The sequence below is a fragment of the Curtobacterium sp. NPDC086286 genome, from assembly GCF_044746255.1.
Lineage (GTDB): Bacteria > Actinomycetota > Actinomycetes > Actinomycetales > Microbacteriaceae > Curtobacterium.
On the sequence record NZ_JBIVBW010000006.1, the window covers coordinates 205,935 to 261,244 of the forward strand.

59 protein-coding genes and 2 tRNA genes (2 of these 61 cut by a window edge) are annotated in these 55,310 nt (G+C 72.9%); 26 read left to right on the plus strand and 35 right to left on the minus strand.

Features of this window, described 5'->3' with window-relative positions:
- The 6 genes from ACIPKM_RS12715 to ACIPKM_RS12740 all read left to right on the plus strand — a co-directional run.
- Positions 1-197: the 3' end of a DMT family transporter gene (locus ACIPKM_RS12715; protein WP_175475715.1), read on the plus strand. 715 nt of this gene lie to the left of the window's left edge; only the last 197 of its 912 coding nucleotides appear in the window; its start codon lies off the left edge, out of view; its stop codon occupies positions 195-197.
- Positions 198-310: 113 nt separating this feature from the next.
- A complete protein-coding gene (locus ACIPKM_RS12720) occupies positions 311-1,522 on the plus strand; it encodes a glycosyltransferase (protein WP_071301896.1) in 1,212 nt (403 codons plus the stop codon).
- A gap of 13 nt (positions 1,523-1,535) precedes the next feature.
- Positions 1,536-1,610, plus strand: a tRNA-Ile gene (locus ACIPKM_RS12725).
- A gap of 55 nt (positions 1,611-1,665) precedes the next feature.
- Entirely contained in the window at positions 1,666-2,802 is a 1,137-nt protein-coding gene (locus ACIPKM_RS12730; protein WP_229085312.1) for an AI-2E family transporter, read from the plus strand.
- On the plus strand, positions 2,799-3,599 hold the full coding sequence (locus ACIPKM_RS12735; protein ID WP_402736842.1) for a DUF1684 domain-containing protein: 801 nt from the start codon (positions 2,799-2,801) through the stop codon (positions 3,597-3,599). Before ACIPKM_RS12730 ends, ACIPKM_RS12735 begins: the two co-directional genes overlap by 4 nt.
- 147 nt (positions 3,600-3,746) lie before the next feature.
- The gene (locus ACIPKM_RS12740) at positions 3,747-4,247 is read left to right on the plus strand and encodes a DUF3145 domain-containing protein (protein ID WP_071294840.1); all 501 of its coding nucleotides are present in this window, start codon (positions 3,747-3,749) and stop codon (positions 4,245-4,247) included.
- A 319-nt stretch (positions 4,248-4,566) separates the two neighbouring features.
- Here the strand turns inward: ACIPKM_RS12740 and ACIPKM_RS12745 are convergent, their stop codons facing one another.
- The 6 genes from ACIPKM_RS12745 to aceE all read right to left on the minus strand — a co-directional run bounded on the left by ACIPKM_RS12745 (position 4,567) and on the right by aceE (position 12,454).
- A complete protein-coding gene (locus ACIPKM_RS12745) occupies positions 4,567-5,811 on the minus strand; it encodes a beta-ketoacyl synthase (RefSeq protein WP_070418717.1) in 1,245 nt (414 codons plus the stop codon).
- A 201-nt stretch (positions 5,812-6,012) separates the two neighbouring features.
- Positions 6,013-6,261 (minus strand): acyl carrier protein, encoded by a 249-nt coding sequence (locus ACIPKM_RS12750; protein ID WP_022903951.1) that lies wholly within the window; start codon positions 6,259-6,261, stop codon positions 6,013-6,015.
- A 114-nt stretch (positions 6,262-6,375) separates the two neighbouring features.
- Positions 6,376-7,431, minus strand: coding sequence for a beta-ketoacyl-ACP synthase III (locus ACIPKM_RS12755; RefSeq protein ID WP_070418718.1), 1,056 nt, complete (start codon positions 7,429-7,431; stop codon positions 6,376-6,378).
- Positions 7,428-8,369, minus strand: a complete 942-nt coding sequence (locus ACIPKM_RS12760) for an ACP S-malonyltransferase (RefSeq protein WP_070418719.1) — start codon at positions 8,367-8,369, stop codon at positions 7,428-7,430. Before ACIPKM_RS12760 ends, ACIPKM_RS12755 begins: the two co-directional genes overlap by 4 nt.
- A gap of 106 nt (positions 8,370-8,475) precedes the next feature.
- On the minus strand, positions 8,476-9,702 hold the full coding sequence (locus ACIPKM_RS12765; RefSeq protein ID WP_070418720.1) for a CdaR family transcriptional regulator: 1,227 nt from the start codon (positions 9,700-9,702) through the stop codon (positions 8,476-8,478).
- Positions 9,703-9,709: 7 nt separating this feature from the next.
- Positions 9,710-12,454 carry a pyruvate dehydrogenase (acetyl-transferring), homodimeric type gene (aceE, locus tag ACIPKM_RS12770; RefSeq protein WP_402736843.1) on the minus strand — a complete coding sequence of 915 codons (2,745 nt, stop codon included), beginning with the start codon at positions 12,452-12,454 and terminating at the stop codon, positions 9,710-9,712.
- Between the two features lie 244 nt (positions 12,455-12,698).
- On the opposite strand from aceE, the gene ACIPKM_RS12775 reads away from it, so the two are divergent.
- From ACIPKM_RS12775 to pip, 3 genes are read left to right on the plus strand one after another with little or no spacing between them, the layout of a single operon-like run.
- Positions 12,699-13,187, plus strand: coding sequence for a peroxiredoxin (locus ACIPKM_RS12775; protein ID WP_070418722.1), 489 nt, complete (start codon positions 12,699-12,701; stop codon positions 13,185-13,187).
- A 53-nt stretch (positions 13,188-13,240) separates the two neighbouring features.
- Positions 13,241-14,185: an alpha/beta fold hydrolase gene (locus ACIPKM_RS12780; RefSeq protein WP_083403204.1), complete on the plus strand. Its 945-nt coding sequence runs from the start codon at positions 13,241-13,243 to the stop codon at positions 14,183-14,185.
- 9 nt (positions 14,186-14,194) lie between these two features.
- A complete protein-coding gene (gene pip, locus ACIPKM_RS12785; RefSeq protein ID WP_402736844.1) occupies positions 14,195-15,166 on the plus strand; it encodes a prolyl aminopeptidase in 972 nt (323 codons plus the stop codon).
- Here the strand turns inward: pip and ACIPKM_RS12790 are convergent.
- The 5 genes from ACIPKM_RS12790 to ACIPKM_RS12810 form a co-directional block, all read right to left on the minus strand.
- Positions 15,131-16,717, minus strand: coding sequence for an alpha/beta fold hydrolase (locus ACIPKM_RS12790; RefSeq protein ID WP_402736845.1), 1,587 nt, complete (start codon positions 16,715-16,717; stop codon positions 15,131-15,133). The two genes, pip and ACIPKM_RS12790, sit on opposite strands and share 36 nt — an antisense overlap.
- On the minus strand, positions 16,714-17,673 hold the full coding sequence (locus tag ACIPKM_RS12795; protein WP_402736846.1) for an amino acid--[acyl-carrier-protein] ligase: 960 nt from the start codon (positions 17,671-17,673) through the stop codon (positions 16,714-16,716). The genes ACIPKM_RS12790 and ACIPKM_RS12795 overlap by 4 nt, the downstream gene beginning before the upstream one ends.
- The gene (locus ACIPKM_RS12800) at positions 17,670-18,863 is read right to left on the minus strand and encodes an acyl-CoA dehydrogenase family protein (RefSeq protein ID WP_402736847.1); all 1,194 of its coding nucleotides are present in this window, start codon (positions 18,861-18,863) and stop codon (positions 17,670-17,672) included. The genes ACIPKM_RS12795 and ACIPKM_RS12800 overlap by 4 nt, the downstream gene beginning before the upstream one ends.
- The gene (locus ACIPKM_RS12805) at positions 18,860-19,147 is read right to left on the minus strand and encodes an acyl carrier protein (protein ID WP_402736848.1); all 288 of its coding nucleotides are present in this window, start codon (positions 19,145-19,147) and stop codon (positions 18,860-18,862) included. The genes ACIPKM_RS12800 and ACIPKM_RS12805 overlap by 4 nt, the downstream gene beginning before the upstream one ends.
- Before the next feature lie 113 nt (positions 19,148-19,260).
- On the minus strand, positions 19,261-19,638 hold the full coding sequence (locus ACIPKM_RS12810; protein WP_071301988.1) for a holo-ACP synthase: 378 nt from the start codon (positions 19,636-19,638) through the stop codon (positions 19,261-19,263).
- 103 nt (positions 19,639-19,741) lie between these two features.
- On the opposite strand from ACIPKM_RS12810, the gene ACIPKM_RS12815 reads away from it, so the two are divergent.
- From ACIPKM_RS12815 to ACIPKM_RS12825, 3 genes are all read left to right on the plus strand, one after another.
- Positions 19,742-20,794 (plus strand): hypothetical protein, encoded by a 1,053-nt coding sequence (locus ACIPKM_RS12815; RefSeq protein ID WP_071294844.1) that lies wholly within the window; start codon positions 19,742-19,744, stop codon positions 20,792-20,794.
- Positions 20,791-22,365 carry a phenylacetate--CoA ligase family protein gene (locus ACIPKM_RS12820; protein ID WP_402736849.1) on the plus strand — a complete coding sequence of 525 codons (1,575 nt, stop codon included), beginning with the start codon at positions 20,791-20,793 and terminating at the stop codon, positions 22,363-22,365. Before ACIPKM_RS12815 ends, ACIPKM_RS12820 begins: the two co-directional genes overlap by 4 nt.
- A 61-nt stretch (positions 22,366-22,426) precedes the next feature.
- Positions 22,427-23,020: a hypothetical protein gene (locus ACIPKM_RS12825; RefSeq protein ID WP_402736850.1), complete on the plus strand. Its 594-nt coding sequence runs from the start codon at positions 22,427-22,429 to the stop codon at positions 23,018-23,020.
- Between the two features lie 54 nt (positions 23,021-23,074).
- Here ACIPKM_RS12825 and ACIPKM_RS12830 read toward each other — a convergent pair whose 3' ends face one another.
- The 5 genes from ACIPKM_RS12830 to ACIPKM_RS12850 all read right to left on the minus strand — a co-directional run bounded on the left by ACIPKM_RS12830 (position 23,075) and on the right by ACIPKM_RS12850 (position 26,910).
- Positions 23,075-23,635: a hypothetical protein gene (locus ACIPKM_RS12830; protein ID WP_336697030.1), complete on the minus strand. Its 561-nt coding sequence runs from the start codon at positions 23,633-23,635 to the stop codon at positions 23,075-23,077.
- Positions 23,632-24,612 carry an aldo/keto reductase gene (locus ACIPKM_RS12835; protein WP_402736851.1) on the minus strand — a complete coding sequence of 327 codons (981 nt, stop codon included), beginning with the start codon at positions 24,610-24,612 and terminating at the stop codon, positions 23,632-23,634. The genes ACIPKM_RS12830 and ACIPKM_RS12835 overlap by 4 nt, the downstream gene beginning before the upstream one ends.
- Before the next feature lie 35 nt (positions 24,613-24,647).
- Entirely contained in the window at positions 24,648-25,175 is a 528-nt protein-coding gene (locus ACIPKM_RS12840; RefSeq protein WP_071301907.1) for a hypothetical protein, read from the minus strand.
- Positions 25,176-25,399: 224 nt separating this feature from the next.
- Positions 25,400-26,266: a hypothetical protein gene (locus ACIPKM_RS12845; protein ID WP_071294849.1), complete on the minus strand. Its 867-nt coding sequence runs from the start codon at positions 26,264-26,266 to the stop codon at positions 25,400-25,402.
- Positions 26,266-26,910 carry a SatD family protein gene (locus ACIPKM_RS12850; protein ID WP_071294850.1) on the minus strand — a complete coding sequence of 215 codons (645 nt, stop codon included), beginning with the start codon at positions 26,908-26,910 and terminating at the stop codon, positions 26,266-26,268. Before ACIPKM_RS12850 ends, ACIPKM_RS12845 begins: the two co-directional genes overlap by 1 nt.
- Positions 26,911-26,995: 85 nt before the next feature.
- Here ACIPKM_RS12850 and ACIPKM_RS12855 point away from each other — a divergent pair.
- Positions 26,996-27,068 (plus strand) — tRNA-Val (locus tag ACIPKM_RS12855).
- Here ACIPKM_RS12855 and ACIPKM_RS12860 read toward each other — a convergent pair.
- The 5 genes from ACIPKM_RS12860 to ACIPKM_RS12880 form a co-directional block, all read right to left on the minus strand.
- Positions 27,028-28,302 carry a HipA domain-containing protein gene (locus ACIPKM_RS12860; protein WP_402736897.1) on the minus strand — a complete coding sequence of 425 codons (1,275 nt, stop codon included), beginning with the start codon at positions 28,300-28,302 and terminating at the stop codon, positions 27,028-27,030. The genes ACIPKM_RS12855 and ACIPKM_RS12860 overlap by 41 nt on opposite strands.
- Positions 28,299-28,943: a helix-turn-helix transcriptional regulator gene (locus ACIPKM_RS12865; protein ID WP_071294852.1), complete on the minus strand. Its 645-nt coding sequence runs from the start codon at positions 28,941-28,943 to the stop codon at positions 28,299-28,301. Before ACIPKM_RS12865 ends, ACIPKM_RS12860 begins: the two co-directional genes overlap by 4 nt.
- A 159-nt stretch (positions 28,944-29,102) precedes the next feature.
- The gene (gene mgrA, locus ACIPKM_RS12870) at positions 29,103-30,146 is read right to left on the minus strand and encodes an L-glyceraldehyde 3-phosphate reductase (RefSeq protein WP_071294883.1); all 1,044 of its coding nucleotides are present in this window, start codon (positions 30,144-30,146) and stop codon (positions 29,103-29,105) included.
- Between the two features lie 35 nt (positions 30,147-30,181).
- Entirely contained in the window at positions 30,182-31,489 is a 1,308-nt protein-coding gene (locus tag ACIPKM_RS12875; RefSeq protein WP_402736852.1) for a glutathionylspermidine synthase family protein, read from the minus strand.
- On the minus strand, positions 31,489-31,860 hold the full coding sequence (locus ACIPKM_RS12880) for a tRNA-dihydrouridine synthase (RefSeq protein ID WP_254789616.1): 372 nt from the start codon (positions 31,858-31,860) through the stop codon (positions 31,489-31,491). Before ACIPKM_RS12880 ends, ACIPKM_RS12875 begins: the two co-directional genes overlap by 1 nt.
- A 112-nt stretch (positions 31,861-31,972) precedes the next feature.
- Between ACIPKM_RS12880 and ACIPKM_RS12885 the strand changes: the two genes are divergently transcribed.
- A complete protein-coding gene (locus ACIPKM_RS12885) occupies positions 31,973-32,389 on the plus strand; it encodes a YkvA family protein (protein ID WP_402736853.1) in 417 nt (138 codons plus the stop codon).
- Between the two features lie 284 nt (positions 32,390-32,673).
- Here the strand turns inward: ACIPKM_RS12885 and ACIPKM_RS12890 are convergent, their stop codons facing one another.
- Both ACIPKM_RS12890 and ACIPKM_RS12895 read right to left on the minus strand, forming a co-directional pair.
- Positions 32,674-35,070, minus strand: a complete 2,397-nt coding sequence (locus ACIPKM_RS12890) for an ATP-binding cassette domain-containing protein (RefSeq protein ID WP_402736854.1) — start codon at positions 35,068-35,070, stop codon at positions 32,674-32,676.
- A 128-nt stretch (positions 35,071-35,198) separates the two neighbouring features.
- Positions 35,199-35,876: a hypothetical protein gene (locus ACIPKM_RS12895; RefSeq protein WP_402736855.1), complete on the minus strand. Its 678-nt coding sequence runs from the start codon at positions 35,874-35,876 to the stop codon at positions 35,199-35,201.
- A 109-nt stretch (positions 35,877-35,985) separates the two neighbouring features.
- On the opposite strand from ACIPKM_RS12895, the gene ACIPKM_RS12900 reads away from it, so the two are divergent.
- Entirely contained in the window at positions 35,986-36,405 is a 420-nt protein-coding gene (locus ACIPKM_RS12900) for a VOC family protein (protein ID WP_070418740.1), read from the plus strand.
- Here ACIPKM_RS12900 and ACIPKM_RS12905 read toward each other — a convergent pair.
- Positions 36,386-37,333: a methyltransferase family protein gene (locus ACIPKM_RS12905; RefSeq protein ID WP_402736856.1), complete on the minus strand. Its 948-nt coding sequence runs from the start codon at positions 37,331-37,333 to the stop codon at positions 36,386-36,388. The two genes, ACIPKM_RS12900 and ACIPKM_RS12905, sit on opposite strands and share 20 nt — an antisense overlap.
- A gap of 152 nt (positions 37,334-37,485) precedes the next feature.
- Here ACIPKM_RS12905 and ACIPKM_RS12910 point away from each other — a divergent pair, with 152 nt between their 5' ends.
- Positions 37,486-38,145, plus strand: a complete 660-nt coding sequence (locus ACIPKM_RS12910; protein WP_336697014.1) for a DapH/DapD/GlmU-related protein — start codon at positions 37,486-37,488, stop codon at positions 38,143-38,145.
- Here the strand turns inward: ACIPKM_RS12910 and ACIPKM_RS12915 are convergent.
- From ACIPKM_RS12915 to ACIPKM_RS12930, 4 genes are all read right to left on the minus strand, one after another.
- On the minus strand, positions 38,129-38,266 hold the full coding sequence (locus ACIPKM_RS12915; RefSeq protein WP_156794898.1) for a hypothetical protein: 138 nt from the start codon (positions 38,264-38,266) through the stop codon (positions 38,129-38,131). The two genes, ACIPKM_RS12910 and ACIPKM_RS12915, sit on opposite strands and share 17 nt — an antisense overlap.
- Before the next feature lie 88 nt (positions 38,267-38,354).
- Positions 38,355-39,254, minus strand: a complete 900-nt coding sequence (locus tag ACIPKM_RS12920) for an SDR family oxidoreductase (protein WP_092387513.1) — start codon at positions 39,252-39,254, stop codon at positions 38,355-38,357.
- 77 nt (positions 39,255-39,331) lie between these two features.
- Positions 39,332-39,691 (minus strand): alpha/beta fold hydrolase, encoded by a 360-nt coding sequence (locus ACIPKM_RS12925; protein ID WP_402736898.1) that lies wholly within the window; start codon positions 39,689-39,691, stop codon positions 39,332-39,334.
- A complete protein-coding gene (locus ACIPKM_RS12930; RefSeq protein ID WP_402736857.1) occupies positions 39,577-39,942 on the minus strand; it encodes an alpha/beta fold hydrolase in 366 nt (121 codons plus the stop codon). Before ACIPKM_RS12930 ends, ACIPKM_RS12925 begins: the two co-directional genes overlap by 115 nt.
- Before the next feature lie 44 nt (positions 39,943-39,986).
- Here ACIPKM_RS12930 and ACIPKM_RS12935 point away from each other — a divergent pair, with 44 nt between their 5' ends.
- On the plus strand, positions 39,987-40,241 hold the full coding sequence (locus ACIPKM_RS12935) for a Rho termination factor N-terminal domain-containing protein (protein WP_071294860.1): 255 nt from the start codon (positions 39,987-39,989) through the stop codon (positions 40,239-40,241).
- A gap of 22 nt (positions 40,242-40,263) precedes the next feature.
- The gene (locus ACIPKM_RS12940) at positions 40,264-40,482 is read left to right on the plus strand and encodes a hypothetical protein (RefSeq protein WP_402736858.1); all 219 of its coding nucleotides are present in this window, start codon (positions 40,264-40,266) and stop codon (positions 40,480-40,482) included.
- Between the two features lie 3 nt (positions 40,483-40,485).
- Here ACIPKM_RS12940 and ACIPKM_RS12945 read toward each other — a convergent pair whose 3' ends face one another.
- From ACIPKM_RS12945 to ACIPKM_RS12960, 4 genes are read right to left on the minus strand one after another with little or no spacing between them, the layout of a single operon-like run.
- The gene (locus ACIPKM_RS12945; RefSeq protein ID WP_402736859.1) at positions 40,486-41,319 is read right to left on the minus strand and encodes a family 16 glycosylhydrolase; all 834 of its coding nucleotides are present in this window, start codon (positions 41,317-41,319) and stop codon (positions 40,486-40,488) included.
- 30 nt (positions 41,320-41,349) lie between these two features.
- Positions 41,350-42,660 (minus strand): PP2C family protein-serine/threonine phosphatase, encoded by a 1,311-nt coding sequence (locus tag ACIPKM_RS12950; RefSeq protein ID WP_070418747.1) that lies wholly within the window; start codon positions 42,658-42,660, stop codon positions 41,350-41,352.
- Positions 42,661-42,709: 49 nt separating this feature from the next.
- A complete protein-coding gene (locus ACIPKM_RS12955) occupies positions 42,710-42,970 on the minus strand; it encodes a hypothetical protein (RefSeq protein ID WP_092387509.1) in 261 nt (86 codons plus the stop codon).
- Positions 42,971-42,996: 26 nt separating this feature from the next.
- Positions 42,997-43,977: an HD domain-containing protein gene (locus tag ACIPKM_RS12960; RefSeq protein ID WP_402736860.1), complete on the minus strand. Its 981-nt coding sequence runs from the start codon at positions 43,975-43,977 to the stop codon at positions 42,997-42,999.
- A gap of 96 nt (positions 43,978-44,073) precedes the next feature.
- Here ACIPKM_RS12960 and ACIPKM_RS12965 point away from each other — a divergent pair, with 96 nt between their 5' ends.
- A complete protein-coding gene (locus ACIPKM_RS12965; protein WP_402736861.1) occupies positions 44,074-45,036 on the plus strand; it encodes an SDR family NAD(P)-dependent oxidoreductase in 963 nt (320 codons plus the stop codon).
- A 72-nt stretch (positions 45,037-45,108) separates the two neighbouring features.
- The gene (locus ACIPKM_RS12970; protein WP_402736862.1) at positions 45,109-46,641 is read left to right on the plus strand and encodes a hypothetical protein; all 1,533 of its coding nucleotides are present in this window, start codon (positions 45,109-45,111) and stop codon (positions 46,639-46,641) included.
- On the opposite strand, the gene ACIPKM_RS12975 is transcribed toward ACIPKM_RS12970, so the two are convergent.
- Positions 46,529-47,755 carry a cobalamin-independent methionine synthase II family protein gene (locus ACIPKM_RS12975; protein ID WP_402736863.1) on the minus strand — a complete coding sequence of 409 codons (1,227 nt, stop codon included), beginning with the start codon at positions 47,753-47,755 and terminating at the stop codon, positions 46,529-46,531. The genes ACIPKM_RS12970 and ACIPKM_RS12975 overlap by 113 nt on opposite strands.
- 58 nt (positions 47,756-47,813) lie before the next feature.
- Here ACIPKM_RS12975 and ACIPKM_RS12980 point away from each other — a divergent pair, with 58 nt between their 5' ends.
- Together ACIPKM_RS12980 and ACIPKM_RS12985 are read left to right on the plus strand one after the other, a co-directional pair.
- The gene (locus tag ACIPKM_RS12980; RefSeq protein WP_402736864.1) at positions 47,814-48,842 is read left to right on the plus strand and encodes a transporter; all 1,029 of its coding nucleotides are present in this window, start codon (positions 47,814-47,816) and stop codon (positions 48,840-48,842) included.
- Positions 48,843-49,140: 298 nt separating this feature from the next.
- Positions 49,141-49,950 carry a DUF1684 domain-containing protein gene (locus tag ACIPKM_RS12985; RefSeq protein WP_402736865.1) on the plus strand — a complete coding sequence of 270 codons (810 nt, stop codon included), beginning with the start codon at positions 49,141-49,143 and terminating at the stop codon, positions 49,948-49,950.
- Positions 49,951-50,142: 192 nt separating this feature from the next.
- Here ACIPKM_RS12985 and ACIPKM_RS12990 read toward each other — a convergent pair whose 3' ends face one another.
- Both ACIPKM_RS12990 and ACIPKM_RS12995 read right to left on the minus strand, forming a co-directional pair.
- Positions 50,143-50,703 (minus strand): histidine phosphatase family protein, encoded by a 561-nt coding sequence (locus tag ACIPKM_RS12990; RefSeq protein ID WP_402736866.1) that lies wholly within the window; start codon positions 50,701-50,703, stop codon positions 50,143-50,145.
- 4 nt (positions 50,704-50,707) lie between these two features.
- A complete protein-coding gene (locus ACIPKM_RS12995; protein ID WP_083295328.1) occupies positions 50,708-51,424 on the minus strand; it encodes an MgtC/SapB family protein in 717 nt (238 codons plus the stop codon).
- 97 nt (positions 51,425-51,521) lie between these two features.
- Between ACIPKM_RS12995 and ACIPKM_RS13000 the strand changes: the two genes are divergently transcribed.
- The 4 genes from ACIPKM_RS13000 to ACIPKM_RS13015 all read left to right on the plus strand — a co-directional run.
- A complete protein-coding gene (locus ACIPKM_RS13000; RefSeq protein ID WP_402736867.1) occupies positions 51,522-53,006 on the plus strand; it encodes a reverse transcriptase domain-containing protein in 1,485 nt (494 codons plus the stop codon).
- Between the two features lie 81 nt (positions 53,007-53,087).
- Positions 53,088-54,311 (plus strand): acyl-CoA dehydrogenase family protein, encoded by a 1,224-nt coding sequence (locus tag ACIPKM_RS13005; RefSeq protein WP_402736868.1) that lies wholly within the window; start codon positions 53,088-53,090, stop codon positions 54,309-54,311.
- 141 nt (positions 54,312-54,452) lie between these two features.
- Entirely contained in the window at positions 54,453-55,220 is a 768-nt protein-coding gene (locus tag ACIPKM_RS13010) for an LLM class flavin-dependent oxidoreductase (RefSeq protein ID WP_071301927.1), read from the plus strand.
- On the plus strand, positions 55,217-55,310 hold the 5' portion of the coding sequence (locus ACIPKM_RS13015) for an LLM class flavin-dependent oxidoreductase (protein WP_402736869.1). The gene runs 1,181 nt beyond the window's last position; the window shows 94 of its 1,275 coding nt (coding positions 1-94); it begins with the start codon at positions 55,217-55,219; its stop codon lies beyond the right edge, outside the window. The genes ACIPKM_RS13010 and ACIPKM_RS13015 overlap by 4 nt, the downstream gene beginning before the upstream one ends.

Genomic DNA, 55,310 nt, shown 5'->3' on the forward strand with positions numbered 1-55,310 from the left:
CGAGCGGGTCGGCCGACCTCGTCATCGCCGGTCTGACGGTCATCGACCCGATCGTCGCCGTCGGCATCGGGGTGATCGTCCTCGGCGAGGCCACCGGTGCTCCGGTCTTCGCCGTCTTCGGCTTCGTCGTCGCCGCCGCGATCGCGATCACCGGGGTGTTCCTCCTCGCCAAGCACCACCCGCAGACCCGCTCCTGAGCCGTCGTCCCGTGGGGTGACGGAGTCCACCGCGAGGCGGACGCGCTGCCCGAGCGGCGTGCGGTAGCGTCGTCGAACGACCAGCAATCGCCCACGAGAGGACGACGCCAGCCGTGTCAGACGACGCCACCACCGCCACCGCCGGACCGACGGGTGCGACGGGCGGTCGACGACCGCTGCGCGTCCTCATCGCAGCGGACACCTTCGCCCCCGACGTCAACGGAGCCGCGACCTTCGCCGAGCAGCTCGCCGTCGGCCTGGCCGAGCGCGGGCACGAGGTCCAGATCGTCGCCCCGGCGGCGAGCCGCCACTACGGCACCTTCGACGAGGAGCTCCACGGCGTGACCCTCGTCGTGCACCGCCTGAAGTCCTACAAGTGGCCGCTGCACGCGTGGCTGCGCTTCGTGTGGCCGTGGAGCGTGAAGAAGTGGACCGCCCCGATCCTCGACGCGTTCCAGCCCGACGTCCTGCACATCCAGTCGCACGTCGTCGTCGGCCGGGGCATGGTGCCCGAGGCGCACGCGCGCGGCATCCGGGTGATCGCCACGAACCACTTCATGCCCGAGAACCTCCTCGAGTACACGCCGTTCGGCAAGCGCACGGTGCCGATCGCCGTGAAGATCGCCTGGAACGACGCCGCCAAGACCTACCGGCTCGCCGACGCGATCACGACCCCGACGAACCTCGCCGCCGACTACCTGCGCCGGGCCATCGCCGGGCAGCGGGTCCTGGCGATCTCGTGTGGGATCGACGCCACCCGGTACGTCGCACGCGAGGGGCGGCCTGCCAACAACGACATCGTCTTCGTCGGTCGGGTCGCACCCGAGAAGAACCTCGACGTCCTCGTGAAGGCCCTCGCGCTGCTGCCGTCCGAGCTCGGAGCCACGCTGACGATCGTCGGCGACGGCGAGATGATCCCCAAGCTCCGGCAACAGGCGAAGGAGCTCGGGCTCGAGGACCGCGTCCGGTTCCTCGGCTTCGTCTCGGACGAGGTCAAGCAGCAGGCGCTCACCAACTCGACCGTGTTCGCGATGCCCTCCACCGCCGAGCTGCAGAGCATCGCCTCGCTCGAGGGCATGGCCTCCGGTCTCCCCGTCGTCGCGGCGGACTCGATGGCGCTCCCGCACCTCATCGACGGCAACGGGTACCTGTTCACCCCCGGTGACGAGCACGACCTCGCGGCGAAGCTCACGGCGGTGCTGACCGCGTCGGACGAGGACTACGTCACGATGCGCGACCGCAGCCTGGCGATGATCGAGGCACACGACATCAACCGCACGCTCTCGACGTTCGAGTCGCTGTATCGTGGGGAACCGGTGGCCTGACGGTCCCCGGCACGGGGCGGTAGCCAAGCTGGTCAAGGCAGTCGGCTCATAACCGAACGATTCGCGGGTTCAAGTCCCGCCCGCCCTACATGTCAAAAGCCGACGCGGGTTCGAGCAACAGCAAGCGACCGCACCCGCCCCGCGTGCACCTCCCGAGGAAGCGCGACACGCAGCAGCAACAGGACGACCACAGCCCGACGCCCAACGTGACGTTCGAGGTGACCCGTGGTGGCACCGGCGTGCGCGTGAACGCCTTCCGGATCGGCTTCATGGGTGCGCTCGGCGTGCTCGTCGCCGTCGTCGCGGGGGCGATCGTCAACGAGCTCTCCACCGTGCTCGTCTACGTCGGCGTCGCGCTGTTCCTGGCGCTCGGCATCGACCCGCTGGTGTCCTTCCTCGAACGGTTCGTGCCGCGCTGGGTGGCGATCACCGTCGTGGTCGTCGGTGTCCTCGCCGCGTTCGCCGGGGTGGTGTTCGCGGTCGTGCCGATCCTCGTGCAGCAGGCGACGAACCTCATCCAGAACTTCCCCGACATCGTGCAGGACATCTCGAGGCAGGAGTGGGTGCAGAACCTCTCCGACCAGCTCTCGGGGTCGTTCGACATCGACCACGCGCTGCAGTCCGTGCAGTCCTTCGTCGAGAACCCCGGCAACCTGCTGAGCCTCGGCGGCGGGATCCTCGCGGTCGGCAGCGGGATCCTGACCGGTCTCACGGGGGCCGTCATCGTCATCATCCTGATGCTCTACTTCCTCGCGTCGATGCGCGGCATGAAGTCGATGACCTACCGCTTCGTGCCGGCGTCCCGTCGCGAGAACTTCATCGACGTCAGCGAGCAGATCACCCAGGCGGTCGGCCGCTACGTCGTCGGGCAGATCTCCCAGGCGCTCATCAACGGCATCCTCAGCCTGGTGTTCCTGCTCATCATCGGTGCTCCGCTGCCCGTGCTGCTGGCCTCGTTCGCGTTCCTCGGGTCGCTCATCCCGCTCGTGGGCACGCTCGCGTCAGCCATCGTCATCTCGCTGCTGTGCCTGTTCGCCTCGCCCGCGACGGCCCTCGCCGCCGCGATCTACTACCTCGTGTACATGCAGGTCGAGGCGTACGTGATCTCGCCGCGGATCATGTCCCGTGCCGTGCAGGTCCCCGGCGCCCTCGTCGTCATCGCAGCGGTCGCGGGCGGGACCATCGGCGGGGTGCTCGGCGCACTCGTGGCCCTGCCGGTCGCCGCGTCGGTGATCATCATCGTCCAGAAGGTCATCTACCCCCGCCAAGAGCAGTCGTGACCGCCTTCGACGAGCACGTCGCCGACCGTGACCGCTGGGCGACCAGCCCTCGGGGTCCGCTCGCGCTCGTGAACGCCCAGCGTGTCGACCACGCCCAGCCCGTGTGGCCGGTCCCGGGGCAGTGGGCACCGGCACCCGGCGGCCTGACGGTCACCGCCGACGCGGGTGACGGGGTGGTCGTCGACGGCGACCCGGTGGACGGCACCGTGCTCGTCGCCGGTGACGAGGCGGTCGTCCCGTCGGTCGTCGCCTTCCCGGACGGCCTCGCCGGCACCGTCTCCCGCGGCACGCTGCGCGTGTGGGACCCGGCGTCCGACGCGATCGCCCGCTTCGCACGCATCGCCCGGTTCGACCACTCCGCCGCGTGGGTCACGTCCGGCAGGTACACGCCGGGTGTCCCAGGAGGCGCGGCGAGCGTCGTCGACGCAGCCGGCGATCCGCTCGAGGTCGCCGGACACGTCGAGACCACCCTGGGCGCATCGGCCGTCCGGTTGGTTGCGGTCCGCTCCGCGGCCTTCCGAGGCGCCGCACGGCTGCAGCTCATCGTGCAGGACGCCACGAGCGCCCTGCCCGAGGACGATCCCGGCAGCACCTACTCGATGGGCCGGTTCCTGTACCTCGACGCCCCCGGTGTCGCTGCCGACGTCGAGCTGGACTGGAACTTCCTCGTCCTGCCGCCGTGCGCGTTCTCGTACCAGTTCGCCTGCCCGATCCCGCCCGCCGAGAACCGGATCCCGGTGCCGCTCACCGCGGGGGAGCGGCACCCGCTCGACGCGTCGGGGCACGTCTTCCACTGACTCTGTCGCGGTGCCTGGTGTTCCCAGCGCGCAGCCTGCATAATGGGCGTGTCCGCAAGGACATCACAATCGGATATCGATGGTTCCGAAACGAGAACCTCCAGTTCAGGTCGATGGGGAAGTCGCACCTGACGAATCGGAGGAATCGTGAACGGAACGACCACCGGGGTGCTCTACGTGCACTCCTCACCACGCGCGCTCTGCCCGCACGTCGAATGGGCGGCAGGTCGCGCCATGAGCCGTGCCGTGAACTTCTCGTGGCTCGACCAGCCCGCACAGGACGGCGCCCGTCGGACCGAGTTCACCTGGACCGGTTCCGTCGGTACGGGTGCGGCGATCGCCTCGGCCCTGCGCGGCTGGGAGCACCTCCGGTACGAGGTCACTGAGGAGCCCACCTCCGAGTCGGACGGCGGCCGCTGGATGCACACGCCCGACCTCGGGGTGTTCTACGCGCAGACCGACGTCACCGGCAACATGGTCGTCCCCGAGGACCGCGTCCGCTACGCGATGGAGGTGGCGGGGAGCAACGCCCTCGAACTCCACCGCGAGCTCCGACTCGCCCTGGGTCAGGCGTGGGACGACGAACTCGAACCGTTCCGCCACGCCGCCGAGGGCAACCCGGTCGTCTGGCTGCACCGCGTCGGCTGAGTCGCGCCCGATCCTCCGTCACGGACGCCGCCCCTCGGGGCGGCGTTCGTGCGTCCGCGGCCGCCCGCCCGCGCCGAGTCTCGCCTCGGCGGACGGTTTCGCGCTTCCGGAGCCGCGAAACCGTCCGCGGGGCCGAGTCTCGGCGCACCGACGCGGCCACACGCCACACGCTACGGGCCGCGGCCACGGGGAGCGCGCCGCGCCAAGGTCGGCCACGGGAACGACGGAGGCCCGCCTCGACGACGCGGGACGGGCCTCCAGGACCGACGGACGGACCCGACGGACCGACAGGCGGACCCGACGGCCCGACGGACCGGACTCAGACGCTCCGGAACGCGACCACGGCGTTGTGCCCACCGAACCCGAACGAGTTGCTCACCGCGAGCAGGTCGCCCTGCGGGAGCTCGCGCGGCGCCGTGGCGACGTCCATCACGATCTCCGGGTCCTGCTGGGTGAGGTTGATCGTCGGCGGCGCGACGCGGTTGTGCAGCGCGAGGGCCGTGAACGCGGCCTCGATCGCACCGGCACCACCGAGGAGGTGCCCCGTCGACGCCTTCGTGGCGGACACCACGACGTTGTCGAGGTGGTCGCCGAACACGCGTCGCATGGCGTGGTACTCGGCGACGTCGCCCACCGGGGTCGAGGTGGCGTGCGCGTTGACGTGCACGACGTCCTCGCGCGCGGCACCGGCGTGCTCGAGCGCCTGCAGGACGGCACGGGCGGCAGCACTGCCCTCGGGGTCCGGCGCGGTGATGTGGAACGCGTCCGAGGTGATGCCGGCGCCGGCGACCTCGGCGTAGATCGTCGCCCCGCGGGCCTCGGCGTGCTCCTTGGTCTCGAGGATGAGCGCCGCGGCGCCGTCCGCGAGCACGAAGCCGTCGCGCGTGACGTCGTACGGACGCGAGGCGGTCTGGGGGGAGTCGTTGCGGCGGGAGAGCGCCTGCATCGACGCGAACGCCGCGAGGGGCAGCGGGTGCAGGGCGGCCTCGGCACCGCCGGTGATGACGATGTCGGCCTCGCCGGTGGCGACGTGGCGGTAGGCCTCGGCGAGGGACTCGGTCGAGGACGCGCACGCCGAGAGGTAGGTGCGGGCACCGCCGCGGGCGCCGAACTCCATCTCGATGGCGGCGGCCGGGCCGTTCGCCATGAGCATCGGGACCGTCATCGGCAGGACGCGACGGGGACCCTTCTCGCGCAGGGTGTCCCACGCGTCGAGCAGGGTGTTGACGCCGCCGATGCCGGTGGCCCAGTCGACGATGAGGCGCTCGGGGACGACGGTCTCGGCGTCGATGCCGGCGTCGGCCCAGGCCTCGCGCGCGGCGACGAGCGACAGCTGCGACGAGGGGTCGAGGCGCTTCGACTCGGGGCGGGTGAGCTGGTCGGTGAGGAACCGGCGCGCCTGGCCGGCGAACTCGACGGGGAGCTCGAGCTCGGCGTAGCGCGGGTCCTCGATGCGGGTGATGCCGGACGTGCCGGCGAGCAGCGCGTCCCACGTGTCCGGGGCGGTCGCGGCGAGGGGCGTGATCGCACCGATCCCGGTGACGACGACGGTCTTGTTGGTCATGGAACGACGTGTTCTTTCGTGAGGACGTCCGACCGCTCGTGGCGGTGCCGGACGGAGCCGGGGCGGCCCGACGAACGCCGGACCGGGGCGGCCCGACGAACGCCGGACCTGTGTGGACCGACGAGGGTCGGTCCGGTGGACGAGATGAGCGCCGCGGCCCGCGGTCGGTCCGCCGGGGCCGCGGCGCTCAGGAAGCTCGCGTCAGGCCTGGGCCTTGACGATGTAGTCGACGGCGTCGCCGACGGTCTTGAGGTTCTTGACCTCTTCGTCGGGGATCTTGACGTCGAACTTCTCTTCGGCGTTGACGACGATGGTCATCATCGAGATCGAGTCGATGTCGAGGTCGTCGGTGAACGACTTGTCGGCCGCGACGGTGTCGGTCGCGATGCCGGTCTCGTCGTTGATCAGCTCGGCCAGGCCGGCGAGGACTTCTTCGTTGGACAGGGCCATGGGGATTCTCCTTGAGGGGGTGTCGTTTGACCGTGGACCAGCCTAGGGCACGCAGCGGTCGCGCGCCCGGAGGCTCGTCGGAGGGTGGCCGCGCGGGTGCGTGGCCGGGATGGGCTAGGGGAGGACGACGACCTGGGCGCCGAAGACGAGACCGGCACCGAAGCCGATCTGCAGGGCGAGGCCGCCGGAGAGCTCGGGGTTCTCCTCGAGCAGGCGGTGCGTGGCGAGCGGGATGCTCGCCGCGGAGGTGTTGCCGGTGGTGGTGATGTCGCGCGCGATCACGACGGACTCGGGCAGGCCGAGCTGCTTCGCGAACTCGTCGATGATGCGGATGTTCGCCTGGTGCGGCACGAACGCGGCGAGGTCGGACGGCTGGATGCCGGCGGACTCGAGCGCCTCACGGGCGACCTTGACCATCTCCCAGACGGCCCAGCGGAACACGGTCTGACCGGCCTGCCGTATCGTCGGCCGCGCGGCCCCCGCTTCCCACTCGTTGTAGGTCGAGGTCATGCCGATCGCGTCCCACTTCGACCCGTCGGAGCCCCAGATCGTCGGGGCGATCCCGGGGAAGTCGCTCGGGCCGACGATCGCCGCTCCGGCACCGTCGCCGAGCAGGAACGAGATCGAGCGGTCGGTCGGGTCGACGATGTCGCTGAGCTTCTCGGCACCGACGACCAGCACGTGGTCGGCGATGCCGGACTTCACGAACGAGTCCGCCTGGGCGATGCCGTACGCGTACCCGGCGCACGCGGCGCTGATGTCGTAGGCCGCGGCGGGCGCGGCACCGATGCGCTCGGCGAGCAGCGAGGCCATCGACGGCGTGGCGACGGTGTGGGTCACGGTGCTCACGAGCACGACGCCGATCTGGTCCGGCGTCAGGCCGGCCTTGGCGATCGCGTCGAGCGCGGCGGCCTCGGCGAGGTCGACCGCTTCGACGTCCTTGCCGGCGCGCATGCGGGTGATGATGCCGGTGCGCTGGCGGATCCACTCGTCGGAGGAGTCGATCGGCCCGACGAGGTCGTCGTTCGGCACGGCGTTCTCACCGCGGGCGGCGCCGAAGGCCAGGATGCGGGTGAACTCGTGGCCGCGACGCTGCTGCAGCAGCGGACGGGAGGCGCGGGTCGGCTCCGTCCCCTCGGTCGCGGTGGTCGGGATGGGGGCGTCGGTCATGCGGTTGCGTCTGCTTCCTGGCCCGCGCTCTGCAGCAGGTCGATCGCTGCGGGCAGGTCGTCGGGGGTCTTGATCGCGACGGTCGGCGTCCCGCGCAGACCGCGCTTCGCCAGGCCGACGAGGGCACCGGCGGGTGCGAGTTCGATGATGCCCGTGACACCGGCGGCCGCGAAGGACTCCATCACGGCGTCCCAGTGCACGGGGCTCTGGATCTGCTGGACCATGAGGTCGACGAAGCGACGACCGTCGTCGACACGGGAACCGTCGGCGTTCGTCCAGATCGGCAGCGACGGGTCCTGCACGGTCGCGGCGGCGGCGACCGGGGCGACACGCTCGACGGCGGACGCCATGTACCGGGTGTGGAACGCACCGGCCACGGCGAGGGGGATCACGCGGGCCTTCGCGGGCGGGTCGGCGGCGAGGGCGGCGATCGCGTCGGCGGGTCCGGCGACGACGGTCTGACCGCCGCCGTTGTGGTTCGCGGGGACGAGGCCGTTCGCCTCGAGCGCGGCGGCGACGGCATCGGCGTCCCCACCGAGGACGGCGGCCATCGACGTGGGCTCGAGCGCGGCGGCGTCCGCCATCGCCCGGCCGCGTTCGGCGACGAGGGCGACGGCGTCGGTCGGCTCGAGGATCCCGGCGACCCCGGCGGCGGTGAACTCGCCGACCGAGTGGCCGGCGACCCCGCCCACGAGGGCACGGCGGCCGTCGGCGAGCAGGGCGTCGGCCGTGATGAGACCGGCGGCGACGATGAGCGGCTGCGCGAGCGCCGTGTCCTTGATGGTCTCGGCGTCGGACTCCGTGCCGTGGGCGGCGAGGTCGACGCCGATGGCCTCGGACCACGCCCCCACGCGGTCACGGACGGTGGCGTCCTCGAGCCAGGGGGCGAGGAAGCCGGGGGTCTGGGAGCCCTGTCCGGGCGCGACGACGACGATCACCGGACAATCCTGCCCGTCGGCCTGCGCCGCACCCGTGTGGGCTTCCCACAGCGATGACCGCTCGACATTGTGCATTTCCTAGCGACGATGCGGCATACGACGTCGCTCACCGGCGGTGCGGGATGCGACGTCGCCCGGCGGTCGACTCGGACATGGCGCCGAGGATGAGCGCCGACTGCACGATGAGGGCGTCCCGCGCGTGCGTGGCGTCCCACCCGATGATGTCCGCCACGCGGCGGAGCCGGTAGCGCACCGTGTTCGGGTGCACGAACAGCTCGCGCGCCGTGGCCTCGAGCGACCGGCCGGTGTCGAGGTAGCACCAGAGCGTCTGCAGGAGCTCCGTCGACTGGTCCTTGAGCGGCACGTAGATGCGCTGCACGAGGGCGGACCGGGCGAGCGGGTCGCCGGCGAGGGCCCGCTCCGGGAGCAGGTCGTCGGCCAGGGCCGGACGAGGAGCACCGCGCCATGCCCGCGCGACCGCGAAGCCGGCGAGGGCACCCTTGGCACTGGTGGACGCGTCGACCACGCCGGGCACTTCGTTGCCGAGGACGAGGTGTCCCTCGCCGAACGAGGGCTCGAGCGCCTGGGCGATGGCGGTGAAGGACACCGGCTCCTCGCCTTCGGGGACGTCGTCGCGCGGCGTGGCACGGCCGATCACCACGACGAGGCGGGAGCCCTGCACGCCGATGAGCACGTCGGCGTCCATGTGCCGCGCGGTGCGACGGATCTGGTCGACCTCGAGCTGCTTCGGCGCGTTGCCGACCAGGACCGCGACCTCGCCGTGACCGTGCCAGCCGAGGGCCGCGATGCGCGACGGGAGTTCGTCGTCGTACTCACCCGACAGGATGGAGTCGACCACGAGGGCCTCGAGCCGGGCGTCCCACAGCCCACGGGCCTCGGCCGCGCGGGCGTAGACGTCGGCGGCCGCGAAGGCGATGTCCCGCGAGTACTTGAGGATCGCCTCCTGCAGCATCTCGTCGTCCTTGGCGCGTTCCTCGACCACGGTGACGACCACGCGGATGAGCTGGAGCGTCTGCTGCAGGCTCACCGAGCGCAGGAGTTCCCGCGGCGCTGAGCCGAAGACGTCCGCCGCGGCGATCCACGGGGTCGACGCGGTGCCCTCGAGCCAGCTGATGAACGAGGTGATGCCCGCCTGGGCCACGAGCCCCACGGCGGAGCGTCGGCCCGGAGGCATCTCGCTGTACCAGGGGAGGGTGTCCTCGAGCCGCTTGATGGTGGCGGTGGAGAGTTCCCCGGACACCTGACGGAGCCAGGAGAGCGCCCGCTCGCGCGCGCTCTCCTGGCTCTCGGAGTCCGGTCGGACCGACGTCACCGGCAGATCAGCTCTCGCCGCCCGCGCTGCCCGTGGTGCCGGCGGTCACGTCGTGCAGGCGGTACTTGTCGATCGCCTGCTGGACGAGCGCGCCGTCGACCTTGCCCTGCTTCGCGAGCTGCTGCAGCGTCCGCACGACGACCGAGGGGCCGTCGATGTGGAAGAAGCGGCGCGCTGCCGGACGGGTGTCCGAGAAGCCGAAGCCGTCGGCGCCGAGGGTGGCGTAGTCGGTCGGGACGAACGGGCGGATCTGCTCCTGCACGGCGTGCATGAAGTCGCTCACCGCGACGACCGGGCCCTCGGTGCCGAGCAGTCGCTCGGTCACGTACGGGGTGCGCGGCGCCTCGTTCGGGTTGAGGAAGGCGTGCTGCTCCGCGTCGAGACCGTCGCGGTACAGCTCGCCCCAGCTCGTGACGCTCCAGACGTCGGCCGACACGCCCCAGTCCTCGGCGAGGAGCTGCTGCGCCTCGAGGATCCACGGGACGGCGACACCCGACGCGAGCAGCTGGGCCTTCGGGCCGTCGTGCTCGCTGCGGTTGAGCAGGTACATGCCCTTGACGATGCCGTCGACGTCGATGCCCTCGGGCTCGGCCGGCTGGACGATCGGCTCGTTGTAGACCGTCAGGTAGTACATGACGTTCGGGTCGGCGTGCTTCGCGCTGCCGTCCTCGTTCGTGCCGTACATCCGGTCGAGGCCGGCCTGGACGATGTGCCCGATCTCGTAGCCGTACGCGGGGTCGTAGGACACCACGGCCGGGTTCGTCGTCGCGAGGAGCAGCGAGTGGCCGTCGGCGTGCTGGAGGCCCTCGCCCGTGAGCGTCGTGCGACCGGCGGTGGCGCCGATCATGAACCCACGGGTCATCTGGTCGCCGGCGGCCCAGATGGCGTCGCCGGTGCGCTGGAACCCGAACATCGAGTAGAAGACGTAGACCGGGATGAGCGGCTCGCCCTGCGTCGAGTACGAGGTGCCGACCGCGGTGAACGCCGCGAGGGCGCCCGCCTCGTTGATGCCGACGTGGATGATCTGTCCCTGCGGGCTCTCCTTGTAGGCGAGGAGGAGCTCACGGTCGACCGACGTGTAGTGCTGGCCGTTCGGGTTGTAGATCTTCGCCGTCGGGAAGTACGCGTCCATGCCGAACGTGCGTGCCTCGTCGGGGATGATCGGCACCACGCGGTCGCCGAAGTCGGGGGAGCGGAGCAGGTCCTTCAGCAGTCGGGCGAACGCCATGGTGGTGGCGATCTCCTGCTTGCCGGAGCCCTTCTTGACGACCTGGTACTTCGAGTCCTCGGGGAGGGTGATCGACGTGTACTTGGTGCGACGCTCCGGCACGTACCCGCCGAGCTCGCGCCGGCGCTCGTGCATGTACTGGATCGCCTCGTCGTCGTTCCCGGGGTGGTAGTACGGCGGCGTGTAGGGGTTCTCCTCGAGCTGCGCGTCCGTGATCGGGATGCGCATCTCGTCGCGGAACTGCTTGAGGTTGTCGAGCGTGAGCTTCTTCATCTGGTGCGTCGCGTTGCGCCCCTCGAAGCTCGGGCCGAGGCCGTAGCCCTTGACCGTCTTCGCGAGGATGACGGTCGGCTGGCCCTTGTGCTCGGTCGCGGCCTTGAACGCGGCGTAGACCTTGCGGTAGTCGTGCCCACCGCGCTTGAGGTTCCAGATCTGGTCGTCCGAGTAGTCCTTGACCAGCTCGAGCGCCTTCGGGTCGCGCCCGAAGAAGTTCTCGCGGACGTACGCGCCGTTCTCGGCCTTGTATGTCTGGTAGTCGCCGTCCGGCGTCTGGTTCATCAGGTTGAGGAGCGCGCCCTCGGTGTCGCGGGCGAGCAGGTCGTCCCACTCGCGGCCCCAGACGACCTTGATGACGTTCCAGCCCGCACCGCGGAAGAACGCCTCGAGCTCCTGGATGATCTTGCCGTTGCCGCGGACCGGACCGTCGAGACGCTGCAGGTTGCAGTTGATCACGAAGTTCAGGTTGTCGAGGCCGTCGTTCGCGGCGACCTGGAGCTGTCCACGCGACTCGACCTCGTCCATCTCGCCGTCGCCGAGGAACGCCCAGACCTGCTGGTCGGAGGCGTCCTTGATGCCGCGGTTGGAGAGGTACTTCGCCTGCTGCGCCTGGTAGATCGCGTTGATCGGGCCGATGCCCATCGACACGGTCGGGAACTGCCAGAAGTGCGGCATGAGGCGCGGGTGCGGGTAGGACGAGAGTCCGCCGCCGGCGTGGGACTTCTCCTGCCGGAAGCCGTCGAGCTGGTCCTCGCCGAGGCGCCCTTCCATGTAGGCGCGGGCGTACATGCCGGGGGACGCGTGCCCCTGGAAGAACACCTGGTCGCCGCCGGACGGGTGGTCCTGCGCGCGGAAGAAGTGGTTGTAGCCGACCTCGTACATGGCGGCGCTCGACGCGTAGGTCGAGATGTGGCCGCCGACCGCGATCCCGGGGCGCTGCGCGCGGTGCACGGTGATCGCGGCGTTCCACCGGATCCACCGGCGGTAGCGGCGCTCGAGCTCCTCGTCGCCCGGGAACTCGGGCTCGTTCTCCGGCGCGATGGTGTTCACGTAGTCCGTGGTCGGGACCATCGGCACACCGAGGTGCAGTTCCTTGGACCGCTTGAGCAGGCTCAGCATGATCTCGCGGCCACGCTGGTGGCCGTGGGTCTGCACCAGCCCGTCGAGGGACTCACGCCATTCGGCGGTCTCCTCCGGGTCCTGGTCGCTGCTGCCGTGGCTGTACGGGTCCTGGTCGTTCACCGTCACCCTTGACCTCGTTCGTTCTCGTGGTGGTGGACATGGCGGGCCACCGGTTGGTCGGGTCACGACCGGATGGGGCCCCGACCACTCTAGGCCCCCGCACCGACCGAGAGGCTGATGGTGACGTGTGGGTGGACAGGTGCTTGCATTCGGGTGACGTCGGCGTACGATTGCCGATCGTGCACACGCGACCCGTGCGTGCGCGAGGACACCGGGCACACCCCACGCCCGAGGAAGAAGCAACGCACTGATGGCACTGGAGATCGGCTCGCTCGCGCCGGACTTCGAACTCCCGAACCAGTTCGGGGAGCACGTCCGCCTCAGCGACTTCCGTGGCGTCCGCCCGGTCGCGCTGGTCTTCTTCCCGCTCGCGTTCTCGTCGACCTGCACGAACGAGCTCTGCGCCCTCCAGGACAACATCGCGATGTTCCAGGACCAGCGCGTCGAGCTCGTCGGCATCTCGGTCGACTCGAAGGCGACGCTCCGATCGTTCGCCGAATCGAACGGCTACGACTTCGAGCTCCTCGCGGACTTCTGGCCGCACGGCGCCGTCTCGAAGGAGTACGGCGTCTTCCTCGAGCACAAGGGCTTCGCCACCCGCGCGACCTTCGTCATCGACGTGCAGGGTCGCATCAAGGCCTCGATCATCTCCGAGCCGGGCGTCGCCCGTGACGTGACGGAGTACAAGGCCGCGCTCGACCGCCTGGCGGCCTGCGCCGCACCAGTCCCCGTCGGCTAGCGTTCCGAACACCTCCTGAGGCGACGCGCGACGCGTCGCGGACTGGAGGCACGGTGCACGCCGTCGACGACCGCCCACCCGCGCGGGTGGTCACCGCCGAGCCGTACGCGCCGTTCCCGGTCACCGCCGACGCCGACCGGTTCGGCCTGCAGCGCACCGTCGTCCCGACGGACGTCGGCCCGGTCGTCGTGCACCACCGACCCGGTCCCGCCGCGCTGCTCCTGCTGCACGGGGTCGCCGGGTCGTGGACCACGTGGACCCCGCTCCTGTCGGCGGCGCACGGCATCGACGACCGCGGTCTCGTGCTCGTCGACCTGCCGGGCTGGGGCGCGTCACCGGCACCGGTCGAGCCGCTCGGGGTCGACCAGGCGGCGTCGGTGCTGACCACGGTGCTCGACGCCCTCGCCGTGCCGGACGTCGACGTCGTCGGCCACTCGATGGGCGCCTTCGTCGGCATGCACCTGGCCGTCGTGGCACCCGGACGCGTGCGCTCCGTCGCGCTCGTCTCCGGCACGACCGTGGCGACCGCCGGAGCGTCCCGGCATCCCGTGCGCGGGCTCCTGACGCTCCCCGCGTTCACGCTGCTGCGGGCAGGCCTCGCGATCACCGGGGAGACGGCACGGCCGCTCCTGCGCGGACTCCGGGCGATCGGCCTCCTGCCCGTCCTCGCCGCTCCCGTCTTCTCGCACGTGCGCCGGCTCGACCCGAGCGTGCTCGAGGCGTTCGTCGACGAGCTCCGTCCGGCCGGCTTCACCGGAGCCGCTCGTGCCGCGGCCGCCTACGACCTGGACCGATGGCGCGGCGTGACGTGCCCGGTCACCGCGATCGCCGGGCGGGACGACGTGTTCGCCCGGGTGTCCGACCTCGCGGCGCTCCGTGGCCTCCTGCCCGACGTCCGGACGGTGCTGCTCGACGACTGCGGGCACTTCGCCCACGTCGAGCACCCGACCGCGGTGGCGCGCACGCTCGACCTCGTCCGGTCCGCACGTCCGTCGTAGGCTCCGGGGGTGCACCCGCCCATCGACCCCCACGACCACGGCTGGCTCGACCGTCCCGACGGCGCCCGGATCCACTGGGAGGAGTCCGGCAACCCGACCGGCCGCCCAGCGCTGTACCTGCACGGCGGCCCGGGATCCGGTCTCGGCGCCGGGGGCTACCGGCAGCGGTTCGACCCCGAGGTGTACCGGATCATCGGGCTCGACCAGCGCGGGTGCGGGCGGAGCACCCCGTGGGCGATCGACGACCTCGGGTCGCTCGACCGCAACACGACGGCGGCCCTGATCGAGGACGTCGAGGCGTTGCGGCGACACCTCGGCGTCGAGCGTTGGTTGCTGCACGGTGTCTCGTGGGGCAGCACCCTCGCGCTCGCCTACGCCCTGAAGCACCCCGAGCGCGTCACCGAGGTCGTGCTCGTCGCGGTGACCACCGGTTCCCGTCGCGAGGTCGACTGGATCACCGAGGGGGTCGGGACGGTGTTCCCGGAGGCCTGGTCACGGTTCACCGCCGACGTCCCGGCAGGCGTGCGGCCGGTCGAGCACCACGCCCGACTGCTGCGTTCGTCCGACCCCGCCGTCCGGGACGCCGCAGCCGACAGCTGGGACACGTGGGAGTCGACCCACGTCTCGCTCGACCCGGCGTGGCGCCCGGGGCAGCTGCACGCCGATCCCCGGGACCGGCGCAACTTCGCCACCCTGGTCACCCACTACTGGGCGAACGACTGCTTCCTCGGTCCGGACGAGGTCCTCCGGCGCGCCGGCGAGCTCGCCGGGATCCCCGGCGTGCTCGTGCACGGGCGGCGTGACGTCAGCGGGCCGGTCATCACGCCGTGGCTGCTGCACCGGGCGTGGCCGGGCAGCCGCCTCGAGGTCGTCGAGGACGAGGGACACGGCGGGCCCACCGAGGTCGCGATCGCGCAGCGCGCCATCGACGGGTTCGCTCGCCGGTCAGGCGTGCACGGGGAACGTCGCCGCGACGCGTGACCGCACCTCGGTGAGCACGGCCTGCCGCATCACCGGGGAGAACAGCGAGTGGTCGCCGTCCGGCACCCGCACGAGTTCCACCCTGCCGGTCCGGCCCCGGGTTCCCCACCGCCGGAGGGCGCGCGGACCACCGAGGCGCTCGAACAGCTCGACGTCCACGGGCGACGCGATGAGCACGACGTCGGTGCCGTGCTCGACGAGCGGACGGACGTGTCCGACGACCCCGCCGACCCGGTCGCGACGGGCGACCCGGTCGCGCACCCACTCGGGTACGACGGCGTTCCACCAGCGCCGGAGCACCAGCCGCAGCGGCGACGGTTCGTCGATCGCGCGGAGGGCATCGGCGTACGCGCCCACCGCGGCCGGCTGGCGGCGGTAGTCGTTCGGGCTGATCTCGAGGACCATGCGCGGTGCGGCGTCCGCAGAGCGCCCCGCGAGCCACGCGCCGGCGCACATGCCCACGAGCACGAGCCGTCGGGAGTCCACGGCGAGGGAATCGACCACCGCCTGCTGGTCATCGATCCACTCCTGCGCGAACATCGCGGACCGCTCGTCCTCGTGGACCGCGGAGCTCTCACCGGTGCCGCTGCGGTCGACCCGGACCACCCGGGCACCGTCGCGGGCGAGGGTCCGTGCGAGGGCGACCTGGTAGTCGGACGCGCCGACGTGGTGCTCGGCGGCGCCGTTGTGCAGCACGACGACCGGGGCGTCCTCGTGCTGGCCGGAGGTGACGGTCTCGATGGCGAAGAGCCGTTCCGGGCCCATCCGGACGATGCGCTCCGACGTGCGGGCATCCACGTCGAGGACCTCGTCGAGTGCCGGCGGCAGGACCGGCAGGGCCACCGTCGGCGCCCACGCGTCCGTCCACGCCACGACGGTGTCGACTGCGGAACCCGGGATCCGGGCGACCATGCTCGTGCCGTCGAGGAGCTCGGCGCTCCCGGTGACCTCGGTCGTCGACACGTCGCCGAGCGCTGCGGGGGCGCTGCTGCCCGGGCGCACGAGGGCGACGGTCGGGCCGGTCCGCGCCCGGTAGGTGAGCGCGCCGAGGGCTGCAGTTTCGGTGGGGTCGACGTCCATGCCGACGAGGCTCTCGACGCCGTCGACCACGCGGTCGGCGCCGATCGTGATCGTCGCCAGTGCTCGCTGCTTCCGGAGCCAGGCTCGGCCGGAGGCGGGCGCGTCCCAGAGGACCAGGCCGTCCGTGTCGGACGCCGCGGCGGCGGCGATCGGCGCGGCGGAGGCCAGACCGACGTACGCGATCCGCTCGACCCCGGCGTCACGCAGCACCGCTGCGGCGCGACGGGCCGACCGGACCTGCGCGTCGGGATCGCCGTCGGGTGCGGAGTCCCCACGTCCGGACGGGTCGTAACGCACCGAGGCCACGCCACGCGCCTCCAGTCGGTCCGCCAGCAGGCGGAGGGTCCGGTACGCGATGACGCCCTCCTGCCCGAGCGGCGGACAGATCACGACGCCGGCGCGCGCCGCGACGGGGAGCTGCACGGCGACGCGGAGGGCCGGGCGACCCGTCCAGCCGTGGTGGGTGCTCACAGGGCCAGGGCCGCGCGGACCGGAGCCGGCCACGCGTCGGGGTCGGTGCCGTGGGCGGCGAAGAGGGCGATCGTGATGCGCTCCAGGCCGAACGCGACGCAGGCGCTGTGCGCGACCTCGCCGTCGGCCGTGCGGATGCCGAACGAGGTGCCGAAGTGGTCCTCGTGCAGGTTCGCCGAGCCGATCGCGGTCGCCGGGTGCTCCGGGCCGTAGACGGGCGTGACGAACTCGAACTTGAGCGCCTGCTCGACCTGGTTCCGGGCGAGCATCTGCCCGACCCGTCCGAAGAACGGGTCGTTCGCGGGGACGACGTCGATCTCGAGGCCGAACGACTCGAGCAGCGCGCGCATCACCGGGATGCGGTCGTCACGGTGGTGCTGGGCCGAGCCGGGCGTGCCGATGTGCACGAACTCGTGCATGTGGAACGCCTGCAGCCGCATCGGGTCGAGCGAGGGCTCGCGCCGGAACGAGTCGCCGACGATGTCGAAGGTGCGGCCGTCCTGCGGGACGCGGTCCCCGACGAGCCCGTAGACCGGGTGGCAGACCGCCGGGGTCAGCATCAGGTCGGCCGGCTCGAGGAAGCCCTCCCACCGTTCCCCGCGCTCGCGGGCGGCGAGCAGGGCACGGTGCGTGCGGTCGTCACCGGTGAAGCCGGAGATCGACGCGGCGAGGTCCGGGAAGGACGCGATGTAGTCGGTGCGCTCGAACGCCGCGAGCGGCTCCACGGGCGGGAAGCGCAGCACCTCGGCGTCGAGGTACTGCTGGCTGGCCACGGCCGCGGTGTCGACCGCCGTGTACACGCGCTCGAACACTCCGGTGCGGCCGTAGAGCCCCGGCGAGCCGAGGTCGATGAGCACGCCGTCGGCGAGCAGCCGTGCACGCAGCGCGGCGCGGGCGGCGTCGAGGTCGGACGCGGGTGCGGACTGCGTCGTGGTCGTCGGTTCGGTGATGGTCACAGGATGGCTCCGGTCATGAGTGCCAGTGCGGCGTCGTTCTGCAGGAGACGGTCGTTGCTCACCATCACGGCGGCACCGTGCGCGTCGCGGAGGTGCCGGGCGATGCTGAGCTCCCCGGTGGCGGCGAACCCGGCGATGCCGACGATCCGCAGCGCCTGGGTGACGAGGTCGGTGACCCGCTCGGAGGAGCCGATCTTCAGCGCGTTCGCGGCCAGCGCGTACGCCGTCGACTCGAGCACCTCGGGGTCGTCGGCCACCTGGTCGAACCGGGCCGCGGCGTGCCGGACGGCGTCGGCCATGGTCTGCAGGTCGACCAGGAGCTCGGCGAGCCGGAGGGCTCCAGGAGGGGTCTGGCCGACGGCGGCACGCGCCTGCTTGCGGACGGCTCGACGGGCACGGTCCGCAGCGTCCGCCGCGATGCCGAGCCACACCGACGCCCAGAGCACGTGCGACACGGGGAGGACCGTGCGGGCGGAGATCGTCGCGTAGTCGTCGCGGAGGACGCGGTCCTCGTGGGTCTCGGTGTCGAGCAGCCAGCCGTTGCTGCACGTGCCGCGGAGCCCGAGCGTGTCCCAGGTCGAGGTCTGCGTGAGCGTGGTCTCCGCCGGCAGCGCGATGACGAGCCGCTGGTCGGACGCCGGCGCGTCGAGGTCGCGCCGGGCGGTGACGAGGATCGCGTCGGCCTCGGTCGCGTACGAGATGACCGGGGCGTCCTTGCGGAGCCGGATGCGTCCGGCCTGGTCGGGCTCGATCGCGCAGGTGCTCCGACGGGCGTCGCCGCCGATGCCGCGCTCGGTGGTCGACGACGCGACGAGGGCGCCGTCCCGCACGGCCTCGATCATCGCGGTGACGCCGAGGGCCACGCCGCCGTGCCGCCAGAGCGCCATGGCCTGGCCGTGGTGCATCGCGAACACCATCGCCGTCGCGGCGCATGCACGTCCGAGTTCGGTCGCGATGACGGAGAGCTCGGAAAGGGTGGCTCCCTCGCCGCCGTGCTCCACCGGGACCGCCGCGGCGAGGAGACCGTGCTCCTTCATCGCGGCGATCGCCTCGCGCGGGGGACGGGCGTCACGATCGACCTCGTCGGCGTACCGGGCGGCAATGTCGACCACGAGGGCGGTGCGCTCGGCGAACCGGTCGACCGCGGAGAGGGTGGTCCCGGCGCTCGCCGGACGCTCCTCGGTGATCACGCCGCCGTCTCCGCTGCCGTGGCGATGGACTCGATGGTCGCGAAGGTCGACCGGTGCAGCGCGGCGTCGGGGAACTCCACGTCGAGTTCGTTCTCGACTGCGAGCATCACGTTCACGGTGGCGTGCGAGGTCAGCCCGAGGGCGTAGAGGTTGGCGATCGACGCCACGTCCATGGCGTCGACGACGAGCCGTCCGTGGTCGGCGAGGGCTCGCCGGACGGCCAGTTCGGTCGTCGGGGCGACGAGTGCGACGGCGGTCGCTGCGGAGGTCGGGTCCTGGTGCATGCTGGCAACGATAAGGAGGACGGCGGCCCGGAAAGCCGCCGTGCGGGTGCGTGAAACCGCACGCGCCGCGCCGGACCTGAGTGCCTTGACAGGGAGCGACCCAGGGGGCTGCGTCAGCGCTCGGAGAGGGCGACGGCGGTGGCGATCGCCAGTCCCCGTTCGTGGGACAACGAGACCGCGATCGACGTGCAGCCGACCGCCTCGGCGAGCTCCGCCGCACGACCGGTCAGCTCGACGACGGGGGCGCCGACGGTGTCGAGCACGACGGCGACGTCGGTCAGCGGGACGGCGTCCGAACGCTCCGGCCGGAGCAGTTTCAGCACGGCCTCCTTGCCGGCGAAGCGGGCGGCGAGGCGCTCCGGGTCGTCCCCGGCGTCGGCGCGCTCCTGCCGGGTGAAGACCCGGGCGAGGTAGCGCTCGCCGTGCGCGGTGATCCCGGCGATCACGTCCTCGACCGCGGCGAGGTCGGTGCCGGTCCGGATCGTGGCCATGGGCCGAGCGTACGCGGCCTCGGGGAGCACTGCATGCCCCGGACGGCATGGGCGTCACCGGGCGTTCGTATGATCGACCGCAGAGACCACCGAGGGGGAACCGATGGCATCACCGTGGACGGGCATCATCGAGGACGCGCGGCACTACCCGTCGCCGCACAACTCGCAACCGATCGTCGTGCGCGTCGAGGACGACCGCACCGCGACCGTGTTCTACGACCTGCGCAGGGGGTTGCCGGCCGAGTCGTTCGGCATCCCGTTCGGCCACGTCTGCGCCGGGGTGTTCCTGGCCGGGCTCGACGTGGTCGCCCGGGCGCACGGGTTCACCGTGCAGGAACGGCTGGACCACGCCGAGATGGACTTCGGGCGGCTGGACGCCGGCGTCGGTTCCGGCGCGGCCGACGACCACCTGCACCGACTGGGCACGGTCGCGTTGCGTCCGCGCGCCGCCACGGCGGACGACCGGGAGGCGCTGGCCCGTTTCCTCGAACGGCGCACCTCGCGCAGGCCCTACGACGCGACCCTGGTGGACGAGTCCGCGATCCGGGCTGCGGCCGCCATCGCGTCGGCGGCCGGTCACCGCTTCCGCACCACCGCCGACCGGGCCACCGTCGACGAGATCGTCCGGGTCAACCAGGAGACCCTGTTCGACGACCTGCAGCACGACGCCGTGCACGACGAGATCCTGCACTGGCTGCGGTTCTCGAAGCGGCAGGCGGCGGAGTCCGGTGACGGGCTGTCGGCGGAGACGATGCTCATGCCCGGACCGGTGCTGCGGTTCGCGATGGAGCACCGCGGGCTCTGGGAGGCACCCGGCGTCGGCGGGGTCTTCAAGCGCGTGTACCTGTCGACGATGCGCGGCGTCCGGCAGCTCGGGTGGCTCGAGGGACCGTTCTCGTCGCCGGCGGACTACGTCGAGGCGGGACGCACCTTCATGCGGATCTGGCTCGAGCTCACGGCACGGGGCGTCGCCCTGCACCCGTTCGGCACCGTGATCACGAACCCGCGGTCGCACGCGGCGTTCGTCGAGCGCGCCGGCGTCGACGAGTCCGACGGTCGGATGGCCTGGATGCTCTTCCGCTTCGGCCACAGCGCACCGCCACCGCTGGCGCACCGCCGACCCGCGGCGGCGATGACGATCGGGGGTGCCCGGTGAAGCGCGCGGCGGTGTTCTCGGTGGTCTGGGTCGTCGAGACGGTCGTGGCGCTGTTCATGCCGCGCGTCGGCACGCACAAGCTCCTGCTCACGCCGGGCATCGAGCCGCTCCGCTGGACCCTCGGACGCTGGCGTGCGTGGCGGACGGCCGAGCGGGCTGCGAAGCGGGTGCCCGCGTACGGGGCGTTCCTGGCGGAGGCGGGGCGTGCCTCCCGTCTGGACACACGCGGCGGCATCGCCGCAGCGATCTCGGGGCTGCCCGAGATGGACAAGGAGTCGTACGTCAAGCGGTGGAGCATTCCCGAGCGCTGCGTCGACGGTCGGCTGCCCCGGCGCGGGGTCGTCGTCGACGAGTCGAGCGGGTCGAGCGGCACGCCGACGAGCTGGGTGCGCGGCCCCGACGAACGGCAGGCGACCCGCCAACTGCTGCAGCTCGGGTTCTCGCGGACCGCGAAGGACCTGCCGAAGCAGCCGTTCGTGCTCAACGCGTTCTCGCTCGGCGCCTGGGCCACCGGCATGAACGTGACGGCGTCGCTCACCGAGTCGTCGATGATCAAGTCGATCGGGCCGGACCGCGACAAGATCGTGCAGACGATGCGCGAGTTCGGCACCGACTTCACGTACATCATCTGCAGCTACCCGCCGTTCCTGAAGGCACTGTTCGAGGACGACCGGCTCGACTGGAGCGAGTACACGATCGTCGCGGCGTTCGGCGGCGAGGGCATCAGCGAGAACATGCGCGCCCACATCGAGCAGTACGCGCAGGCCGTGCTCGGGTCGTACGGGGCGAGCGACCTCGAGATCAACCTCGGCATCGAGACGCCGTTCAGCGTGCAGCTGCGTCGGGCGATCGCGGCGTCGCCGGAGCTCTCCGCCGCACTGACGAAGCAGGCCGAGTACGGCGTGCTGCCGATGGTGTTCCAGTTCAACCCGTTCGGCTACCTCATCGAGACGAACGAGCTCGGGGAGCTCGTCGTCACGATCACCCGGTCCGAGAACATCAGCCCCCGCATCCGGTACAACATCCACGACCGCGGGCACGTCGTGCGGATGCGCTCGCTGCGTCGGACCCTGCGCGAGCACGGGTTCGACGAGCTCGCCGACGCCGCCGAGCTCGACCTGCCGCTGCTGTTCCACTACGGGCGGTCCGACCTGTCCGTCGACTACAACGGGGCGGTCGTCGCGCCGGACGTCGTGCGCGACGTGGTCTACGGCGACCCGGCGCTGCTCGAGGCCGTCGAGAACCACCGGCTGATCAGCTACGAGGACGACCGGGGCGACCGGCAGCTGCACATCGCGTTCCAGCTCGCGTCCGGCGCATCGGGGTTCGACGCCGACGGTGCTCGAGGCGCGGTGGTCGCCGAGCTGCGGCGGTTGAACAAGGACTTCTCGAACGCGATCCGGACGGCGCCGCCGGGCACGCTGCCGACCGTGGCGTTCTACCCGTACCGCACCGGACCCTTCCGCGAGGACGGCCGCAAGCTCAAGAACGAGTACGTGTGGCAGCTGCCGGCCGGCTCGGTGGACGAGTGGGACCTCGACCTGGCGTGGACCGCCCCGAAGGAGGCCTGACGCGCCGCGGGACCGTCGGGCGTGGCTGAAGCGGCTGCGGGACGGCCGCTTCGTCGACCCGGTGCCGCTCCGTGTGGCGAGCCTCGTCGCGGTGGCGGTCGGGACCGCAGCGTGTGTCGCGTTCCACACCGAACCGACGATCAGCGCGATCGCGGCCTCCGTCATCATCACGGGCGTGGTGGTGGTCGTGCCGAACCTGTGGTTCCCGTACGCCGACCGCGCGACGGCGCGACGGGTGCACGAGGTCGGTGGGCTGCCGATCCGGCTCTGGCTGCCGGTGCGGCGTTGGGCATCCGGACAGCGCGCCGTCGGGGTGCCGGCATCGCTGCCGGTGGTGTGGACCGTCGATGACGCGGGCCTGCACGGGTGGGCACCCGAGGAACCGGAGCCGGTGTCGACCGTGCGGTGGTCGGACGTGACGTCGATCGACGTGGGCGAGCACCGGCCGCCGTGGTACCCGACGTTCACGATGTCGTGCCTCCGCCTCGAGACCGTCCACGGGCCGGTCCGACTGCGTGCCCGGTACGGCCTCGGGAGCGTCGGCGGCGGCTCGGACCGGCACGACCGCGAGCTGGTTCGCGCGCTCCGGGCCGTGCACCCTCCGGAGCCGCGACCGGTCCCGCGGGGGAGCGCGCTCGGGCTACCGGGCGACTGAGGGCGCGGGGCGGCGTCGCCTGACGCGGCGTCGCCGGGCGTGTCGCGGTGCGGGTCAGCGGTACTGCGGCGGCCAGTCGAAGGGCGGCGGCAGGTGCGGGACCTCGCCGATCGTCGTGACGTCGAGCACGACCTCGCGGCGGTTCGTCAGCGCGATGGAGCGCGGGTCGCCGATGAACCTGCGGCCGTCGACCCACACCGTCAGCTCGCCACGGAGCCCGCCGACGTGCGCGGGGCCGAGGGAGACGCCCCACTCGTCGAAGAACTGCCCGAGCGTGAAGGTCTGCCGGGTGGGGGACTCGACGTGCAGGATGCCCGAGGTGTCGTGCGTGTGCAGCTGCGCGGCGAACCGTCGGGTGTCCGAGTGCCCGACGTTCGCCGGCACCGTCACGGGGACGTCGCCGTCGAGGATCGTCAGGTGGGTGTGCACGTGCTCGGCGAGTCGCTCGCCCCAGACGTTGCGCAGTCCGGCGTCGTCCGCGTGCTCGGCGAGGGCCGTCGGCGCGGGCCACGGGGGAGCGGACCGCGAGGTGCCGTCCGCCGGTGCCGTCCCGCCCGCGATGAGCGCCAGGACCGTGAGGGCCGCGAGCGCCGCGCCGACGGCCGCCGGCTTCACCACCGGTCGTGCACGGCGGCGCGGAACCACTCGTCGTACAGCTCGCGGACGGTCTCGTCGAGGCCCGGCACCTCGGGCAGCGCGCCCGCACCGGCGTTCGACCGGGCCTGCTCCGGGTTGCGTGCGCCGGGGATCGCCGCGGTCACGCCGTCCTGGGCGATGATCCACGCGAGCGCCGCCTGCGGGACCGAGACACCATCGGGCAGCGATGCCGCGAAGGCCTGGGCGGCGCGCACCCCGTCCTCGAAGTCGACGCCGCTGAAGGTCTCGCCCTGGTCGAACGCCTCGCCGTGGCGGTTGTAGTTGCGGTGGTCGCCCTCGGCGAAGGACGTGTCCGCCGTGTACTTGCCGGACAGCAACCCCGATGCCAGCGGGACGCGCGCGAGGATGCCGACCCGCGCCTCCTGGGCCGCCGGCAGCACGCGGTCGAGCGGCTTCAGACGGAACGCGTTGAGGATGATCTGGACGGTGGCGACGCCGGGGCGGGCGATCGCGGTGAGCGCCTGGTCGGCGGTCTCGACGCTGACGCCGTAGGCGGCGACCGAGCCGTCGGCGACGAGCGCGTCGAGGGCGTCGTACACGGCGTCGTCGGCGACGACCTCGGTCGGCGGGCAGTGCAGCTGGACGAGGTCGAGTGTGTCCTGCCGCAGGTTCCGGCGCGAGCGGTCGACCCACTCGCGGAAGTTCGCGGCGACGTAGTTGGACGGGACCTGGTCGGCGCGACGGCCCATCTTCGTCGTGATCGTCAGCGGGACGTCGGGGTTGACCGCCCGCCACGCGCCGATCAACTGTTCGCTCCGGCCGTCGCCGTAGACGTCGGCGGTGTCGAACAGCGTGACGCCGGACTCGACGGACGCGTCCATCACGGCGTTCGCGTCGGCGTCGGAGACCGGGCCCCAGTCACCGCCGAACTGCCAGGTGCCGAGGCCGACGACGGACACGGGGCGGCCGGTACGGCCGAGGGTGCGACTCTGCATGACGGCGAGCGTACCCAGGACGGTGCCGGGCGGGATCAGGTGGGGGTGGCGACGCCGCGGCCGAGCAGTCGTTTGGCGGCCCGGGCGCGGGGGATCACCCAGAGTGCGCTCCACAGGCCGAGGCCGATCCAGAGCAGGATCAGCATCGTCGTGATGACCGGACCGTGCTGGTCCCGCATCGACCACGTCATCAGGATCCAGATCGTCGAGAGCACGATCTTGCCCCAGCCGGCGACCTCGCGCTCGGCCTGGGCCTGCACGAGGGGGATCCACTCGGCGGCCGGCACGGTCGGGGGCACCTCGCCGTCGAGCACCCAGTTGCGGACGACGACGCTCCGGTCGTACCCGCCCTCGGCGCGCCAGGAGCGGAGCTGCAGGACGACGGCGATCGCGATGCCCACCGCTGCCGCCGGGACGCCGAGGCCGACGAGGAGCGCCGGGGTCGGTTCCGTCCACGACGACGCCACGAGGACGACGAGCACGACGGCGAAGGCGGCACCGGTCGCACCGGCACCGAGCAGCCGCAGGCGGCCGGCCTCGTCGAGGACTCCGACTCCGTTCACGGGGATGACGCTACCCGGCGACGACCGGGATCTCCCGGGGCGGCCGCTGTGCATCGACCCGTGGCGTCGGCGGGGCGCTGGCGGCGGTGCGCTGGCGGCGTCGAACCACGGATCCGACATCGAACCGGGACCCGGCGGTTGTTCGATGTCGGATTCGTGGTTCGACGGGGGAGCGCGGTGCCCGGGGACGCGGGTCACGGGTCGCGCGGGACGCGGCGCGAGCCTCAGCCCTGTGCGAGCAACCAGCACATGCCGGCCGCGGCGAACGCCATCGCCCAGCTCACCAGGCTGCCGATGAGGAAGTACTCGGCCTGGTACCCGGTCGTCTCGCGGCGGATCTCCGGGAAGCGGACGATGCCCTTGGCCGCGATCAGCGCCGCGACGACGGGGAACGCCCCGACCAGCGAGAACCCGGCGAGCAGCAGGCGCTCGATCGGGCCGATCATGCGGCCGCCCTGCAGCAGGACCGTGCCCGCGCCGGTGTCGTCGTCGCCTGCAGGCTCGGCGTCGCGGGCATCCCGTCGGGGTCGTCGTGCGAACAGCCGTCGCCCCCGGCCGTCCTCGACCGTACGCCCGACGGTGTCGGGGGAGAGCCCCGGCGGGAGGGCCTGGGCGACGACGACGTTGGCCGAGTCGACCAGGAACAGCGCTGCTCCGACGCCGCCGACGATCGCGGCGAGCGGGACGGCGGCGACGAACGCCGGCGCGGAACCGCGCTGCCACTCGACGACGAACCCCGAGGGATCGACGGACGGGACCGTCAGCAGCAGCACGGCGAGCGCGACCGCGAGCAGGACCGACGGCCACGAGCCCGAACGGCGCCACCAGACCCGTGGCGGCGTGGTCGACGGCCGGGCGTCGGTCGGCCGCACCGGCGTCGTCGTGGCGATCCACAGGGCGGCGAGCACGATCGCGGTGGCCACCGCCCCGACGGGGAGGCCGAGGCCCGGCACGGCGACGACGGCCATCCCGATCCACAGCAGCAGGACCACGATCACGGTCAGGACGCGGCGTGGTGCGGCGTCGGTGCCGGTCCGGGTGCGCACGACGTCGGCCGTCCCGATCAGGGCGAGGAGGACCCCGGCGAGCATCAGCGGCCCCCGTCCCCGAGGACCCGCAGGCCCTCGACCAGTGCGGCGACGCCCGACTTCTGCACGGACTGGGAGACCGCCGACGGGGTGATGCCCTCCTCAGCAGCGATCTGCGCCTGGGTCCGGCCCTGGACCAGCCCGAGGGCGATCCGCCGTGCACGCGGGGTCAGGCGCGCGACGACGTGGTCGCGGCTCAGGAAGTAGGCGTTCACGAGTCGCTCCGTCGGTCCGTGGCGGTCCTCGGCGTCGTGGTACCAGGCCCGGAGGAACGCGGTCCGGCCGTCCTCGCGCCGGTGGGTCTCGTTGATGGCGTCGCGTGCGGACCACCACCCGGGGCCGTCCTGCAGGGGACCGACCGCACCCGCGCCGATCGTCTGCACCGTGCCGCGCCCGATCCCGAACCGGATCTGCACGGTCGGCGGCAGTGCGAGGATCGCGGCCGTGGTCGCGACGAGTGCGTCGGTCAGCGTGGCGTAGATCACCTGGAACTCATCGCCGACGGTGGCGCGCAGCGGATCGACCGCCTCGACCGCTGGGGTACCGTCGAAGGCGCGCTCGACGTCGCGCTGGGCCGCTGCGCGGTCGTCGAGGGTGCGGGAGTCGACGAGGTCGACGATCACCGCGATCACGGGGTCGGAGTGCACGTGTTAAGGATACGACTTCACATCGCCGAAAGTAAGCCTGTGGCTGAACATCGGGCGGGTGTCCGACGCCGTAGACTCGACGTGAGGGCCTTTAGCTCAGCTGGTAGAGCGCCACGTTTACACCGTGGATGTCGTCGGTTCGATCCCGGCAGGGCCCACCGTTCCCGGCGTGGTGCGCGTCGCGCGCGGACCCGCGATCTTCGCCGTCTGCTCGGCGACGAGTCCGCGCATCCGAGTGGCCTGGTCGTCGTCGAGGTCGTTCCAAGCGGTGTCGATCCGGTCGGCGACGTCGTCGTACACCCGTTGCACCTCGACGCGGGCGCGGTCGACGTCCAGGCCGGACTGATCGGCGAGCTTCGACCAGTGGTCGAGTGTCAGCTCCTGCGTGTACTGCGCGCCACCGATGCGCATCGCGAGCTGCTCGTCGTACCCGGGCCAGAGGCGCGTGGGCAGGGCGTCGTAGAGCGGCGCGAGTTCCACCCCCGCCGGTCGGAGCAGGACCGAGTAGTTCTTCGCGTGCGCGTCAGCGTTGCCGATCGCTGCGTTGAACGCGGCCTGCCGGAGGAAGTCGTGCGCGGCCGTGCCCGACGCATCGTGCTGCAGCAGGAGCTGGAGGATCGGCTTCGCTCCGATGCGGTACTTGTCGGCACCGGACCTGCCGAGTGCCTGTGCGAGGTCCTCCATGTGGAGTCGCGCGGCGAAGCCGGACGGTTGCGGTGCCCGGTCGAAGCGCTCAACGAGGTACGCCTGCTCGCCGACCACGTCGAGCACGTCGGCTCGCGGGGCGACGATGCCGATGTCCGCTGCCAGGCGCTCGGCCGCGACCTCTGCATGCTCGGCTCCCCGGTTGGCGGAGAACGCCGGCTTGATGATGTGCGTCGACGGGACCGACGCGTTCGGCCAGAACCAGGTACCGGCGACGTTCGCGAGCGCGAACTTCGGCTGCGTACCGGCGAGAGAGAACCGGGCCGGGTCGCTCCGCTCCCACCAGCGATCCGGATCGTCGTGCAGGCTGCTGATCCGGAACGCGATCGCGTCGTCGTCGGCCAGCAGCAGCGCGGTGGCCGCCGGCTGCGGCAACTCCGGTGCGGGGAGGAGCACCAGCCCGCCGGCGACGTCGCCGCCGACCTCTTCGAGGAGGTCGAACGTGCTCGTCGAGCGGGCTCCGGTGACGCGACGCATCCAGTCGCGGGCTTCGGGCCGATCGGGCAGGAGGTTGTCGAGGAACCGGCCCGGTGCCCGGTCGGAGATCTTGCCGTCCCGGGGCAGGGACAGCGACACGGGTGTGTCCGGGGCGGCATCGTCGTAGTGGAGCGTGATCCGGCCGCTCCCGTCGACGGCGAACTCGCCGACGTACTGCCCTTCGAGCCAGGCGTGGAGCACCCGGTTCACGCGGAGTCCCGGACAGCTCCGGTGGGCAACGCCAGGGGGTGCACGTCGAGCGCGTTCACGACCCGGAGGACGGTGAGCATGGTGTCGACCTGCCGCCCGGTCTCGACGGCGGCGACGTCACCGGGTGTCGTGCCGGCACGGTCGGCCAGTTGTGCGCGGCTGAGGCCGTGGATCGCCCGTTCGTCGGCGACGACCCGCGCCAGGCGCTCGGGCGAGTTGAGGTACCGCCGCTGTGGTCGGGCGAGACGGTCGGCGACGACGTCGTCCTGGTGTTCCAGTGCCGCCCGGACCAGGAGTTCTCCGAGCGTGAAGCCCGTCGGGACTTCCGCTTCGCGGAACCACGCCCGGATGAGCGCTGCCGGTCGGTCGGAGGCGCGGAGCCGGCCGAGGTACGCGGCGATGCGTCGGCGGTCGGACCCGGTCACCTCACGGACGGTCTGGTCGCTCAGTGCACGGAGGAACAGGCGCCGCGTGCGCTCGCTCATCGGTCGGGTGCCGACGGCCGGCGTCGTGGCGACGCCATCGTCGAGGATCCAGGCACGTCCGACCCGTCGTGCCGGGAGACGGCCCTGCTGCGCGAGCGCGCGAGCGCGGCGCGGCGAGATGCCGTGCTGCGCCGCGTACTCGGAGATGGTGGTCACGGGTGCGAATCTACGCCGTGCGGAACAGGAAGTGCAATCGATGACGCATGCCGATCCCGGCAGGGCCCACCGCAGTGCGGACGCGACCGCCTGCGGGACGGGAGGCGCGGCGCGGCCCCGCACCGCGCCTCCCGTCCGCCACCTGGTGACGGTTCCCGCTCAGGAGACCTGACCGGCGCGCGCGCGGGCCCACAGGTCGACGTCCGCGATCCCGACGGAGTGCTCGTCGATGGTGCGGAGCTCCTCGTCGGTGAAGGACGTGTTCGCCAGGGCGGCGACGTTGTCCTCGACCTGGGACACGCGCGAGGCGCCGATGACGAGCGACGTGACCCGCTCGTCGCGGAGCGCCCAGGCCAGCGCGAGCTGCGCGAGGGACTGGCCACGTGCGGCGGCGACGTCGTTCAGGGCACGGAGGTGGGCGACCACCTCCGGTGTGATGCTCGACGCGTCGAGGGACTTGCCGGCGGCGGCGCGGGAGTCCTCCGGGACGCCGTCGAGGTACTTGCCGGTCAGGAGCCCCTGCGCGAGCGCGGTGAAGCCGATGACGCCGAAGCCGAGTTCGCTCGCGGCGTCGAGCAGCCCCTCGGTCTCGATCCAGCGGTTCAGCATCGAGTACGAGGGCTGGTGGATGAGCAGGGGCGTGCCGAGGTCGCGCAGGATCGCGGCGGCCTGGCGGCTGCGCTCGGCGTCGTACGACGAGATGCCGACGTAGAGCGCCTTGCCCTGCTGGACCGCGGTGTGCAGGGCGCCCATCGTCTCCTCGAGCGGGGTGGACGCGTCGAGGCGGTGCGAGTAGAAGACGTCCACGTAGTCGAGGCCCGTGCGCTGCAGCGACTGGTCGAGGGAGGCGAGGACGTACTTGCGGGAGCCGCCGCCCTGGCCGTAGGGACCGGGCCACATGTCCCAGCCGGCCTTCGTCGACACGATCATCTCGTCGCGGTACGGCCGGAAGTCCTCACGCATGAGGCGCCCGAAGTTGACCTCGGCGGCGCCGTAGGGCGGGCCGTAGTTGTTCGCGAGGTCGTGGTGGGTGATGCCGAGGTCGAAGGCGCGGCGGCTCACGGCGCGCTGCGTCTCGAAGGCGACGTCGTCGCCGAAGTTGTGCCAGTAGCCGAGCGAGAGCAGCGGCAGGTCGAGGCCGGAGTTCCCGGTACGGCGGTAGGGCATCGTGTCGTAGCGGTCGCTGCTGGCGGTGTAGGTCATGCCGTCCATCGTGGCAGGACGCGCGGCCCCGTCGTTCAGGACGCGGTGATCACGTTCGGCGCGAAGCGGCACCAGTAGTCGGTGATGGGGCCGTCGGACTCGCGGATGCCGACGCCGAACGACTCGCCGTCCACCACCCAGGAGCCGAGGACCGGGTGGTTGTGGCCGCGTGACCCGGGGAAGTCCGGCAGCTCGTGGTACTGCTGCCAGACCCGTTCGCCGCCGGTGCCGGCGCGGCGGTACTCCGAGCCGTTCGTCGTCACCGAGCCGTCCGCGCGGTGCACGGCGATGCCGTCGCCCTCACGCCCGAACACCGGCTTCACGACGAAGTCCGTCATGCCGTTCGGGCCGTCGGCGAACGCCGGCAGCAGGTTCTCGTGGCCCGGGAACAGCCGCCAGAGCGCGACCAGCAGCAGCTTGTTCGACAGGAACATCTTCCACGCGGGCTCGTACCACCGGCCGAGGCGGCCGCGGTCGCTGACGAGGAACGCGCCGAACTCCTGGTCGCCCTCGGCGCGGTCGTCCCCGGAGACGAGGTCCTCCCACGGGTAGAGCTTGAACAGGTTCCGGATGACCGGGTACTGCGTGCCGTCCTCGTCGCCGGGCAGCGTGAAGACGCTCCGCGACGAGCCGACGGGCTCGGCGCTGCCCACGAACTGCCGGGCGACCGCGTGCCACCCGATGTCCTTCATCTCGATGCCGGTGTGCTCCCACCCGGCCTCGCCGGCGAGGTCCCGCATGTACGCGACGGTGTTCCAGTCCTCGCCGGCGGTGTCGAGGTCGGAGTGGGCGACGAAGAGCCGGCCGCCCTCCTCGGCGCGGAGCGATGCGTGGAGCAGGGTGCGCCAGCGGGCGACCATCGCCTCGTGGATGCCGTTCCACTGGTCGGTGTCGGCGGGCAGCGTCCCGTCGGCGATGCGGTCCTGCAGCCAGTGCCACTGCGTGACCGAGGCCTCGATGAGACCGGTGGGGGTGTCGCCGTTGTACTCGAGCATCTTCGCGGGGGAGTCGTCGCCCGCGTACGCCAGGTCGAAGCGGGCGTACACGTCCGGTTCGCCCTGCTCGAGCGACCACGCGGCGAGGTCGAAGCCCTCGCGGGTGAGCCCGAGGGTGCCGAGTTCGCCGGACGCGAGGTACCGGGCTGCCTCGAGGCACATGCGGTGCAGCTCCTCGGTCTGCCGTTCGAGCGCCTCGACCTCGGGCAGCGTGAACACGTACGCCGCGCCGTCGTTCCAGTACTCGACCGCGGTGCCGTCCTCGCGCACCGACCGTGAGTAGATGAGGCCGGTCTGCTGGATCCGTCGCTGCCAGTCCGGGCGCTCGGTGAACTCGACGCGCTCCATCAGCCGCCGAACCCGCCGTGCTCGCCGGACCCGCCGAAGCCGCCCTTCGTCACCGAGCTGCCGCGGGACGAGATGCCCGACTCCGCGGTCTTGCCCGACGGGAGGCTGGCGGTGCCGCCCGACACGGCGTCGCCGACGGCGGGGACCTTCGTCGCGCGGCTGCCGCTGAGCGGGAGGTAGTACCAGCCGGCGTGCCCGCCGTGGTTGTTGCAGTCGTCGTCCGGCAGGCGCTTCTGCGTCGAGTTGTCGCGGCAGATCTTCGCGTAGTCGCTGTCGACCCCGGACCCCTCCCCGCAGCCGGTCAACGACGCGGCGAGGGCTGCGACGACCCCGATCGAGACGACACGGGACGCACGACGACGAACACTCACGAACGGGAACAGTACCGGGGCGGGCGGCGCCGTTCTGGCTCGACACCGCCTTCGCAGCGCGACCTGTCCGTTCGCTCAGCTCCCGCGACACCGTGTCCGCCATGCTCGGGGCATGGAGTGGTGGTCGGTCGTCATCGCGATCGTGGGCGGGTTCGTCATCGTGTGGGGCGTCGTGGTGATCGCCCTGGTGGTCGCCGCAGGTCGATCTGGTGACGGCCTCCGGCTGGTCGAGGCGCTCCGGCTCGTCCCCGACGTCGTGCGGCTGGTCCGGCGGCTCGTCGCCGACCCGACGGTGCCGCGGGGTGTGCGCATCGCCCTCGTCGCACTCCTCGGGTACCTGCTGCTGCCGATCGACCTCGTGCCGGACTTCGTGCCGGTGATCGGGTACCTCGACGACGCGGTCGTCGTCGCGCTCGTGCTCCGGTTCGTCACGCGGCGGGCGGGCGCGGCGGCGGTGGACCGGCACTGGCCGGGTACGCCCGAGGGGTTGCGTGCCGTGCGCGCCGCGGTGGGGCTGTCGGGGTCGTGACCGTCCCCGCGACGGAGAGCGGTCGGCCAGTCCGGCCGGCCATCGCGAGCCGCGGATCAGACGGTCCGGCGCGTCGCGACCGCGGCCCCCACGACCGCGGTCGCGGACGACCGGACTCCCCACACACCGCTCAGCATGCTCCGGTCGCCCCGCGGGTGCATCCTCCGGAGGGATGAAAAGCTGATGGCCACTCAGCGAGCGCTGCGGCCCTCGACCCGCACCGGGTCGGACTGGAGGCACGGTTCGGGCCCGCACCGTGCCTCCAGGCCGTCACCCGCTCGCGTTCACCGCCCCAGTTGCGCGCGCAGGTAGGGCGCGGTCCGACTCGTGGCGGACGCCGCGACCGCGGCCGGCGTACCGGCGGCGACCACCTGCCCGCCCGCGTCCCCGCCGGCGGGACCCATGTCGATGACGTGGTCGGCCGCCGCGACGACGTCCATGCTGTGCTCGACGACCACGACGGTGTTGCCGGCGTCCGTGAGCCGCGACAGCTGCTCGGACAGCAGCTCGACGTCGGCCGGGTGGAGGCCGGTGGTCGGCTCGTCGAGCAGGTAGAGCGTGTGGCCGGACCGGGCGCGCTGCAGTTCGGTGGCGAGCTTGATGCGCTGCGCTTCGCCGCCCGAGAGCTCCGGGGCGGGCTGGCCGAGTCGGAGGTAGCCGAGACCGACCTGGCGCAGCGTCTCGAGCCCGCGCGCCGCGGCCGGGAGGCCGGCGAGGAACGGCGCCGCCTCGTCGACGGTCATGCCGAGCACGTCGGCGATGCTCGCGCCGTCCCACCGGACCTCGAGCGTCTCGGCGTTGTACCGGGCACCGTGGCACTCCGGGCACGGCGCCCAGCTGCCGGGCAGGAAGAGCAGCTCGACGGAGACGGACCCCTCGCCCTGGCACACCTCGCACCGGCCGCCCGCGACGTTGAACGAGAACCGTCCGGCGCCCCAGCCGCGCTCCCGTGCGGCATCGGTGGCGGCGAAGGCCTGGCGGACGGCGTCGAACAGGCCCGTGTAGGTGGCGAGGTTCGACCGGGGCGTGCGGCCGATCGGCTTCTGGTCGACCTGGACGACCCGGGTCACGAGCGGGTGCGAGGCGCCCTCGGTGGCCAGGACGCCACCGACGAGCGAGGACTTCCCCGAGCCGCTCACCCCCGTGACCGCGGTGAGGACCCCGAGCGGGACGTCGACGTCGAGACCGTGCAGGTTGTGCAGCGTCACGTCGCGGAGCGCCAGGGTGGCGACCGGCTCCCGCGGTGTGCGGACGGCAGGTGGGCCGGCCGGGTGGAGGAACCGCCGCGTCACCGACCCCTCGACGTGCTGGAGGCCGTCGACGGGACCGCTGTACAGGACGGTGCCGCCACCGGAGCCTGCGCCCGGCCCGACGTCGACGATCCAGTCGGCGCGGCGGACGATGCTCATGTCGTGCTCGACCACGAAGACGCTGTTGCCGCCGGCGCGAAGGTCGTCGAGCACCTGCACGAGGGACTCGGCATCGGCGGGGTGCAGACCGGCGCTCGGCTCGTCGAGGACGTACACGACACCGAACAACCCGGAGCGGAGCTGCGTCGCGATCCGGAGCCGCTGCGTCTCACCGGGGGAGAGCGTCGGCGTCGACCGGTCGAGCGCGAGGTACCCGAGCCCGAGGCCGAGGAGGACGTCGAGGCGCGTGACGAGGTCACCCGCGATCGCGACGGCCACCTCGGTGTGCTCGCCCGAGGACGCACGGGACGTCGCCGCCGAGGCGTCCGTGATCGCGGCGATCGGCCGGAGCACGTCGGCGAGCGCCGTGATCGGCAGCGCGTTGAGGTCGGCGATGCTGTGCCCGCCGACCGTGACGGCGAGGGCCGCCCGGGTGAGCCCGGTGCCGCCGCACAGGCCGCACGGTCCGGACTCGACGTACTGCAGGGCCTTGGTGCGCTGGGTCTCGCTCTGGGAGTCCGCGAGGGTGTGCAGCACGAACTGCCGGGCGCTCCAGAACCGACCGCGGTAGGGCTTGGCGACCCGGTCGCGCTTCGGGTGCACCTCGACCACCGGCTGCTCCTCGGTGAAGAGCAGCCAGTCGCGGTCGGCGCGGGGGAGATCCCGCCACGGCCGGTCGATGTCGTAGCCGAGCACCGCCGTCACGTCGCGGAGGTTCTTGCCCTGCCAGGCGCCGGGCCACGCGGTGATCGCGCCGTCGCGGATGCTGAGCGAGTCGTCGTGGACCGCGGACGCCTCGGTGACCTCGTGCGCGGTGCCGAGTCCGTGGCAGCGGGGGCAGGCCCCGGCGGCGGTGTTCGGCGAGAACGAGTCGGACTCGAGCCGGTCGGCTCCCGGCGGGTAGGTGCCGGCGCGGGAGAACAGCATGCGCATCGAGTTCGACAGGGTCGTCAGCGTGCCCACGGTGGAGCGGGCACTCGGGGCACCGCGGCGCTGCTGCAGGGCGACGGCCGGGGGGAGTCCCGTGATCGACTCCACGTGCGGGGTGGACCCCTGCGCGATGAGCCGCCGAGCGTACGGGGCGACGGACTCGAGGAACCGGCGCTGCGCCTCGGCGAACACGGTGCCGAACGCGAGGCTCGACTTGCCGGAGCCGGAGACGCCGGTGAAGGCGACGATGCGGTCGCGGGGGATGTCGACGTCCACGTCCTGCAGGTTGTGCTCGCGGGCGCCGCGGACGCGGATGAACTCGTCGGGGCGGGGGTCGGGCATCCTCACGATGCTAGGCCGAGGCGGCTGGGTGCTCGGGTGCTCGGGCGCTGGTGGTGCGCGGGGAGCGTCCGGTGCTGGTGGTGCGCGGCGAGCGTCCGGTGCTGGTGGTGGGCGGGCACCGCCGGACGTCATCCCGACCGGCGTCGGTCCGCCGCCGCCAGTGCCCGGCGCATCCGCTCCGCGTCGCCGGCCGCCCACCCGCCGGAACTCGCCAGCGGCAACTCCGTCATGTGCCGACGCAGGTGCTCCGGGTAGTCCCGCACGACCCGGTCGGGGTCGTCCCGCACCGTGGCGTACAGCGCGGGGCCGTCCGCGTAGAACAGGTCGGCGACGACCAGCCGGCCGTCCGAGCCGCGCATCACGTTCGCCGGGTTGTCGTCGAGCGGACCCCACCACGGCTGCTCCCGGGCACCACGCGCGTGCACGGCGTCGATGTGCTCGGCGAGCGCCGCCACGTCCGGCTCCCGTGCACGGATCGACCGGTGGAAGGCCGCCCCCTCGGCCGCGGACACCGGCGCGAGGTACTCCATCACCGTGAGGTCGGACCCGCCCTCGAGCACGCGGTGGTCGACCAGCACGGGGACCTGACGGGTGTGCGCCGCCACACGGTAGAGCATCGCCGAGTACGGCCCGGCGGGGTCGAACGGGCTGACCCGCGCCGCGAGCCGACCGGAAGGGGAACGGAACGCGCACGCCCAGTCCCCGGTGCCGCACGGCGTCCACCCGAGGCCCTCGAGTGTCCGGACCACCTCGGTCCACGGCATCTCGGCGCTGAGGTGCTCGTCGTACGCGTCGTCGCTGTCCACCGCCCCATCCTGCACGACCCGCCCACGGGCTTCCGCACGCGCCGACGGTCTGGGACGATCGACGCGACACGGACGACGGCGCCCGTGCACCATCCGCGAGGAGTCCACCATGACCGTCCGACTCAACCCGTACATCGGCCTCCGCGACCAGGCCCGTGACGCGCTCGACTTCTACCACGGCGTCTTCGGCGGCGAACTCACCGTCAACACCTTCGGCGAGGCCGGGATGGCACAGGACCCCGCCGACGCCGACAAGGTCATGCACGGCCAGCTCGAGGGCGAGAACGGCCTGCTGCTCATGGCCTCCGACGCACCGACCGGCATGGAGGGCCCCGACGTCAGCAACATCTCGGTGTCCCTGAGCGGTGACGACGAAGCAGCCCTCACGCGCTACTGGAACGGGCTCGCCGACGGGGCGAAGACGATCATCGAACCCCTCACGAAGGCCCCGTGGGGCGACACGTTCGGCATGGTCACCGACCGCTTCGGCGTGACCTGGCTCGTCAACATCAGCGGCGCGGCGGGCTGATCGCGTCCGCCGGGGCGCTCGCCGGGATCGGCCACCGGGGGACCCAGCACCGGACGCGTGCGGCGTAGCGCCGGAAGTCGTCGCCGAACCGGTGGTCGAGGTCGGCCTCCTCGAGCGGGCGGACGACGCAGTTCCAGACGATCGACCCGGCGAGCGCGTACACGACGACCATCCACGAGGTGAGCAGGAGCCCGACGGCGACGCCCTGGGCGATGCCGGCGAGCGCCATCGGGTTGCGCACCGAGCGGTACGGACCGGCGATCACGAGCCGGTTCGGCATCGCGGACGGCAGCGGGGTCCCGGCGCCCTGCGTCGACATCGCCGCGGCGGACGCGATGCCGAGCGCACTCGCGGCGACGAGTGCGACGGCTCCGGTGACGACAGCGGTGGTCACGACGCCGTCGGGCAGCGTCGGGTGGAGCCGCCAGCGGTGCTCGGCGGCGGCGATGACGAGCGGCAGCACCCCGAGGAAGAGCCCCCAGAAGACGGTGATCTGCAGGACGGTGCCGAGGACGTGGCGGCGGCGACCCGCGTCGGGGGCGGCGGTCCGGAACCGCAGCGGGCCGGTCGTCAGCCACTCGGTCGGGACCCGGCCGAGCACGACGAGCGCCAGGGCGAGGGCTGACCCGACGGTCGCGCCGATCATCACGAGCACACCGGCACCGGCCTCGGTCGTCGCGGTGGCCCAGACGGCCAGGGCGGCCATGACCAGCGCGGTCCACCCGGTCGTGACCACCGCGGCGGCGCGACTGCCGGCCGCCGCGAGCGCCGATGCCACGACGAAGAGCGGGACGTCGAACACCGCGACGACGACGGGGTCGAGCGAGCCGAGGGTCGCCGACCGGACCCCGGGGAGGGTGCACACCGCGATCCACCAGAGGGCCCCCGCGACCGACTGGACCGCGAAGTACCGTCGGCCCCAGGACATGCGAGCACGGTAGCAGTGCGGGATCCCGGCAGCGGACACCGCAAGAATCGCGCAACGCCCCGGTCCCCGCGTTGTCGACCGTGCTCGAGCCGACCTACCGTTCCGGCTGTGTGCGAGGACGCACACGTCCCCCTGCGAGACCTGGAGGCGGCATGTCCGCACGCACCGCATCTCCGTCCACGTTCGGCTCACGGCTGCGCGACGACGTCGTCCACGCCCGCGAGTACACGCTGTTCACGCTGCTGCTCGGTTCGCCGTTCCTGCCACGTGCGGTGCGCCGGTTGATCGCGTCCGCCGCGGGCGCCGACCTCGCGTCGAGCCCCGGTCCGCTGTTCTCACTGACGGGGGATCCGAAGAACCTCGTGGTCGGCCGGGGCGTGTACTTCAACCGGAACGTCACGGTCGAGGCCGTCGCGCCGGTCCGGATCGGCGACCACACCGCGATCGGGATGCAGGTGCTCGTGATGACGAGCCACCACGAGATCGGCGACGACGGGGCGTGGAGCGAGACCGCCTCGGGCCGATCGGTCGACATCGGCGAGCGGGTCTGGATCGGTGGGCGTGCCGTCGTGCTGCCCGGGACGGTCATCGAGGACGACGTGGTGGTGGCGGCCGGGGCGGTCGTCCGGGGGCGGCTCACGTCCCACGGGGTCTACGCCGGGGTGCCGGCGCGGCGGATCCGTGAACTCGGCGTCCCGGGCGCCGCCCCCGCGCCTGCGGGCGCCGCGACGGCGACGCCCGCGGTCCCGGCCGCTGCCGGACCGCCCGCGGTCCCGGCCGCTGCCGCGACGGCGGTCAGTCCTGCCGGTTGATCTGGCCCAGCCAGCGCCCGAACGACGGCTTGCGCTCGTCGTGCAGGACGGAGACCGTCGTCGCCGGCGTGCAGCTCCGCTGGACGTCGACGGCCGTGCTCTCGTGGAGGTCGTGGCTCATGGTGTGCTCCTTCGCGTTCGGTGGTGGATGAGACACCCGGGACGCCCGTTCCATTCCCGGGTGCGTGCAGCCCGTGGGCCGCGCCGGGTCAGGGCGTCACCATGCCGCCGTTCACGTTGAGGGTCTCCCCGGCGACGTAGCTCGACTCGTGCGAGGCGAGGAACACGTAGGCGGGCGCGAGTTCGGCCGGCTGCGCGGCGCGGCCCATCGGCGACTCGCTCGACCCGAACTCGGGCAGCGACTCCGGGTCGACGCCGCCGCTCGGCTGCAGGACGGTCCAGGTGGGTCCGGGAGCCACGATGTTCACCCGGATCCCACGCTCGACGAGTGCCTGCGACAGCCCCTTCGAGAGGTTGTTGATCGCGCCCTTCGACGCCGCGTAGTCGAGCCGGTCCGGAGCGGGCTTGTACGCCTCCATCGACGCCGTCGTGGTGATCGTCGACCCCGGCTGCAGGTGGGGGAGCGCAGCGCGGACCAGGCGGAACAACCCGAACACGTTGACGTCGAACGTCGCCTCGAACTGCTCGTCGGTGAGGTCCTCGACCTCGGGCTGCCAGCGCTGCTTGCCGGCCACGCTCACGAGCGCGTCGAGGCCGCCGAGTCCCGCGACGGCCTGCTCCACCAGCGTGGTCGCGTACGACCGGTCGCGCAGGTCACCGGGTACCGCGACGGCCGTCCGGCCCGCGGCGCGGATCTGCTCGATGACGTGGTCCGCGTCGGACTGCTCCTCCGGGAGGTACGCGAGCGCGACGTCCGCACCCTCGCGTGCGAACGCGATGGCGACGGCGCCACCGATACCGGAGTCCGCGCCGGTGATCAGCGCCTTCCGACCGGCGAGCCGGCCGGTTCCCCGGTAGGTCTCCTCACCGAGGTCCGGTACCGGCCGCATGCGGCTCTGGAGGCCCGGCTCGGCTTGCGTCTGCGGCTCCGGCTGGACGTCGGGGTAGCGGGTGCGCGGGTCGGCTGGCTCGTACTGGTCGCGGGGCATGGTGCGGGTCCTCTCATCGGTTCCCTCCCACAGAACCGGACGGCATCTGGACCGCCGCCCAGGAGTGCGGTGTCCGGTCAGTGCCGCGCGCGACGGCGGGGTGCGACACCGTCGCTCTTGTCGGTCGCGTGGAACGCCTCGACGAGCTGCGCGACGAGGTCCGGCTGCTCGACGACGAGGCCGTGCGTCGCCCTCGGGACCACTGCGAGTTCGCCGTCCGGCAGTGCCTCGAGCATCTGGGCGAGGTGGTCGAGCCGCACCTCGTCGTCGTCCCCGCACAGGATCAGGACCGGGACGTCGAGGCCGCCCAGCTGCGCCACCGTCACCGCGGGTTCCGCCGTGTGCAGCACCCGCGACTTGGCGGTGACGACCTCCCAGTGCTCCGGAGGGTCGGGGGACACCTCGGCGTAGGCGTCCGCCATGAACCGGGGCGGCACCCGACGAGGTGCACGGGACCGGCGCCGAGGGACCGCACGGTGCCGGCGAGTTCCTCGGCCATGTCCGCGAAGTGCCACGGGCCGTCGACGTCGGGAGTGCGACCGTGCCCGGCTCGGTCGACGAGCACGACACGGGCGCCACCGAACGCCGCGGCCAGCGCCGACATCGACCGGGAATCGGTGCCACCGGGGTGGAGCAGCACGATCGGGGTGCCCGGACCACCCTGGTCGGAGGTCCAGGGTTCGGTCATGCCGGAGTCTCCCACGTCGAGGACCCGGGCGTACGGTGTGCGCCATGCCGAACCAACTCAAGAAGCCGGACATGTACGAGGAGCTCCGCAAGGAGGGCAACTCGAAGGAGAAGGCCGCCCGCATCAGCAACGCCGCGGCGGCGCGGGGCGAGCACGCCGTGGCGAAGAAGGGCGGCGAGTCCGGGTCGTACGACGACTGGACCGTGGCGGACCTCAAGCGACGCGCGAAGGAGCTCGGCATCACCGGGTACTCGTCGAAGCGGAAGGCCGAGCTCGTCGAGGCGCTCCGGGAGCACTGACGGCATCTGGCACCATGGAGTCGTGAACGAGACGGGCATGCCGCGCTTCCGACGGATCTGGTCGACGGTGCAGGTGGGCGTGCTCGCCGTGGCCGTCGTGTTCTGCGTCGTGATGCTCGTGATCGGACAGGGCAAGCTCGACCGCGTGTACGCCGTGGCCGCGGTGTTCTTCGGCCTCGCCCTCATCGGGCACAGCACGTACCTGTGGCTCGTCGCGCGGAACGACCGCGGCCGCCCCTGAGCCTCAGGCGTTCGCGAAGACGCGCACCCAGTCCACCGTCATCTGCTGCGGGAAACGCGTCGACGCGTCGGGCGACCCGGGCCACGAGCCGCCGACGGCCACGTTGAGGACGACGAAGAACGGCTTGTCGAACACCCACGGATTCGCCCCGACGTCGGCACGGGTCAGCGTCCGGTACGCCGTGCCGTCGACCGACCACGTGATCGAGTCCGGACGCCAGTCGACGCCGAACACGTGGAAGTCGTCGGCGAACGGAGCCCCCGTGGGGTTCGTGGACGCCGCCGAGATGCCCTGCGCGCCGGAGTACCCCGGACCGTGCACCGTGCCGTGGACCGCGGTCGGTTCGTACCCGACGTTCTCCATCACGTCGATCTCGCCGCAGGCCGGCCACCCGACCGACCCGATGTCCGCGCCGAGCATCCAGAACGCGGGCCAGATCCCCTGCCCCCGCGGGATCCGGATGCGCGCCTCGATCCGGCCGTACTGCGCCGTCGACGTGCCCTCGGTCTTCAGTCGAGCCGAGGTGAACGAACCGTCGGCCTCACGCCGGGCGGTGATCACGAGGTTGCCGGCACCGTCGAGCGCCGCGTTCCGCCGGGAGTCCGTGTAGGTCTGCAGTTCCCCGTTGCCCCACCCGCCCGCGCCGAGGTCGTACCGCCAGACCGCGCTGTTCGGTGCACTGCCTGCTGGCCCGTCGAACTCGTCCGCGGCGAGCAGGGTGCCCGCTGCCGCCACGGCCGGCGTGGAGCGGCTCGCGATGCTCGTACCGACGATCGCGGCGGTGGTCCCGGCGATGCCGGCGGTCATGAACCGGCGACGGTCGATGCGGTCGTCCACGTCGTCCTCCTCGGGTGTGCGCGTGGGTGGTCAGGGTCGGTAGGCGATGCAGAGCACCGTGACGTCGTCGGGGTGCTCGCCGCGGTGGGCGAGCTCGGTGATCCCGTCGACGAGCTGCTGGGGGTGCGAGCGTTCGGCGACCCAGGCCTCGAAGCGGTCGAGCGCGTCGAGGTCCCCGCCGAAGAGGTCGAGCACCCCGTCGCTGACGCTCACGACGACGTCGCCGGGCTCGAGGTCGGTCGTCTCGCTCGACCACGAGGTCCCGACGCCGATCGGCAGGTGCCCGGACCGCAGCGACCGGACCGTGCCGTCGGCACGCCGGAGCAGGCTCAACCCGTGGCCGGCGTCGACCCAGCGGGCGTGGCCGTCGCGGTCGATCCGCACGTGGAAGCACGTCGTGAACTGTGCGCTCTCGACGTCGGATGTCCCGGTCGCCAGGCCGGCGGCCGCTCGACGGACCGCCGTGGCCGCGTCCGGTTCGTCGACGGTGCTGCGCACGAGGGACCGGACCGCGGCGGCGATCATGCCGGCGCCGACGCCCTTGCCCATCACGTCGCCGAGCGTGAAGGCCGCGCCGTCCGGTGTCGGGAACCAGTCGTAGAAGTCGCCGCCGACGGTCCGTGCCGGGATGCACACCCCGAGTGCGTGGAGTTCCGGTGGGAGTCCCTCCGTGGACGCGGGCAGCAGGGACTGCTGGACGAGGGCGGCCCGGTCGATCTCACCCTCGGCCACGCGACGACGACGCTGTGCGGTGCTGAGCCGGACGTCCGCCTGCCGGGCGAGCTCGTTGGTCACGGCCGCCGTCGCGCCGTACACGACGACCGCGAAGGCGAGCCGGACGAGTTCGCTCGGACGCGGTTCGGTGGGTTCCAGCACGTACGGCAACAGCAGCGTGGCGCAGGTCCCGAGCAGCGGGTACAGCACGTGGCGCCGACCCGGGCTCGCCGCCATCCAGATCACCGGCAGAACGACGACGGCGAGGAACACCGAACGGGTGTCGCCCGTGCCGTACCGGAGCAGCCCGATCGCGATGAAGTCGATCGCCGGGACGACCAGCTCGGCGCGGGCGGCGCCCGGCCAGCGCGCCATGACAGCTGCCGCCAGCAGTCCGCCGAGGGCGAGTGCCACGCCGGTCCACATCCGCGGCGCGTCGGTGACCGGGAGCCAGGGCGTGAGTGTGCTGGTCACCGCGGCGGCCACCACGAGGGCGGCGACGACGGACTGCTTCGCCAGGGGCGCCCACGAGGCGCGGAGCCCGACGAGCGCGATGGGCCCGGTGTCCTCCCGTGCGGTCACGGTCCAGGTCCTGGGGGTCGCGGTCGAGCCGGCCGTGCTGGTCATCGGGTCGAGTCAAGCCGCTCCGGCCCGGCGGGGCAAGCCCGTGCCCGGGTCACCCGAAGTGGAAGGCGAACGGTGCGAGCAACCCCGCGACCCAGACGAGCACCATGACGAGGGCGCCGATCGCGATGAACCGCCGGCGGCGTCGGAGCCGCGGACTCGGTTCGTCACCCCACATCTGTGCGCGGACGAGGACCCGGTTCGCCTGCTCGACGACCTTGCGCACCTCGGGATCGTCGAGTTCCAGCACGCCGTCGCGGGCGTGCTGGGCGATGACGGTCGCCTCGTCGACGGTGAGGTCGTCCTTGCGCATGGGCCCATCGTGGCAGGCGGCCCGCGTCAGCGCACCCCGTCGCGCGTCACGGCCACCCGGAGCGGCAGGCCCGCGGCGAGCGCCTCGACACGCGGATCGCGCAGGGGACGCCCTCCGACCGTCGGCAGGTCGAGGTAGCCACGGCTGACCGTGTGCCGGAGCGCACCGGACGGCACGGGTCCGTCGCCGGTGCGCATGCGCCACGCCTGCGGTCGGCGACGCAGGAAGTCGGCGTCGGTGGCGGTGTCGGGGTCGGCGACGAGGCGCGCCCAGACCTCGTCCTCGGTGCTCCGGGCGAGGTCGGTCGGCGACAGCGCACCGCGGTCGAGCAGCCGCCCGACGAGGTCGCGGAGCACGGTCACGGGCACGAGGTTCGCCGCGGAGCGTTGTGCGAGTGCCTCGCGGATGGCCAGGTCGGCCAGCTCGAGGGCGTCGTCCGGATCCGCGTCGACCGTCCCGCCGACGAGCCGCAGGCGACCGAGCAGCACGTGCGGCGGCGTCTGCGTCCGTCCGTGCGCCTGGCCGCTCCGGAGGAACGAGTCCAGGTGGTCGAGCTTCAGTCCGCCCGGGACCGACGTCAGCACCGACGGCACGCGGCCCTCGTCGACCGCGATGACCTGGTCGGCGTCGATACCAGGGACCTCGTCCGCGAGGCGCCGGATCGCGGTTCGTCCGAGGGAGTGGTGCTCGAGGCCGCCCAGACCCTCCAAGGTGTGGCTGAACGGCAGGTGTCCGACGTCGTGCAGGAGTGCGGTCGTGCGGGCGAGGTGGTCGTCCGGAGCGAAGGCGGTGACGAGCGCGAGCACCCCGAGGGAGTGTTCGAGCCGCGAGTACGACTGGGTCGTCGTGAGCGCGGCACCACCGGCGTGGGCGACGAACGCGAGCCGTCGCACCGTCCACGTCTCGAGCAGTCGTCGTTCGAGCGGGGTGAGCCGCACCTCCACCCGCCAGAGCGGATCGAACCAGACCCCGTCGATCCCGAGCGTGTCCACCGCGTCCCCGTGCACCGTTCCCCCTCGTCGCCTGCCCCTCGACGCTACCGGACCCGCCGTGCAGCACGCGCCCTGTGCGGGGACGGAGCCGCGACCGCGTAGCAAGGACCCATGGCACATCGGTTCCGCGGGAAGATCGTCGTCGTCACCGGAGCATCGAGCGGGATCGGCAGGGCCGCCGCGCACGAGTTCGCACGGCAGGGCGCGACGCTCGTGCTGGCCGCCCGCAGCCACGACTCGCTCGAAGCCGCCGCCGCCGAGTGCCGGGCGCTCGGGGCCGAGGCAGTCGCGATCCCCACGGACGTCGCCGACGAGCACGCCGTCCGCGACCTCGTCGCGACCACCACGACCCGCTTCGGACGGATCGACGTCTTCGTGGGGAACGCCGCACTGTTCGTCTACGGCCTCTTCGAGCAGACCCCGACCGAGGCCTTCAAGCGCGTCGTCGACACGAACCTGTACGGCCACCTGCACGCGATCACCGCCCTGCTCCCGCACTGGAAGCAGCGGGGCGAGGGCACCTACGTCCTCGTCGGCTCGATCCAGTCCCTGCTGTCCGCGCCGTACCAGTCCGCCTACGTGACGAGCAAGCACGCGGCCCTCGGCCTGGTCGACGTCCTCGGCGACGAGTTCGCCGGTACGGGCATCCGCTTCGCCGCGCTCCTGCCGTCGACCATCGACACGCCGATCTACCAGAACGGCGCCAACTACACCGGCAAGACCTCGCACCCGTTGCCGCCGACGGTGTCCGTCGAGCGTGCCGGCCGCGCGGTCGTCCGGACGGCACTGCACCCCAAGCGCTACCGGTTCGTCGGCCGGATCCAGGCGTCGCTCGTGCCGCTGCAGTACGTCTTCCCCGGGCTGTTCCACAAGATCACCAAGCCGATGGTGCAGACGTTCGCGCTCCGCGGCACGGGAGCACCGACCGACGGCAACCTCTGGACCCCGGCCGACGCCGGCAACGCGACGAACGGCGGCTGGGTCGCGAAGCGCCGCCGCGTGACCCGGCCGCTGGCCTGGGCGGGCGTGGCTGCGGTCGTGGGCGCCGTGTTGCTCGGGCGCTCCCGCCGGTGACCGGAGCGGCCGCATCCGACCGCTAACCTGCTGCACGCGAGCGCGTCGGGTGCTCGCGGATCGGGGGACCGCATGGCCGACGCAGGACCGGCGACACGGGTCGAGGTTGACACCGAGGACGCTGCCCGGGCACGTGCACGGTCGCACCGCGCGGGCTCGAAGGCGGGCAGCGGACCCTGGACCACCGTGCTCGTCACCGCGTGGATCGTGCTCGTCGTCGCCTTCGTCGCGATCGCGGTGTTCGAGAACGCCTTCCGGTACCGGGCGGTCGGCGCCTCGTTCCTCATCGCATCGGCGTGGACGCTCCCGCCGCTGCTCGTCCTGCACGGCATCCACGCCGCCGTCGTCCGTCCCGGCGGGCCGCGCGCCCGCCGTCGTGACGCCCCCTTCGACCGTGCCGCGGCCCGGGTGGTCGCCGAATCGCGTGCGGCGGGGTTCCCGGACCTCGACGTCGCCGCCGTGGTCCGGATGCTCCGATCGGCGGACAACGGCCCCGACCCGGGCACCGGCGAGCGTGGGATGCCCGACTGGCCGCTCCTCCGCTGGGAACTGCCGCTCGCGCCGCCACAGCCCGGTCGGTTCGTCGTCGCCGAGCGCAGGAGCGGACCGGAGCGCGGGAGCGGACCCGAGCGCGGGAGCGGACCCGAACGCACCGTGCTGACGCTGGTCGAGCCGCGGGCCGAGACCCCCGTTCCCCGGACCGCCCCGTCGGTGGCGGAGCACCTCGGCACGATCGTGCTCGGGGCGTACCGACCGGACGCGCCGGCCCCGTTCACCGCCTCGCGCATCGGCGGTGCCCCCGCGGTGCCCGAGGGATGGGAGTGGCCGCTGTGCGTCCACCACGACGAACCGATGCAGTTCACCGCCCAGATCGAACACCGGGAGACGCTCGTCAGCGTGTTCGTGTGTCAGTTCGACCCGGGGACGTGTGCCTCGTGGGAGCCCGACAGCGGCGCGAACGCGGCGTTCGTGTTCTCCCTCCGAGGGCTGCACCTCGCGGCCGGACCCGTCTCACCGCACGGCGATCCCGACGACCCGGAGCCGGCGTCCCCACCGCTCCTCGCCGACGCGATGCTCCTCCGGAACGTGCCGGTGCCGATGGTCCACGACGACGAGGATCCCGACCGAGTGCTCGCGGCTGCGGCAGCCGAGGGGGTCCTCGTCGCGGGCCAGTACGGCGGCGTGCCGGAGTGGATCCAGGACGACGAGACCCCGGTGGGCACCGAGTTCGTCGCGTCGATCGAGCCGGGTCCGCTCGGGTTCGACCTCGGCGACGCCGGCCGGGCGTACGTCTTCAGCGACGGCGCGGGCGTCGGTGCTCTGGCAGACCTCCTGAGCTCCGACGTCCCTCTCGGGGAGACGCGACCGCCTGCGGGCCCGGAGGCGCGGGTCGGGCCCGCACCGCGCCTCCAGACCGTCCCGTGCGAGCGTCCGCACACCGTGACAGGCCGTGCGGGCCGCACCGAGCGCGGAACCTCGCACGCTGCGACGGCTAGAAGAGCGTCGCGCTCGCCCGGCGCGCGCCCTCGCCGAGGGACTCGAGCTTCGCGGCGGCGATCTGCGGGTGGATGCGGCCGCCGAGGCCGCAGTCGGTGCCGGCGATGACGCGCTCCCGGCCGACGACCGAGGCGAACCGCTCGATGCGCTGCGCGACGAGGTCCGGGTGCTCGACGACGTTCGTGGCGTGGCCGACCACGCCGGGCACGATGACCTTGCCGTCCGGCAGCGCGACGTCCTGCCAGACCGTCCACTCGTGCTCGTGGCGCGCGTTGGCGGCCTCGAACGAGTACGCGCCGGCATCGATGTCGAGCATGAGGTCGACGATGTGGCGGAGCTCGATGTCGGTGGTGTGCGGGCCGTGCCACGAGCCCCAGCAGAGGTGGAAGCGCACCCGCGAGGTGTCGAGGCCGCGCAGCGCGTGGTTGAGCGCCTCGACGCGGATGCGGGTGAAGGCGCGGTAGTCCTCGACGGTCGGCTCCGGGTTGATCTGGTCCCAGTTCTCGGCGATCGAGGGGTCGTCGATCTGCAGGACGAGACCGGCGTCGAGGATGATCCGGTACTCCTCGCGCAGGGCGTCGGCCCAGGCCCAGATGTGCTCCTCGTCGGTGGCGTAGTACTCGTTCGCGACCCGCGCGGCGGACCCGGGGGAGAGCGCCGTGATGAAGCCGTTCGCGGCGCCGGCCGCCTCGACGGCGTGCCGGAGGTTGGCGGCGTCCGTCCGGGCTGCCTCGTGCCCGGTGTACGCGATCGGGCCGGTCGTCGTCGGGAACGCGGTGGCGTTCTTGCCCGTGCCGATGCCCGAGCCCGGGTCGGTGTATGCCTCGCGGAAGATCGTCCAGTCGCGGCGGTCCGGGAAGCTCGTGAGCCGGACATGTCCGGGCTCGGAGCGGACCGGCTCCTGCGTGAAGATGTCCTCGTCGGTCAGGCTGAGGCCGCTGACGCGCTGGAACGAGTAGCCCCACCAGGCGCCGTAGTCGACGCTGTTCGACATCGCCTTGCCGAACTCGCCGTCGCCGGGCTGCGTGATGCCGAGGGCGGTCTGGCGGGCGACGACGTCGTCGACCGCGGCGCTCGTGAGCGCACGGACCTCGTCGGTGGTCTCCAGCGTGAAGCCGTCGGCGCCGAGGGGCCGGGCGGCGTTCGCGGCGATGAGTTCCGGCGTGCGGGGCAACGAGCCGGCGGTGGTGGCCTGGACGTGGTCGGTGTTCTCGAAGGACATGGTGCCCAATCTGGCACGGGACCCCCGGGAGCGGTCCGACTCGGGAGAATGGGACACCGTGCCCCGTCCCACCACCCGCATCCCGCTCAACACCCTCGCCGTCCCGTTCGGTCTCGCCGGCTTCGCCGAGACCTGGTCGTACGCCGCCCCCGTCCTCGACCTGCCGGCCGTCCTCCCGCAGGTCTTCTGGGGCATCGCCGCCGTCGCCTGGACCTGGCTGCTCGCCGCGCACGCCGTCCGCGGGGTCCGGGTGCGCGCGCACGACCGGCTCGTCGATCAACTGCGGCACCCCGCGCAGGGTCCCCTCGCTGCCCTGGTCCCGGCGACCGCGATGCTGCTCGGGGTCGACCTCGCGCACGGCTGGCCGGTCGGCGGGAGGGTGCTCGTGCTCGTCGCCGTGGCGGTCGCCGCCGGGTTCGCCGCCTGGCTCCTCGCGACGTGGTTCGAGGGTCGGCTCGCCCTCGAGTCGGTGCACGGCGGTTACCTCCTGCCGACCGTCGCAGCGGCGCTCGTCGGCTCGGTCGCCACGCACGAGGTCGGGCTCACCTGGCTCTCCTGGGCCTGCTTCGGTGTCGGCGTGTTCTTCTGGGTCGTGATGACCGGGCTGCTCCTCATCCGGCTGTCCTTCCGCCCCGCGCTGCCCGCACCGCTCGTGCCGACGATGGCGATCCTCGTGGCACCGCCGTCGGTCGCCACGGTCGCGGTGTTCGCGCTGACGGACGACGTGCTCACGGTCCCGGTGCAGGCGATCACCGGGCTCGGCGTGCTGCTCGTCGCGGTGCAGGTCGCCCTGCTGCCGCGGTACGTGCGGCTACCCTTCTCGCTCGGGTTCTGGTCGTTCGTGTTCCCGGCGGCGGCAGTCGCGACGGCCGCGATCGAGTGGCTGCGGGTGCTCGACGTGTGGTGGGCGTGGATCCCCACCGCGGGGGTGCTCGCCCTGCTCTCGGTGCTGGTCGCGGTCGTCGGGTCGCGGTCGATCGCGCTGGCTGTGCGGCACCTGCTGCCCCAGGCGGAGGGCGTCCTGCAGGCCGCCGACGACGAGGACGCCGAGCCCGGCACCGTGACGGGCGCGACCCGGACGGTCTGAAGGTGACCACGGTTCGGGAGGCGGGGGGGGGCGGGCCCCCCCCCCCCCCCCCCCCCCCCCGGGGGCCCCCCCCCCCCCCCCGCGGCGCCCCCCCCCCCCCGCCGGGGGCGCCCCCCCCGCCCCCCGCCCCCGCGCGGGGGGGGGGGGGGGCGGGGGGGGGGGGGGGGGCCCCCGGGGGGGGGGGGGGGGGGGGCGGCCCCCCCCCCCCCCCCGCCTCCCGAACCGGTCGGGCACACCGCGTGACGTCCGGAGACGACGTGCGTCGTCACCCGGCCGTGACACGACGTACCGTCGTGGCATGACCACGACGACGCCGACCGCAGCCGACTTCCGCTCCGAGTGGGCCGCGTGGCACGACGCCCACGAGGCGGCCCGGGCGAGTGCGCACGGCTTCCTCGCGATCACGAGCATCCGGTGGCTGACGGGCACGCCGGAGCGCTTCGACGACGCGCCCGGGGAGTGGTCGACCTCGGAGGCGGGACCGGTCGTCACCCTCGACGACGGCGAGTCGATCGAGGTCGACGGCGTCGCGGTGACGGGCAGGCACCGGTTCGGTCCGCTGCCCGAGCGGTCGAGCACGACCATCGCGTGGCAGGACGGCGACGAGCGGGTCGTCATCGAGGTCGCCCGGCGTGGCGGCAGTGACGTCCTCCGACCGCGGCACCCCTCGAACCCGACGCGGACCGGGTACACCGGGACGCCGTCGTACTCGCCGGACCCGTCGTTCGCGGTCGCGGCGCACTTCGAGCCGTTCGACACGCCCCGCTCGGTGACCGTCGGGTCGGTGGTCGACGGGCTGCAGCACGTGTACGAGGCGCCCGGCGTGCTGACGTTCGACCTCGACGGTCCGCGGTCGCTCCTGGCGTTCAACGGGTACGGCGACGGGCTCCTGGTGCTGTTCACCGACCGGACGAGCGGCGTGACGACCTACGCGGCCAACCGGAGCCTGGACGTCCCGGCGCCGGACGCGTCGGGCGCGACGACGATCGACTTCAACCGGGCGACGAACCTGCCGTGCGCCTACACGCCGCACGCGACGTGCCCGTTGCCGCCGGCGGAGAACCGGCTCGACGTCGCGGTGGAGGCGGGGGAGCAGCTGCCGGCGTGACGCGGCGGGGCGGCGCGGCGGCGCGGCGCGGGGTGCAAGGCGCGCGGTGTTCGACACCGCACCACCGGATCGACGCGCGGAACGTCGCACCATGCACGTGCATCGGATGCGCGGGCATCGTCCGACACTCCACCAGGTGATCGACGGGTGCGATGTCGCAGCATGCACACGCACCCGCGCGCGACGCCCGGCTCAGGGCACCTCGACGCGGGCCCAACCACTCGTCGCCCGCCACGTGCCGGGGTCGAACGAGAACACGCTGCCCATCCCCGGCTGGTCGAGCGCACGGGTGACCGGCACGCCCCGCAGGTCGGCGAGCAGCAGCGCCCCGACCGCACCGTGCGACACGATCGTGACGTCGCCGGCGTCGGTCAGCGCCCGCACGGCACGGACGATGCGGTCCTGGGCGTCGACGGCGCGCTCCCACCCGCGCACCGAGTCCTCCGGCGTGGCGAAGAACGCGTCGACGACCCCGTCGAACTCCGGGGGCGGCAGGTAGCCCGTCGCGCTCCGGTCGATCTCGCCGAGCGCCGCGTCCGTCGAGTGCACGAGCCCCACCGCCTCCGCGAGGATCGCCGCCGTGTCGACCGCCTTCTGCTCGGTGCTCGACACGATCCGCTGGACCCCGGGGCCCCAGGCGACGGCCGCGGCTCCGGCAGCGCGGGCACGCCCGTCGGGGGAGAGCCCCCACGACTCGATCGGCCGCGCGGGGTCGACGACCACCTCGGCGTGGGTCAGGAAGAACGAGGGCACGGTGTCACTCCAGGTCGTCGGCGGCCGACGGGTCGACGACGCGCACACCGTCGACCTCGCCGATCCGGGCGATGAGCAGGGACCCCTCGGCACGGCCGGCGACGTCGATCCGGACCGCGGTGGCGTCGACCCGGTCGGTGTCCTGCCGCACGAGCCGGGCGACCCGCCACCCGCCGGCCGTCGCGAGGGCGAGCACGTCCGGCAGCACCCCGCGGCCGGCGTCGTAGACCACGTCGAGCGTCATCGACTGCTCGGCGGAGCGGGACAGCGCCCGGACGATCGCGGTGTAGCCGAACACGACGACGAAGTGCAGGGCCGTGACGACGAGTGCGAGCAGCCAGAGGCCGGCACCCGCGGCCATGCCGATCGCCGCGGTCTCCCACACCGCGGCGGCCGTGGTGAGGCCCCGGACGGCTCCGCGTCGGGTGAGGATCAGCCCGGCGCCGAGGAACCCGACACCGGAGACGATCTGCGCCGCGACGCGCGAGGGGTCGAGCACGACGTGGTCCGGCACGAGGACGTCGCTGAACCCGTACTTGCTCACGAGCAGCATGAGGGCCGACGCGGTCCCGACGATCGCCTGCGTGCGGATGCCTGCGCTCTTCGACCGGAGCTGCCGCTCGAGGCCGATGAGCGACGCGAGGGCGAACGCGAGCAGGACCTCGCCGATCTGGACCCACCCCTGTCCGGCGAGGGGCTCCGTGAGCTGTTGGATCGTCACGCCGAGCGACGATACGCCGGCACCCGGCGGACGGGAGGCGCGGTGCGGGCCCGACCCGCGCCTCCCGTCCGTCAGCGGGTCGCCGTAGGGTGAGCGCGTGGAGTTCCCGGGGGAGGCGGCCGACGCGCGTGACGCGTCGACCTCTCCGGGGTCACCCCGGGGCACGCAGGACCAGCAGGACGACACGCCCCGAGCGGGACGGCGCGCTCCGCGCGCGACGCCGCACGGAGGCACCGACGGGTCCCCCGGGAACCCCACGCCACTGACCGTCGTCGCCGGTGCCCTCGCCGACGCGTTCCTGACCGCGGAGCACTGGGGACCGGACGACCTGACCGCCGCCGGCTGGGCGGTGGTCGGCGTCGAGCGCGCCTACGTCGGGCTCGCGGTCGCAGCGGCCCTCGCCGCACACCCGCGACCACCGGTCGACGCACCGCGACAGCTCGCGGCGGTGCTCGAGGCGTCGCCGCGCCTCGCCGAGCTGCACCGCGCACGCGAGGCGCGCCGACCGGTCCGGGTCGTCGCGCGCCGGGCGACCGCGGTCCGGGCGCGTCCGGAGACCGCGAGCCGACTGCTCGTCGACACGCTGCCCGAGCTCGCGCGCGAGCTCGACCTCACCGTCGGGCGGCTGCTCTGGCTCGCCGACACCCGCTCGTGGAACCGGCGACCGGGGTCGTCGAGCCCGCTCCACCACCACCGCTGCGAGTGGATCCGTCGACCCGGACGCACGCCGCGGCTGCTCGAGAAGCCGATGGACATGCTCCGCCGGACGCAGCGGACGATCCTCGACGAGCTCCTCACCGCGCTGCCGGTGCACGACGCGGCGCACGGCTTCGTCGGCGGTCGGAGCGTCGTGACCGGAGCCACGGCGCACACCGGGCGGCAGGTCGTCGTCACGGCCGACCTGACGTCCTTCTTCGCGAGCGTCACCGCGCCCACCGTGTACGGGGTCTTCCGTGCGGCGGGCTTCGCGGAGCCGCTCGCACACGTCCTCACGGGCGTGTGCACGCACCGGGTGCCGGTGCACGTCCTCAGCGCGATGCCGGACGGCGGCAGCCCCGAGGAACGGCAGGCGCTGCGCGCGATGCTCCGGGAAGCCCACCTGCCGCAGGGCGCGCCGACCTCACCGGCGCTGGCGAACACGGCGCTCCGGCACCTGGACGCGCGGCTCGCGGGGTGGGCGGCCTCGGTCGGCGCGGTCTACACGCGGTACGCCGACGACCTGACGTTCAGCGGTGACGAGCGGCTCGCGGCCCGACCGGACGCGTTCCTCCGCGGGGTCGACCGGATCGTCACGGAGCAGGGACTCCGGCTGAACCCGTCGAAGACCCGGGTGCGGCGACGGGGCACGCGGCAGTCGGTCACCGGGGTCGTCGTCAACGACCGGACGTCGCCCGGTCGGCGCGAGGTCGACCGGCTGCACGCGATCCTGCACAACGCCGCCGAGCACGGTCCGGCGTCGCAGAACCGTGCTGGGCACCCCGACTTCCGGGCGCACCTGCTCGGGCGGATCGGGTGGGTCGAGCAGGTCCACCCCGGACGCGCACGGCGCCTGCACGAGGAGTTCGCCCGCATCACGTGGTGATCCCGGGCCGTCCCGGTGCGGGTGTGACGCCGGGTTGCAGCGGGCACGGGCACGACGCCCGACCGCCGGTAGCGTGCCGCCATGTGCCCGAGTGAGATCCCGGCCGACGCCCGCTACGAGGAACTGATCGCGCCGCTGCGACCGGTGATCGAGCGGATCGCCCTCGACGCCCGGCAGCGGGAACGCGAGGAACGGCTCGCCACCGACCAGCTCGGGTGGCTCGTCGACGCCGGGTTCGCGCGCTGGCGCACCCCGGTCGCGTGGGGCGGGATCGGGGCCCGACTGTCGGACGTGTTCCGGGCGGTCGCCGAGATCGCCGAGGTCGACCCGAACCTCGCGCACGTGTGGCGGAACCACTTCTCGTTCATCGAGGACCGGGTGCACGCCGAGGGGAGCGCCTCCGACCGGGCGATCGTCGAACGCCTCGGTGGCGGGGAGTTCGTCGGCGGTGGGTGGAGCGAGACGCCGAACCCGGCCGGAGCGGACATCAGCACGCGGCTCACCCCGGACCCGGACGGCGGCTGGCGCGTCACCGGCCGGAAGTTCTACTCGACGGGGAGCATCTACGCCCGGTGGATCACGGTGCTGGCGCTCGACGACGCCGGAGCACGGTTCGTCGCGCTCGTGGACGCCCGCGACCCGGGCGTGCGGATCGGCGACGACTGGGACGGGTTCGGCCAGCGGATCACCGGCAGCGGGAGCGTGACGTACACCGACGTGCGCGTGCCCGACGAGCGGGTCCTGCCGTACGCGACGCGCTACCCGTACCAGGAGCAGTACTACCAGACGGTGATGCACGCGATCCTCGTCGGCATCGGGCGTGCGGCCCTCCGCGAGGGGATCGAGGCGCTGCGCTCCCGGCAGCGCGGGCACCACAACGGCACGACCACGGACCCGACCGCCGACCCCGAGCTGCTCAGCACGATCGGCACCGTCGCGGCGCGGGTGTACGCCGCCGACGCCGCGTTCACCGCGAGCCTCGGACCGGTGGACGCCGCCGTCGACCGCCACACCGGACTCCGGGCGGCCGGCGCGGACCCCTCGACGGACCCGGTGCTGCGCGCCGCGCTCGAGCGGAGCTGGATCGCGGTCGCCCAGGCGCAGACGGTGGTCACCGACGCCGTGCTCGACGCGACGACGCTCGTGTTCGACGCCCTCGGGTCGAGCGGCACGTTCCGCTCCCTGGGGCTCGACCGGCACTGGCGGAACGCCCGGACCCTGGCGTCGCACAACCCGCGCGTGCACAAGCGGCGCATCGTCGGGGACCTGCTCGTGAACGGCGCCAGCCCGCTCGACCGCGTGTAACCCGCCGTCACGAGGCGCAACCCGACGACACCTGCACCCGCCGGGGCCGCGCTGCCCCGTACGGTCGTCGGCAACGGCCCGCCACGGACGCTGGGGAGGCGACGGTGGCGGGCCGCTCTGCACGCGTACGGAGGGACCACCGTGACCGAGACACCAGCACCGACCATCGTCGCCGTGCCGGACGGCGACCTCGCCGCCGCCGTCGCCCGACCCGGTGGGATCGCCCGGCTCGCCGACCGGATCCGTGCCTCGGGCGCCGCGGTCGTCGCGATCGGCACCGACCGCTTCGACGCCGAACGCGGTCGTGGCCACCGGCTCGACCCGACCACCGCGGCGCTCGCCCTCGGCCGTGCCCTGCCCACGCACGGGCTGCTCGTCGCCGCGGCCCCGACCCGGGAGCACCCGTACAACGTCGCCCGCCGGGTGCTGTCCCTCGACCACGTCCTGGACGCCCGGGTCGGTCTCGTCGTCGGAGCGCGGGACCACGGCCTCCCGGCGACGGGGGAGCAGCACGACCCGGCCGAGTTCGCCGAGGTGGTGCGCGGCCTCTGGCGGACGTGGCCGCTCGACAGCATCGTCGGCGACCGCGCAGCCGGCCGGTTCGCCGACACGACCCGGATCATCCCGCTCGACCACGACGGCGGGCCGGACGGGTACCGGGTCCGGGGGCCGTTGACGACGCCGTCGAGCCGGCAGGGCGAGCCCGTCCTCGCGGTCTGGCACGACGTCGCACACGAGGGTGCCGACCTGGTGCTCGGCGGAGCCGCGCGCCCGCTCGTCCCGTTGCCGGGCGGGGCCGGTGCGTCCGAGCCGAGCCGCGCCTCCCGGACCCCGACCGGCCCCGGTGCCCACCGGCGGACGCTGCGTGACCTGCTCGGTCTGCCGGTCCCCGCGCCGGTCGGCGCATGAGCGCCGACACCGACGCCGGGCTCGTCCTCGGCGTCAACCTGCAGGGCTTCGGCCAGCGACCGGCGGCCTGGCGGACCCAGGACGTCGAGC

Excerpts from the sequence above, each read along its gene's own strand:
- ACIPKM_RS12745 (WP_070418717.1), bottom strand. The coding sequence starts at position 5,811 with ATGACCAACAAGACCGTCGTCGTCACCGGGATCGGTGCGATCACGCCC.
- ACIPKM_RS12750 (WP_022903951.1), bottom strand. The coding sequence starts at position 6,261 with ATGGCCCTGTCCAACGAAGAAGTCCTCGCCGGCCTGGCCGAGCTGATC.
- ACIPKM_RS12755 (WP_070418718.1), bottom strand. The coding sequence starts at position 7,431 with ATGACCGACGCCCCCATCCCGACCACCGCGACCGAGGGGACGGAGCCG.
- ACIPKM_RS12775 (WP_070418722.1), top strand. The coding sequence starts at position 12,699 with ATGGCACTGGAGATCGGCTCGCTCGCGCCGGACTTCGAACTCCCGAAC.
- ACIPKM_RS12805 (WP_402736848.1), bottom strand. The coding sequence starts at position 19,147 with ATGCACCAGGACCCGACCTCCGCAGCGACCGCCGTCGCACTCGTCGCC.
- ACIPKM_RS12810 (WP_071301988.1), bottom strand. The coding sequence starts at position 19,638 with ATGGCCACGATCCGGACCGGCACCGACCTCGCCGCGGTCGAGGACGTG.
- ACIPKM_RS12815 (WP_071294844.1), top strand. The coding sequence starts at position 19,742 with ATGGCATCACCGTGGACGGGCATCATCGAGGACGCGCGGCACTACCCG.
- ACIPKM_RS12835 (WP_402736851.1), bottom strand. The coding sequence starts at position 24,612 with ATGCAGAGTCGCACCCTCGGCCGTACCGGCCGCCCCGTGTCCGTCGTC.
- ACIPKM_RS12845 (WP_071294849.1), bottom strand. The coding sequence starts at position 26,266 with ATGCTCGCCGGGGTCCTCCTCGCCCTGATCGGGACGGCCGACGTCGTG.
- mgrA (WP_071294883.1), bottom strand. The coding sequence starts at position 30,146 with ATGACCTACACCGCCAGCAGCGACCGCTACGACACGATGCCCTACCGC.
- ACIPKM_RS12875 (WP_402736852.1), bottom strand. The coding sequence starts at position 31,489 with ATGGAGCGCGTCGAGTTCACCGAGCGCCCGGACTGGCAGCGACGGATC.
- ACIPKM_RS12885 (WP_402736853.1), top strand. The coding sequence starts at position 31,973 with ATGGAGTGGTGGTCGGTCGTCATCGCGATCGTGGGCGGGTTCGTCATC.
- ACIPKM_RS12890 (WP_402736854.1), bottom strand. The coding sequence starts at position 35,070 with ATGCCCGACCCCCGCCCCGACGAGTTCATCCGCGTCCGCGGCGCCCGC.
- ACIPKM_RS12900 (WP_070418740.1), top strand. The coding sequence starts at position 35,986 with ATGACCGTCCGACTCAACCCGTACATCGGCCTCCGCGACCAGGCCCGT.
- ACIPKM_RS12905 (WP_402736856.1), bottom strand. The coding sequence starts at position 37,333 with ATGTCCTGGGGCCGACGGTACTTCGCGGTCCAGTCGGTCGCGGGGGCC.
- ACIPKM_RS12910 (WP_336697014.1), top strand. The coding sequence starts at position 37,486 with ATGTCCGCACGCACCGCATCTCCGTCCACGTTCGGCTCACGGCTGCGC.
- ACIPKM_RS12915 (WP_156794898.1), bottom strand. The coding sequence starts at position 38,266 with ATGAGCCACGACCTCCACGAGAGCACGGCCGTCGACGTCCAGCGGAGC.
- ACIPKM_RS12920 (WP_092387513.1), bottom strand. The coding sequence starts at position 39,254 with ATGCCCCGCGACCAGTACGAGCCAGCCGACCCGCGCACCCGCTACCCC.
- ACIPKM_RS12930 (WP_402736857.1), bottom strand. The coding sequence starts at position 39,942 with ATGACCGAACCCTGGACCTCCGACCAGGGTGGTCCGGGCACCCCGATC.
- ACIPKM_RS12935 (WP_071294860.1), top strand. The coding sequence starts at position 39,987 with ATGCCGAACCAACTCAAGAAGCCGGACATGTACGAGGAGCTCCGCAAG.
- ACIPKM_RS12950 (WP_070418747.1), bottom strand. The coding sequence starts at position 42,660 with ATGACCAGCACGGCCGGCTCGACCGCGACCCCCAGGACCTGGACCGTG.
- ACIPKM_RS12955 (WP_092387509.1), bottom strand. The coding sequence starts at position 42,970 with ATGCGCAAGGACGACCTCACCGTCGACGAGGCGACCGTCATCGCCCAG.
- ACIPKM_RS12965 (WP_402736861.1), top strand. The coding sequence starts at position 44,074 with ATGGCACATCGGTTCCGCGGGAAGATCGTCGTCGTCACCGGAGCATCG.
- ACIPKM_RS12970 (WP_402736862.1), top strand. The coding sequence starts at position 45,109 with ATGGCCGACGCAGGACCGGCGACACGGGTCGAGGTTGACACCGAGGAC.
- ACIPKM_RS12975 (WP_402736863.1), bottom strand. The coding sequence starts at position 47,755 with ATGTCCTTCGAGAACACCGACCACGTCCAGGCCACCACCGCCGGCTCG.
- ACIPKM_RS12985 (WP_402736865.1), top strand. The coding sequence starts at position 49,141 with ATGACCACGACGACGCCGACCGCAGCCGACTTCCGCTCCGAGTGGGCC.
- ACIPKM_RS13005 (WP_402736868.1), top strand. The coding sequence starts at position 53,088 with ATGTGCCCGAGTGAGATCCCGGCCGACGCCCGCTACGAGGAACTGATC.